The 55,858-nt window shown below is 69.4% G+C and carries 48 protein-coding genes, 2 tRNA genes, 3 rRNA genes and 1 pseudogene (1 of these 54 only partly in view); 28 read left to right on the top strand and 26 right to left on the bottom strand.

All coding sequences use genetic code 11. From position 1 onward, the window contains the following. Positions 1-93: 93 nt before the first annotated feature. Positions 94-975 carry a glycosyltransferase family 2 protein gene (locus ABKA19_RS02700; protein ID WP_353687537.1) on the top strand — a complete coding sequence of 294 codons (882 nt, stop codon included), beginning with the start codon at positions 94-96 and terminating at the stop codon, positions 973-975. 108 nt (positions 976-1,083) lie between these two features. Here the strand turns inward: ABKA19_RS02700 and ABKA19_RS02695 are convergent, their stop codons facing one another. Further along, positions 1,084-1,470 (bottom strand): EF-hand domain-containing protein, encoded by a 387-nt coding sequence (locus ABKA19_RS02695; protein ID WP_353687536.1) that lies wholly within the window; start codon positions 1,468-1,470, stop codon positions 1,084-1,086. Then, on the bottom strand, positions 1,470-2,669 hold the full coding sequence (locus ABKA19_RS02690; protein ID WP_353687535.1) for a DesA family fatty acid desaturase: 1,200 nt from the start codon (positions 2,667-2,669) through the stop codon (positions 1,470-1,472). The genes ABKA19_RS02695 and ABKA19_RS02690 overlap by 1 nt, the downstream gene beginning before the upstream one ends. 139 nt (positions 2,670-2,808) lie before the next feature. On the opposite strand from ABKA19_RS02690, the gene ABKA19_RS02685 reads away from it, so the two are divergent. The 5 genes from ABKA19_RS02685 (at position 2,809) to ABKA19_RS02665 (ending at position 9,764) form a co-directional block, all read left to right on the top strand. Then, on the top strand, positions 2,809-3,660 hold the full coding sequence (locus ABKA19_RS02685) for an ABC transporter ATP-binding protein (protein WP_353687534.1): 852 nt from the start codon (positions 2,809-2,811) through the stop codon (positions 3,658-3,660). A gap of 2 nt (positions 3,661-3,662) precedes the next feature. Continuing rightward, positions 3,663-4,478: a bifunctional DNA-formamidopyrimidine glycosylase/DNA-(apurinic or apyrimidinic site) lyase gene (mutM, locus tag ABKA19_RS02680; protein ID WP_353687533.1), complete on the top strand. Its 816-nt coding sequence runs from the start codon at positions 3,663-3,665 to the stop codon at positions 4,476-4,478. 199 nt (positions 4,479-4,677) lie between these two features. Continuing rightward, positions 4,678-5,256: an ECF-type sigma factor gene (locus tag ABKA19_RS02675; RefSeq protein WP_353687532.1), complete on the top strand. Its 579-nt coding sequence runs from the start codon at positions 4,678-4,680 to the stop codon at positions 5,254-5,256. A gap of 24 nt (positions 5,257-5,280) precedes the next feature. Beyond that, positions 5,281-8,100, top strand: a complete 2,820-nt coding sequence (locus ABKA19_RS02670) for a serine/threonine-protein kinase (protein WP_353687531.1) — start codon at positions 5,281-5,283, stop codon at positions 8,098-8,100. Between the two features lie 74 nt (positions 8,101-8,174). Then, on the top strand, positions 8,175-9,764 hold the full coding sequence (locus ABKA19_RS02665) for an OpgD/OpgG family glucan biosynthesis protein (protein ID WP_353687530.1): 1,590 nt from the start codon (positions 8,175-8,177) through the stop codon (positions 9,762-9,764). A 61-nt stretch (positions 9,765-9,825) separates the two neighbouring features. Here ABKA19_RS02665 and ABKA19_RS02660 read toward each other — a convergent pair whose 3' ends face one another. The 6 genes from ABKA19_RS02660 to ABKA19_RS02635 form a co-directional block, all read right to left on the bottom strand. Beyond that, positions 9,826-10,308, bottom strand: a complete 483-nt coding sequence (locus ABKA19_RS02660; RefSeq protein WP_353687529.1) for a hypothetical protein — start codon at positions 10,306-10,308, stop codon at positions 9,826-9,828. An 81-nt stretch (positions 10,309-10,389) separates the two neighbouring features. Further along, complete coding sequence (locus tag ABKA19_RS02655; protein WP_353687528.1) at positions 10,390-10,761, bottom strand: VOC family protein; 372 nt, start codon at positions 10,759-10,761, stop codon at positions 10,390-10,392. Next, entirely contained in the window at positions 10,758-11,873 is a 1,116-nt protein-coding gene (locus ABKA19_RS02650; RefSeq protein ID WP_353687527.1) for an NAD(P)H-dependent flavin oxidoreductase, read from the bottom strand. The genes ABKA19_RS02655 and ABKA19_RS02650 overlap by 4 nt, the downstream gene beginning before the upstream one ends. A gap of 24 nt (positions 11,874-11,897) precedes the next feature. Next, positions 11,898-12,518 carry a thymidine kinase gene (locus tag ABKA19_RS02645; protein WP_353687526.1) on the bottom strand — a complete coding sequence of 207 codons (621 nt, stop codon included), beginning with the start codon at positions 12,516-12,518 and terminating at the stop codon, positions 11,898-11,900. Positions 12,519-12,557: 39 nt separating this feature from the next. Then, complete coding sequence (locus ABKA19_RS02640) at positions 12,558-13,319, bottom strand: SEL1-like repeat protein (RefSeq protein WP_353687525.1); 762 nt, start codon at positions 13,317-13,319, stop codon at positions 12,558-12,560. 62 nt (positions 13,320-13,381) lie between these two features. Beyond that, positions 13,382-14,137: an SEL1-like repeat protein gene (locus ABKA19_RS02635; RefSeq protein ID WP_353687524.1), complete on the bottom strand. Its 756-nt coding sequence runs from the start codon at positions 14,135-14,137 to the stop codon at positions 13,382-13,384. Between the two features lie 212 nt (positions 14,138-14,349). On the opposite strand from ABKA19_RS02635, the gene ABKA19_RS02630 reads away from it, so the two are divergent. The 7 genes from ABKA19_RS02630 (at position 14,350) to plsB (ending at position 22,963) form a co-directional block, all read left to right on the top strand. Continuing rightward, positions 14,350-16,323 carry a UvrD-helicase domain-containing protein gene (locus ABKA19_RS02630; protein WP_353687523.1) on the top strand — a complete coding sequence of 658 codons (1,974 nt, stop codon included), beginning with the start codon at positions 14,350-14,352 and terminating at the stop codon, positions 16,321-16,323. Next, the gene (locus ABKA19_RS02625; protein WP_353687522.1) at positions 16,320-16,868 is read left to right on the top strand and encodes a GNAT family N-acetyltransferase; all 549 of its coding nucleotides are present in this window, start codon (positions 16,320-16,322) and stop codon (positions 16,866-16,868) included. Before ABKA19_RS02630 ends, ABKA19_RS02625 begins: the two co-directional genes overlap by 4 nt. Beyond that, the gene (locus tag ABKA19_RS02620; protein ID WP_353687521.1) at positions 16,847-17,383 is read left to right on the top strand and encodes a DinB family protein; all 537 of its coding nucleotides are present in this window, start codon (positions 16,847-16,849) and stop codon (positions 17,381-17,383) included. Before ABKA19_RS02625 ends, ABKA19_RS02620 begins: the two co-directional genes overlap by 22 nt. 84 nt (positions 17,384-17,467) lie before the next feature. Continuing rightward, positions 17,468-18,361 carry a 5'-nucleotidase, lipoprotein e(P4) family gene (locus tag ABKA19_RS02615; protein ID WP_353687520.1) on the top strand — a complete coding sequence of 298 codons (894 nt, stop codon included), beginning with the start codon at positions 17,468-17,470 and terminating at the stop codon, positions 18,359-18,361. After that, complete coding sequence (gene pyrF, locus ABKA19_RS02610; RefSeq protein WP_353687519.1) at positions 18,358-19,086, top strand: orotidine-5'-phosphate decarboxylase; 729 nt, start codon at positions 18,358-18,360, stop codon at positions 19,084-19,086. The genes ABKA19_RS02615 and pyrF overlap by 4 nt, the downstream gene beginning before the upstream one ends. Before the next feature lie 219 nt (positions 19,087-19,305). Then, entirely contained in the window at positions 19,306-20,274 is a 969-nt protein-coding gene (locus tag ABKA19_RS02605) for a hypothetical protein (protein WP_353687518.1), read from the top strand. Positions 20,275-20,281: 7 nt separating this feature from the next. Further along, a complete protein-coding gene (plsB, locus tag ABKA19_RS02600; protein ID WP_353687517.1) occupies positions 20,282-22,963 on the top strand; it encodes a glycerol-3-phosphate 1-O-acyltransferase PlsB in 2,682 nt (893 codons plus the stop codon). 93 nt (positions 22,964-23,056) lie between these two features. Here plsB and ABKA19_RS02595 read toward each other — a convergent pair whose 3' ends face one another. Genes ABKA19_RS02595 through ABKA19_RS02575 form a run of 5 tightly spaced genes read right to left on the bottom strand, consistent with a single transcriptional unit; the run spans position 23,057 to position 27,274 of the window. Then, a complete protein-coding gene (locus tag ABKA19_RS02595; protein WP_353687516.1) occupies positions 23,057-23,977 on the bottom strand; it encodes a hypothetical protein in 921 nt (306 codons plus the stop codon). A gap of 14 nt (positions 23,978-23,991) precedes the next feature. Next, positions 23,992-25,281, bottom strand: a complete 1,290-nt coding sequence (locus ABKA19_RS02590) for a hypothetical protein (RefSeq protein ID WP_353687515.1) — start codon at positions 25,279-25,281, stop codon at positions 23,992-23,994. Beyond that, the gene (locus ABKA19_RS02585) at positions 25,278-26,123 is read right to left on the bottom strand and encodes a hypothetical protein (protein WP_353687514.1); all 846 of its coding nucleotides are present in this window, start codon (positions 26,121-26,123) and stop codon (positions 25,278-25,280) included. The genes ABKA19_RS02590 and ABKA19_RS02585 overlap by 4 nt, the downstream gene beginning before the upstream one ends. 18 nt (positions 26,124-26,141) lie before the next feature. Further along, complete coding sequence (locus ABKA19_RS02580) at positions 26,142-26,621, bottom strand: putative periplasmic lipoprotein (protein ID WP_353687513.1); 480 nt, start codon at positions 26,619-26,621, stop codon at positions 26,142-26,144. Between the two features lie 50 nt (positions 26,622-26,671). Continuing rightward, positions 26,672-27,274, bottom strand: coding sequence for an LpoB-related protein (locus tag ABKA19_RS02575; protein WP_353688030.1), 603 nt, complete (start codon positions 27,272-27,274; stop codon positions 26,672-26,674). A 323-nt stretch (positions 27,275-27,597) separates the two neighbouring features. Between ABKA19_RS02575 and ABKA19_RS02570 the strand changes: the two genes are divergently transcribed. Beyond that, positions 27,598-30,015 carry a protein kinase domain-containing protein gene (locus tag ABKA19_RS02570; protein ID WP_353687512.1) on the top strand — a complete coding sequence of 806 codons (2,418 nt, stop codon included), beginning with the start codon at positions 27,598-27,600 and terminating at the stop codon, positions 30,013-30,015. 20 nt (positions 30,016-30,035) lie between these two features. Here the strand turns inward: ABKA19_RS02570 and ABKA19_RS02565 are convergent, their stop codons facing one another. Beyond that, complete coding sequence (locus ABKA19_RS02565; RefSeq protein WP_162376059.1) at positions 30,036-30,239, bottom strand: YdcH family protein; 204 nt, start codon at positions 30,237-30,239, stop codon at positions 30,036-30,038. Between the two features lie 88 nt (positions 30,240-30,327). Here ABKA19_RS02565 and ttcA point away from each other — a divergent pair, with 88 nt between their 5' ends. The 6 genes from ttcA (at position 30,328) to ABKA19_RS02535 (ending at position 35,162) form a co-directional block, all read left to right on the top strand. Next, on the top strand, positions 30,328-31,266 hold the full coding sequence (gene ttcA / locus ABKA19_RS02560) for a tRNA 2-thiocytidine(32) synthetase TtcA (RefSeq protein WP_353687511.1): 939 nt from the start codon (positions 30,328-30,330) through the stop codon (positions 31,264-31,266). 84 nt (positions 31,267-31,350) lie between these two features. Next, positions 31,351-32,256, top strand: coding sequence for a recombination-associated protein RdgC (locus ABKA19_RS02555; RefSeq protein ID WP_353687510.1), 906 nt, complete (start codon positions 31,351-31,353; stop codon positions 32,254-32,256). 87 nt (positions 32,257-32,343) lie between these two features. Further along, on the top strand, positions 32,344-32,670 hold the full coding sequence (locus ABKA19_RS02550; RefSeq protein WP_353687509.1) for a hypothetical protein: 327 nt from the start codon (positions 32,344-32,346) through the stop codon (positions 32,668-32,670). A gap of 166 nt (positions 32,671-32,836) precedes the next feature. Next, positions 32,837-33,190: a hypothetical protein gene (locus ABKA19_RS02545; protein ID WP_353687508.1), complete on the top strand. Its 354-nt coding sequence runs from the start codon at positions 32,837-32,839 to the stop codon at positions 33,188-33,190. Positions 33,191-33,267: 77 nt separating this feature from the next. Then, a complete protein-coding gene (locus tag ABKA19_RS02540; protein WP_353687507.1) occupies positions 33,268-34,056 on the top strand; it encodes a YgjP family zinc-dependent metalloprotease in 789 nt (262 codons plus the stop codon). Between the two features lie 65 nt (positions 34,057-34,121). After that, positions 34,122-35,162 carry an SMP-30/gluconolactonase/LRE family protein gene (locus tag ABKA19_RS02535; protein WP_353687506.1) on the top strand — a complete coding sequence of 347 codons (1,041 nt, stop codon included), beginning with the start codon at positions 34,122-34,124 and terminating at the stop codon, positions 35,160-35,162. Positions 35,163-35,258: 96 nt separating this feature from the next. Here the strand turns inward: ABKA19_RS02535 and ABKA19_RS02530 are convergent, their stop codons facing one another. Beyond that, positions 35,259-36,644, bottom strand: a complete 1,386-nt coding sequence (locus tag ABKA19_RS02530) for an OmpP1/FadL family transporter (RefSeq protein WP_353687505.1) — start codon at positions 36,642-36,644, stop codon at positions 35,259-35,261. A 235-nt stretch (positions 36,645-36,879) separates the two neighbouring features. On the opposite strand from ABKA19_RS02530, the gene ABKA19_RS02525 reads away from it, so the two are divergent. Together ABKA19_RS02525 and ABKA19_RS02520 are read left to right on the top strand one after the other, a co-directional pair. Next, on the top strand, positions 36,880-37,572 hold the full coding sequence (locus ABKA19_RS02525; protein ID WP_353687504.1) for a rhomboid family intramembrane serine protease: 693 nt from the start codon (positions 36,880-36,882) through the stop codon (positions 37,570-37,572). Between the two features lie 72 nt (positions 37,573-37,644). Then, entirely contained in the window at positions 37,645-37,968 is a 324-nt protein-coding gene (locus ABKA19_RS02520; protein WP_162376050.1) for a DUF1820 family protein, read from the top strand. Between the two features lie 54 nt (positions 37,969-38,022). Here the strand turns inward: ABKA19_RS02520 and ABKA19_RS02515 are convergent, their stop codons facing one another. After that, entirely contained in the window at positions 38,023-39,438 is a 1,416-nt protein-coding gene (locus ABKA19_RS02515; RefSeq protein WP_353687503.1) for a S41 family peptidase, read from the bottom strand. A 97-nt stretch (positions 39,439-39,535) separates the two neighbouring features. After that, positions 39,536-40,726 carry a murein hydrolase activator EnvC family protein gene (locus ABKA19_RS02510; RefSeq protein WP_353688029.1) on the bottom strand — a complete coding sequence of 397 codons (1,191 nt, stop codon included), beginning with the start codon at positions 40,724-40,726 and terminating at the stop codon, positions 39,536-39,538. A gap of 207 nt (positions 40,727-40,933) precedes the next feature. Here ABKA19_RS02510 and ABKA19_RS02505 point away from each other — a divergent pair, with 207 nt between their 5' ends. Both ABKA19_RS02505 and ABKA19_RS02500 read left to right on the top strand, forming a co-directional pair. After that, positions 40,934-41,614, top strand: a complete 681-nt coding sequence (locus ABKA19_RS02505; protein ID WP_202935587.1) for a DUF4097 family beta strand repeat-containing protein — start codon at positions 40,934-40,936, stop codon at positions 41,612-41,614. Positions 41,615-41,666: 52 nt separating this feature from the next. Then, complete coding sequence (locus ABKA19_RS02500; protein WP_353687502.1) at positions 41,667-43,382, top strand: M28 family metallopeptidase; 1,716 nt, start codon at positions 41,667-41,669, stop codon at positions 43,380-43,382. Positions 43,383-44,090: 708 nt separating this feature from the next. Here the strand turns inward: ABKA19_RS02500 and rrf are convergent. The 8 genes from rrf to hemH all read right to left on the bottom strand — a co-directional run bounded on the left by rrf (position 44,091) and on the right by hemH (position 52,720). Further along, positions 44,091-44,204, bottom strand: a 5S ribosomal RNA gene (rrf, locus tag ABKA19_RS02495). 145 nt (positions 44,205-44,349) lie between these two features. Continuing rightward, a 23S ribosomal RNA gene (locus ABKA19_RS02490) occupies positions 44,350-47,227 on the bottom strand. 228 nt (positions 47,228-47,455) lie between these two features. Further along, positions 47,456-47,532: transfer RNA gene (locus tag ABKA19_RS02485), tRNA-Ile, on the bottom strand. Between the two features lie 17 nt (positions 47,533-47,549). Further along, positions 47,550-47,625, bottom strand: a tRNA-Ala gene (locus ABKA19_RS02480). 92 nt (positions 47,626-47,717) lie between these two features. Next, positions 47,718-49,262 (bottom strand): 16S ribosomal RNA (locus tag ABKA19_RS02475). The 16S, 23S and 5S rRNA genes sit together here with 2 tRNA genes alongside, the layout of an rRNA operon. Before the next feature lie 591 nt (positions 49,263-49,853). Continuing rightward, complete coding sequence (locus ABKA19_RS02470; protein WP_353687501.1) at positions 49,854-50,822, bottom strand: NAD(P)-dependent oxidoreductase; 969 nt, start codon at positions 50,820-50,822, stop codon at positions 49,854-49,856. An 87-nt stretch (positions 50,823-50,909) separates the two neighbouring features. Beyond that, positions 50,910-51,761, bottom strand: coding sequence for an alpha/beta fold hydrolase (locus ABKA19_RS02465; RefSeq protein WP_353687500.1), 852 nt, complete (start codon positions 51,759-51,761; stop codon positions 50,910-50,912). Next, complete coding sequence (gene hemH / locus ABKA19_RS02460; protein ID WP_353687499.1) at positions 51,758-52,720, bottom strand: ferrochelatase; 963 nt, start codon at positions 52,718-52,720, stop codon at positions 51,758-51,760. The genes ABKA19_RS02465 and hemH overlap by 4 nt, the downstream gene beginning before the upstream one ends. A gap of 161 nt (positions 52,721-52,881) precedes the next feature. Between hemH and ABKA19_RS02455 the strand changes: the two genes are divergently transcribed. The 4 genes and pseudogenes from ABKA19_RS02455 to tatC all read left to right on the top strand — a co-directional run bounded on the left by ABKA19_RS02455 (position 52,882) and on the right by tatC (position 55,218). After that, positions 52,882-53,772 carry a lipid-binding SYLF domain-containing protein gene (locus tag ABKA19_RS02455; protein WP_353687498.1) on the top strand — a complete coding sequence of 297 codons (891 nt, stop codon included), beginning with the start codon at positions 52,882-52,884 and terminating at the stop codon, positions 53,770-53,772. 71 nt (positions 53,773-53,843) lie between these two features. Continuing rightward, positions 53,844-54,065, top strand: coding sequence for a Sec-independent protein translocase subunit TatA (tatA, locus tag ABKA19_RS02450; RefSeq protein WP_162376042.1), 222 nt, complete (start codon positions 53,844-53,846; stop codon positions 54,063-54,065). A 21-nt stretch (positions 54,066-54,086) separates the two neighbouring features. Beyond that, positions 54,087-54,461, top strand: a pseudogene (gene tatB / locus ABKA19_RS02445) (Sec-independent protein translocase protein TatB); the annotation flags it as partial. Next, positions 54,460-55,218 carry a twin-arginine translocase subunit TatC gene (gene tatC, locus ABKA19_RS02440; RefSeq protein ID WP_162376040.1) on the top strand — a complete coding sequence of 253 codons (759 nt, stop codon included), beginning with the start codon at positions 54,460-54,462 and terminating at the stop codon, positions 55,216-55,218. The pseudogene tatB and the gene tatC, both read left to right, overlap by 2 nt. 23 nt (positions 55,219-55,241) lie before the next feature. Here tatC and ABKA19_RS02435 read toward each other — a convergent pair whose 3' ends face one another. After that, a protein-coding gene (locus tag ABKA19_RS02435; RefSeq protein WP_353687497.1) for a BPSS1780 family membrane protein crosses the window boundary here: on the bottom strand, positions 55,242-55,858 show its 3' portion. 277 nt of this gene lie beyond the right edge of the window; the window shows 617 of its 894 coding nt (coding positions 278-894); its start codon lies off the right edge, out of view — the gene reads right to left on this strand; its stop codon occupies positions 55,242-55,244.

The following is a 55,858-nucleotide window of genomic DNA, read 5'->3' as shown; positions in this document are numbered from 1 at the left end:
TGCGCTGGGACGGCGGGGATTATCGCACCGGCGCGCGCCGGCCCGGCCAGCCCCTGCTAGGCTTTGCGCACCTTCCGTGCCGTGCTCCGCCGCATGACCGCCGACCGCCACGCCGTTGCCACGCCTGCCGCCGCATCGACCACGGTCGCCGCGGCCGTCACGGTGGCGGGCCGGGTCCCGCTGTCGGCTTGCGTCATCGCCTTCAACGAGGCCGACCGGATCGGCGACTGCCTGGCCTCGCTGTCGTTCTGCGACGAGATCGTGGTGGTCGACTCCGGCTCCACCGACGGCACCCGCGAGGTCGCGCAACGCGCCGGGGCGCGGGTCCTGGTCCGTCCCTTCGACGGCTTCCGCAGCCAGAAGCAGTTCGCGGTCGACCAGTGCGCGCACGACTGGGTGCTGAGCCTGGACGCGGACGAGCGCGTCGATGCGCGGCTGCGCGCGTCGATCGAGGCCGAGCGCGAAGGCGGTTTCGCCCGTGCCGCCGGCTATCGCTTCGCGCGGATGTCGGAGTACTACGGACGCTTTCTTCGCCACGGCACCGCCTATCCGGACCGGGTGCTGCGCCTGTTCGACCGGCGCCGTGCCGGCTGGCGCGGGGATCGCGAAATCCACGAGGCGGTATCGGTCGACGGCCCGGTCGCACTGCTGGCCGGCGACCTGCTGCACCATCCCTACCGTTCCTTCCTCCAGCTTCTGGACAAGAAGCAGCGCTATGCGCGGATGATGGCCGAGCACGATTTTGCCCGCGGCAAGCGCGCGACCCTGGGCAAGCTGGTGCTGGCGCCGGCCTGGCGATTCTTCCGCGGCTTCGTGCTCAAGGCCGGCTTCCTCGATGGTTGGCCGGGGCTGGTCGAGTCGTTCGTCAGCGCCAACTACGTGCGGCAGAAGACGATCATGTTGTGGCTGCTGCAGAACGGCCAGCCGCTGGTCGACCCGCCGCGAACGGGACAGGGCGACGGCTCTTCCCTGTAGGAGCCGATTTATCGGCGACACGCCACGTCGGCGCAGGCTACGTGTCGATCGTGCCGACGCCCGTGTCGCCGATAAATCGGCTCCTACAAGGAACGGACCCGCAACGGGTCAGAGCGGCGGCGCCGCCAGTTCGCGCGCGTCCAGGTAGCCGTCCTTGTTGGCGTCCTGGCGCACGAAGCGTTCGGCCAGGCGTCGCCGGTGCTCTTCCAGCGTGATCGGCTTGCCCTTGCCGCCGGGCAGCTCGGCGATGGCGAGCACGCCGTCGCCGTCGGCATCCATACGCTCGAATGCGTAGCCCATCCAGGCCACGTATTCGGCCTGCGAGATGCGACCGTCGCCGTCGCCGTCCATCCTTGCCAGGTAGTCGCCGGTGTGCTCGACCTGGGCGGCGGCGGTGGCGCTGGCAGCCAGCAGCCAACCCGCGCAAAGCAGCAGGCCCGGACGCGGGCGTCCGGGCCTGGTCGGCGGCGGTGCGTGGCGAGCGCTGCCCGGCATCAGTGCGCCAGCGCGTAGCCCTTCAGGCGTGCCGAGTAGTCCTGCAGCGCGCGGATGCCGCTGGCTTCGGCTTCCTGGCACCAGGCCTGCAGTTGGCGCAGGCGCTCGGCCGCGTCGTGGCTGCGCGCCTCCAGCAGCGCCGACAGGCGCGCGCGGTGCTCGACCAGCGCCTGGATCCGCGGCCGCTGCGAGACCCACGCGTGCAGCTGTTCGCGCGCATCGGGCTTGAGCCAGCGGCCATCGTCGACCAGCCCCTTGCGCATCCGCCGCGGCAGCAGTTCGCGCAGCCGGGCGCCGGCGGCGGCGGCCTCTTCGCGCAACGCCGGCTTGAGCACGTTGCGCTGGTAGTCGGTCATGGCCTGGAACCGGTGCGACAGCAGCGCGCGCAGGGTCTCGGTATCCGGTGCGGTGATGTTCGGGCGGATGTCCAGGCTCGGCGCCACGCGCAGCACCTTGGCCAGCCCGACCTTCTCCAGGCCCTTGATCGCGGCCCAGCCGATGTCGAACTCCCAGCGCCGCATCGAGAAGCGTGCCGAGCTGGGGAACGCGTGGTGGTTGTTGTGCAGCTCCTCGCCGCCGATCCACACGCCCCACGGGGTGAGGTTGGTCGAGGTGTCGGCCGACTCGAAGTTGCGGTATCCCCACCAGTGGCCGAGGCCGTTGACCACGCCGGCGGCCCAGAACGGGATCCACGCCATCTGGATGGCCCACAGGGCGACGCCCGGCAGGCCGAACAGGGCGAAATTGATGAACAGCAGCGCGGTCGGGCCGAGGTTAGCGTGCGGGGTGTACAGGTGGCGCTCGATCCAGTCGTCCGGCGCGCCCTTGCCGTACTGCTCGATCGACGGACGGTCGGCACGCGCTTCGCGGTACAGCTCCACGCCTTGCCAGAAGACCTTGCCGATGCCGCGCGTCTGCGGGCTGTGCGGATCCTCCTCGGTCTCCACCTTGGCGTGGTGCTTGCGGTGGATGGCGACCCACTCGCGGGTGATCATCGAGGTGGTCAACCAGGTCCAGAAGCGGAAGAAGTGGTTCAGCGCAGGGTGGAAATCCACGCCGCGATGGGCCTGGCTGCGGTGCAGGTACAAGGTCACCGAGAAGATCGTCAGCTGGGTGAAGACCAGCAGCACGACCAGCATGCCCCACCAGCCCAGGCCGGCGACGCCGGAGACGAGGAAATCGAACAGCACATCGAGCATCGCGGCAAACCCCGGAGCGTGAAGAAGCGCGGGAAACCGTCCCGCGTGGCGACATGATGGGGCCTGATCCGGCAAACTTCACCTGTCCGCCGCGTATGGTGTTCATCTGCGGCGTCCGCGCCAGGAACCGCCCCCGTCGATGACCGCTCCCGCCGTTCTTCACGCCCCCGCCGCCGAGCGGCCGCCCCTGATCGAACTGGACCGCGCCAGCGTCGTCCGCGGCCAGGTCCGGGTGCTCCACGAGCTGTCGCTGCGGATCGACCAGGGCCAGCACACCGCCATCCTCGGCGCCAACGGCTGCGGCAAGTCGACCCTGATCAAGCTGGTGACCCGCGAGCTGTACCCGCTGGCGCGCACCGGCGGCAGCGCGCCGGTGCAGGTGCTGGGCCAGGCCCGCTGGCAGGTGGACCGCTTGCGCTCCCAGCTGGGCATCGTGACCGGCGACTTCGGCGCCACGCTGGCCGACATGCCCCGGCTCACCGCCGAGGAGGCGGTGCTCAGCGGCCTGTTCGCCTCGTTCGTGGTGCCGCCGTTCCGCGAAATCACCGACGAGATGCGGCAGCGCGCGGCCGAGGCCCTCGAGCGCGCCCACGCCCTGCCGCTGCGCCGGCGCCTGTACGCCGAGCTGTCCACCGGCGAAGCCCGCCGCGTCCTCATCGCCCGCGCCCTGGTCAACCGCCCGCAGGCGCTGCTGCTCGACGAGCCGGGCACCGGCCTGGACCTGGTCGCCCGCGGCCACCTCCTGGCGATGCTGCGCACGCTGGCCGCGCAGGGCGTGACCCTGGTGCTGGTGACCCACCACATCGAGGAGATCATCCCGGAGATCGACCGGGTGGTCGTGCTGCACCAGGGCCGGGTACTGGCCGACGGCACGCGCCGGGCCACGCTGGACGGCGAGCTGCTCTCGCGCGCCTTCGGCGGCCCGGTCCGGGTCTGGCCGGAGGGCGACGCGCAAGGCGGCGTCCACTACCTGGCCGCCGCCGGGAGCTGACCGTGCCCGAACTTCCCGAGGTCGAAACCACCCGCCGCGGCCTGGCCCCGCACGTGGAGGGGCGGCGGGTCACCGGCGTGGTCCTGCGCCGGCCCGACCTGCGCTGGCCGATTCCCGCCGAGGTCGGCGAACAGCTGCCCGGCCGCCGCATCGCCGCGGTCCGCCGCCGGGCCAAGTACCTGCTGATGGACACCGATGCCGGCGACAGCGCGCTGCTGCACCTGGGCATGTCCGGCATGCTGCGGGTGCTGCCCGGCGATACGCCCGTCGGCGCGCACGACCATGTCGACCTGGCGCTGGATTCCGGCCGCGTGCTGCGCTTCACCGACCCGCGCCGCTTCGGCAGCCTGCTCTGGCAGCCGGCCGGCACCGAGCACGAACTGTTGCGTGGCCTCGGCCCGGAGCCCCTGTCGGACGCCTTCGACGGCGACTGGCTGTTCGTGCGCAGCCGCGGGCGCAGCGCGCCGGTGAAATCGTTCCTGATGGACCAGCGCATCGTGGTCGGCGTGGGCAACATCTACGCGGCCGAGAGCCTGTTCCGGGCCGGCATCTCGCCGACCCGCGCGGCCGGCAAGGTGTCGCGCGAACGCTACGCCGCCCTGGCCGGCGCGGTGCGCGAGATCCTCGCCTACGCCATCACCCGCGGCGGCACGACCTTGCGCGACTTCCTGAATCCCGACGGCGCGCCCGGCTACTTCGAACAGGAACTGGCGGTGTACGGCCGCGGCGGCCTGCCCTGCCCCAACTGCGGAGCGCCGCTGCGCGAGGCCAGCATCGGCCAGCGCGCCAGCGTGTGGTGCGCGCGCTGCCAGCGCTGATGCCGCGACCGCGCGACGCCTATCGGCCCGGATCCCGGCCACCGGGCCGGGATACCCGACGGTGACGATCCACCGGAGAGTCGCACCGCGCCCCCGTGGCCGCCGGCATGCATCGTGCCAACCGCAGCCGGTGCCGGTGGACGCCCGCAACGCCAAAAGCCGCTATATTCGGCCCCTCGCCGCGGTCATGGAGATGACGATGGCCGATGTCCCCGACAGTTCCCCCGAGATCACCGTGTGGCTGGATGCCGCGCGCGGCGGAGACCGCCAGGCGCTGGACCGTGTCCTGGGCACGCTGTACCAGGAGCTGCACACCCTGGCCCGCCGCCAGCTGTCCGGCCAGCAGAACAACACCCTCGACCCCACCTCGCTGGTCCACGAGTCCTACCTGAAGCTGGTCGGTGCCAGCAATGGCGCCCGCTTCGAGGACCGCGCCCACTTCTTCGCCTACGCCGCCTCGGCCATGCGCAGCGTGGTGGTCGACTACGCCCGCAACCGCATGGCACGCAAGCGCGGCGGCGACCTCAAGCGCGTGGCCGAGATCCCCGAGGAAGCCGAGAGCAGCCTGCGCCTGGACGAGAACCTGCTAGCCCTCGACACCGCCCTGGAGCGGCTGGCGGCCGTCGACGACAAGCTGGCCAAGGTGGTCGAACTGCGCTACTTCGCCGGCCTGTCCGAACAGGAGATCGCCGAACTGCTCGGCCGCTCCGAGCGCAGCATCCGCCGCGACTGGCAGAAGGCCCGGCTGTTCCTGCTCGCCGCCATGCGCGAAGACTGACCAGGCGCGGGGACGCGGGCGACCATGGACGCCGAGCGCTGGCTTCGCCTGTCCCCGCTGCTCGACGCGCTCCTGGACCTGCCGCCCACCGGGCGCGCCGAAGAACTCGAGCGCCTGCGCGCCTCCGAGCCGGCGCTGGCCGCCGAACTGGAAGAGCTGCTCGCGGTCGAGGACACCGACCCGACCTTCCTCCACGACCCGTTGCCCGGCACCCGGCCGGCCTCGCGCGAAGGCACCCGCCTGGGGCCTTACCGGCTCGAGCGCCTGCTCGGCGAAGGCGGCATGGGCCAGGTCTGGCTGGCCGAACGCGCCGACGGGCTGTACCAGCGCCAGCTGGCGCTGAAGCTGCTGCGCCCCGGCTACGCCGACCCCAACCTGCGCCTGCGCTTCTCCCGCGAACGCGAAATCCTCGCCCGCCTGCAGCACCCCAACATCGCCCGCCTGCTCGATGCCGGCATCGGCGAGGGCGACCAGCCCTACCTGGTGCTTGAATACGTCGAAGGCGTGCCGCTGACCGATTACTGCCGCGAGCACGCGCTCCCCGTGGAGGCGCGACTGCACCTGTTCCTGCAGGTATGCGCAGCGGTGCGCCACGCGCACGCCAACCTGATCGTGCACCGCGACCTGAAGCCCTCGAACATGCTGGTGGCGGCCGACCAGGAAGTGCGGCTGCTGGACTTCGGCATCGCCAAGCTGCTCGACCGCGACGGCACCGACGCCTCGCACGCGCGCACCGAGGTTCGCGCGTTCACCCTGCACTACGCCGCGCCCGAGCAGGTGCGCGGCGAACCGGTAAGCACGCTCACCGACGTCTACTCGCTGGGCGTGGTGCTCTACGAGCTGCTGGCCGGCGACAAGCCCTATCGCCTGCGCCGGCAGAGCGACGCCGAATGGGAACGCGCGATCCTGGAAGTCTCGCCGCCGCGCCCGTCGGTGGCGGTGCAGCGCCTGGCCGAGGCCGGGCAGGTCGAACCGGGCCAGGCGCGCAAGCTGTCGCGCCGGCTGCGCGGCGACCTGGACAACATCGCGCTCAAGGCACTGCACAAGGTTCCGGCCAGGCGCTACGGATCGGTCGAGGCGCTGGCGCGCGACATCGAGCGGCACCTGGAGGGCCGCCCGGTCGAGGCCCGGCCGCCGCGCATCGGCTACCAGCTGCAGAAGTACCTGCAGCGCCACCGCTGGGGCGTGGGCCTGGGCTCGCTGGCGGTGCTGGTGCTGGTGGCCGCGCTCGGCCTGGCGCTGTGGCATGCGGTCGAGGCCCGGCACGAAGCCGCCCGCGCGCAGGCGCTGCAGCGCTTCGTGCTGGGCCTGTTCGACCATGCCGGCGGCACCCAGCGCCACCAGGGCATGGCCCTGCGCGAACTGCTCTCGGCCGGCGCCCGCCGGGGAGAAAGCGAGCTGGAGGACCAGCCGCGCGCGCGCGCCGAGTTGCTGGGCGTGATCTCGCGCATGTACCTGGGCATTGGCGACTACCGCGAAGCGCTGGCCCTGTCCGAACGCCAGCAGCAGTTGCTGGAAACCGATGCCGGCGCACCGGTCGGGTTGCGCCTGGACGCGGCCAGCCAGCACGGCCGCGTCCTGCGCCTGCTCAGCCGCTCGCAGGACTGCATCGAGCGCATGCGGCCGCTGGCCGGCGAAGCGATGCAGGTGCAGGCGCAATGGCCGCAGCAGGCGGCCGACTTCAGCCTCCAGTTCGGCCGCTGCAAGCGCATGCTCGGCGAACCGGTCGCCGCGCGGCAATGGTATGAACACGCGATCGAGATCCGCCGCGACGTGCTACGCGATGATGCCGGCGTGGCCGAAGGCATGATCGACCTGGCCTCGATGGAAGCCGACGCCGCGCGCACGGATGCGGCGATCGAGCAGTTCCTCGCCGCGCAACGCCAACTGCGCGCGCGGCTGGGCGACCGGCATCCGCTGATGGTCGACATCCGGCGCAGCCTGGGCGTGCTGTACCTGGACCGCGGCCAGGCGCAGGAAGCGGAGGCGGCGCTGCGCTCGGCCCTGGCGCTGGCGTTGGAACTGCATGGGCCGGACCATCCGTCGACGCTGGCGGTCCGCCGCCAGCTGGGCCTGGCATTCCTGCAGCTGGGCCGCCTGGCCGACGCCGGCAGGGAACTCAACGCCCAGCATGGCCCGACCGAAGCCACGCTCGGTCCGCGCCACCGCGAAACCGCGCTGAGCCTGTGCGCGCTGGGCCGCCTCGCGCTGGAGCGCGGCGATAACGCCGCCGCGCTCTCGGCCTTCAGCCGCGCCGTCGACACCTGGCGCCAGCCCGACGGCCGCTACCTGCTCGATTACGGCCTGGCCGACCTGTCCGCCGCGCAGCAGGCGGCCGGCGAAGCCGATGCCGCCCTGGCCACGCTGGCGGAAGCGCGCAAGGTCCGCGCCGCGCGGCTGGGGGCCAGCCATGCGGCCGTGGGCGACCTGGACCGGCGGATGGGCCAGATGCTGCTCGACGCCGGCCAGGTCGAGGCGGCCAGGCCCTGGCTCGAACGTGGCGCGCAGCTGACCCGGCTCGGCTACGGCGCGGACGATCCGCGCACGCTGCATTCGCAACTGGCGATGGCGCGGCTGGCGGCGCGCGAAGGCGACGGTGCCCCGCTGGCACGCTTCGCCGACGGGCTGCCGGAAGCGCCGTCGCTGGCGCCGATACGCTGGGAGGCGCAGGCGTTCGCGGCCCAGGCCAGCTGCCTGGACGGGGACCTCGCCACCGGTGCGCGGCAGTTGCGCCTGCTCGAAGAGCAGCTGCGGCAGTCGCGTCCGGAAGGCGGCAGCCTGGTCCGCGAGGTCGCCCGCCTGGCCAGCGCCTGCGGGATGACGGTGGCCCGCGGCGGCGGCTGAACGGTGTTCGCGGCCGGCTCCTCGCAGCGCCGCGGTGTGCGTAAGATGGCGCGCCCCCGCCACCACGACGCGCCATGCAACGACGCCAGTTCCTGACCCGGGCCTCGGCCGCCCTGGCCGCCTTCGGCCTGCCGCTTCCGCTGCTGGACGCGATGGCCAGCCCGCTGCCGCTGGGCGAGCGCCACCCGTTCGACTACGCCTGGCTCAAGGGCCATGCGCGGGCACTGGCCGGCAAGGCCTTCTCGCCGCGCAGCGACGTACTGCCGCCGCCGGTCGCGGCATTGAACTGGGACCAGTACCAGTCCATCGCCTTCCGCCAGGACCACGCGTTGTGGGGCGACGTGCCGGGTTCGAAGTTCCAGGCCAAGTTCTTCCACCTGGGCATCTACTTCAAGCGCCCGGTGCGCATGTTCGAGGTCGCCGGCGGCCAGGCGCAGGAACTGGCCTACGACCCGGCGATGTTCGACTTCGGCAAGAGCGGGCTGAAGGGCCAGAAGCTGCCCCAGGACCTGGGCTTCGCCGGCTTCCGCCTCAACTCGCCCGACGACATCCGCCGCGACTGGGCCGCCTTCCTCGGCGCCAGCTATTTCCGCGCGGTCGGTTCGAGCATGCAGTACGGCCTGTCCGCGCGCGGCCTGGCGATCGACACCGGCATGCCGCGGCCGGAGGAATTCCCCGACTTCACCGCCTTCTGGCTCGAGCGCCCGGCGCCGGGCTCGGAAACGGTGGTGGTCTACGCGCTGCTGGATTCGCCCAGCGTGGCCGGCGCCTACCGCTTCGCCATCACCAAGGGCGAACCGCTGGTGATGGACGTGGACGCGGCGCTGTATCCGCGCAAGGAAATCGAGCGCATCGGTATTGCTCCCGCCACCAGCATGTACCAGGTCGGCGAGAACGACCGGCGCATGGACTGGGACTGGCGCGCGGAGATCCACGACAGCGACGGCCTGGCGATGCACAGCGGCAACGGCGAGTGGATCTGGCGGCCGCTGGGCAACCCCGCGCACCTGCGCTACAACGCCTTCGCCGACGAGAACCCGCGCGGCTTCGGCCTGCTGCAGCGCGACCGCGACTTCGACCACTACCAGGACGACGGCGTGTTCTACGAGAAGCGCCCGAGCCTGTGGGTCGAGCCCAAGCATGGCTGGGGCAAGGGCTCGGTGCAGCTGGTCGAGATCCCGACCATCGACGAGACCTTCGACAACATCGTCGCGTTCTGGACTCCGCAGGCCAGGCCGCAGCCGGGCCAGGAGCTGCTGTACGGCTATCGCCTGTACTGGGGCGAGCAGCCGCCGGTGCAGCCGCCGCTGGCGCAGGCGGTGGCCACGCGCACCGGGCTGGGCGGGGTGATCGGCTTCAAGCGCGAGCAGTTCTCCCAGCGCTTCGCGGTCGACTTCGCCGGGGGCGAACTGGCGGCGCTGGCCAAGCGCAATGCGACGGTCGAAGCGGTGGTGGAAACCAGCCGCGGCCGCCTCGACACCGTGTCCGCGCGGCCGCTGCACGCGATCGAGGGTTATCGCGCGATGTTCGACGTCTATCCGGGCGACGACTCCACCGGCCAGCTCGACCTGCGCCTGTACCTGCGCCACGAAGGCCGCGCGCTCAGCGAGACCTGGCTGTACCAGTGGAATCCGCCGCCGGCGTCGGAGCGTCGGCTTTACTGAGGCGCCTTGTTCCACCCCGCCCTTCCGGGGTGGGCTGCGCGCCGGCGGGCGCAGCCGCCACCTAGGCCGTGTCGCGGGTCACGGTGAACTGCCGTGCGTTCGCGGCGCTGCGCTGCCAGCGGCGTGCGATCCACCAGGCCGCCCAGGTGGCCAAACCCAGGCTGGCTTCCAGCGCGTAGTAGAACCACGGCCGCTGCGACACCGTGTCCAGCGGATGGCCGAACCACAGCGGCGCCAACCCGTTGATCGCCAGCAGCACGCCGGCCGCGAACGCGAGCGCCGACCCGGCGGTCGCCGCCACCACGAAGCGCAACGCCAGCAGCGCCACGATGAAGGCGGGCAGGCCGACCCCCAGGCCGTAGGTGACCAACAGGTCCCAGGAGAACACCCCGGCCTCGATCGAACCGGCCTGCTTGAACCAGGCGAAGAAGCCTTCCGGCGCAGCGATCGCCGCGGTGTGGGCCAGCACGAATACCGAGGCGATGCCCACCGCGACGCCCAGCACCAGGCAGACCACCGCCTGCACAACCCTCGAACCTGACATGCAACCTCCCCGTGTGTGATCGAACGGCGGCGCGGACCCTTGTTCGCGGCCGCGTGCCGGCCAGGACGAAGCTGCGTCCGGCTACATCCCCTCGGCCGGCTCCCACAGCTCGACCTTGTTGCCCTCCGGATCGATGACCCAGCCGAACTTGCCCTGCGCGGAAGTCTCGGTGCCGGCGACCACGTTGCAGCCCTCGCTGCGCAGCACCGCCAGCAACGCCTCCAGGTCGGCGACGCGGTAATTGATCATGAACGACGCTGTGCCCGGCTGCATGTACGTGGTGTCGTGCGCGAACGGGCTCCACACCGTGACCCCGGCCTCGCTGTCCGGCCCGCCCCAGCGCAGCAGCGCGCCGCCCCACTCGCACACGTCCAGGCCCAGGTGGTCCCGGTACCAGGCGCCCAGCGCCTTCGGGTCCTCGGACTTGAAGAAGATGCCGCCGATACCGGTCACGCTCCCGTCCGATCCATCCCCGCCAGTCGCCGGGTCACGCCTGGCGCATCCAGCCCCGGGAAAGCACCCGGACTCGTGCCCGACCACAGCGGGCTGAAGTCGTCCAGGCCACGCGCTTCGGCCACGGAACGCAGTGGCGCCAGCGACTGCGATGCCCACGGGAATGCCGGGGCAAGGCTGGACAGCGGACCCAGCTCGCGCATGAGCCGGTTGACGAGACCTCGTGCCGGACGACCGCTGAACAGGTTGGTGATGGTGGTATCGCGCCCGGCTTGGCGGAGCGCGGCGCGGTGCACGGCGCTCGTCGTGGCTTCCGGGCACAGCAGATAGGCGGTGCCGGCCTGGATCGCGCTGGCGCCGGCGTCGAGCATGGCCCGCACGTCCTCGCGGCTGGCGATCCCGCCGGCAGCGACGACCGGGACCGACAACGACCCTGCCAGCGCGGCGACGAGCTCGCGCGTACCGGGCTGCCCGGCCAGATCCCCGGCGAGGAACTGCCCGCGGTGTCCCCCGGCCTCGATGCCCTGGGCGATGACAATGTCCGCGCCGCGCCTTTCCAGCCAGCGCCCTTCTTCCAGGGTGGTAGCCGTGGCGAGGACCACCGCGCCCCATCCCTTGATCCGCGCCAGCAGGGAGGGTTCGGGGAGGCCGAAGTGGAAGCTCAGGACCTTCGGGCGGAACGCCTCGAGCAGGCCGACGGTGGCCGCATCGATCGGCCGGCGCACGCCGGTCACGCCCGGTGCCGGTGGCTCGATGCCGAACTCCCGGTAGTACGGTTGCAGCGCGCGTTGCCAGCGTTGCATGGCAACCGGATCCGGCGCCGGCATCGCGTGGCAGAAGAAATTGAGGTTGACCGGCCGGGGCAACGCGGCGAAGCGGACCAGCGCCCGCTCCAATCCTGCCGGATCCAGCATCGCGCAAGGCATGGAACCGAGCCCGCCCGCCTGGGCCACCGCGATGGCCAGCGCCTCGTCCTGCGTGCCGGCCATCGGCGCCTGGATGACTGGAAGCTCCATGCCCAGCAGCGCGCCAAGCGGATTCATGGATGGCTCGCTACCCGCACCGATGCCGATTGCGACGGCCCGCCGAACCCACGTGGCGGCGGCCGGCATCGCATGTCGCCCGTCCGCGTCCGCTCACAGCAGCGGCACCTGCAGCGGTTCGATCGCGCCTTCGCCGCGCATGACCTTCTTGAACTCCGGGCGGCTGACCGACACGTAGCGTTCGTTGCCGCCGATCTCCACCTGCGGACCGTCCTGCACCGCCCGGCCCTGCGCATCCACGCGCACGTTCATGGTCGCCTTCTTGCCGGTGTGGCAGATGGTCTTGATCTCCTGCAGCTCGTCGGCCCAGGCCAGCAGGTACTGGCTGCCTTCGAACAGTTCGCCGCGGAAGTCAGTGCGCAGGCCATAGCAGAGCACCGGGATGCGCATGCGGTCGACCACTTCGCTCAGCTGCCACACCTGGGCGCGGCTGAGGAACTGCGCCTCGTCCACCAGCACGCAGCCCAGGGGGCCGTGGGCCAGCAGGTCGGCGCCGACCAGGCGCTCCAGGTCGGTGTCGCGGTCGAAGGCGGTGCCCTCTGCGCGCAAGCCGATGCGCGAGGCGACGACGCCGCCGCGACCACTGCGGTCGTCCAGGCGCGGGGTCAGGATCAGCGTGCGCATGCCGCGCTCGCGGTAGTTGTGCGCCGACTGCAGCAGGGTGGTGGTCTTCCCGGCGTTCATCGCCGAGTAGTAGAAGTAGAGCTTGGCCATGGGCGGATTCTACGGCCGCCGCGCCCGGCCGCGATGCGCTCAGTCGGCGGCCGCCGGCCCCGCGCGCGCGGGATCCCCCACCTCCACCCTTCCGGTGGTCAGCAACGTCTTCCAGATCGTGTCCTGCCAGGCGAAGTACGCGTCGGGTTCCCAGAAGGTGTCGTCGAAGTACTCGCTGCCGCGCAGGGTGATCGAATCGCGCCCGGCCCCGGACGGCGGAATGATCGGCAGGTTGCCGAAGAAGCCGCCGATGGCCAGCTGGTCGGGGCGCTCGCGGGCCAGGACCCGGGCCAGCCGCCGCTTGGCCTTGTCGTCGCCGTACTTGCGCAGCAGCGGCTGGCCGCGGCGCAGCGCCTGTTCGCGCTCCTGCGCGCCCAGCTGCGACCAGTAGCGCTCGCGCAGGAGGTAGAAGTCCTCGTAATAGCGCTCGGCGGCCAGGTCCATCCAGGCGTAGCCCAGCGCGCGGTCGCGTGGTCCGCCCAGTCCTTCCCAGTGCATCTCGCCGAGCATGGCCTGCGAGGGCTTGTCGGCGAAGCGCGCGGCGCGCTCGAAGCATTCGCGGGCGCGTTCGTAGTCGCCGCGGGCATAGGCCTCGCGCCCGCGGATGCGCCAGGCCAGGTCCGGATGGCCTTCCATGAAGCGCAGGATCAGGTACTGGGCCAGGGGCTCGTCGCCCTGCAGCTCGACCGCCACGCCGGCGGCGCGCTGGGCGGCCGGGCTGGCGTTGACGCCGACCGGCCCGAGCGGGGCCTGGGTCGTCACCTGGGCGGCGGCGGGCAGCCACAGCAGTCCCGCCGCCATCATCGCGACGACGACCCGGCCCCGCGTCCTGCGTGCCCGCCCTGCCTGGTGCATCGGCTTCCTCAATCGGCCTGCTTCACCTGCTCCACGTCGCCCACGTCGACGTTTTCCTTCTGCGGGGCCTTCCACACCTCGTCCTGCCAGGCCCAGTAGCGCTCAGGCTCCCAGTAGTCCTTGCGATAGTAGTCCTCGGCGCGCAGGGTGGTGTTCTTGCCGGCCATCGGCCCGGTCATCGGGATGATCCGCACGAAGCCGACCGCGCCGGTGCGGCTGCCGGTCACCTTGCGGCCCTCGGTGCGGAGGATGCGCTCCAGGCGAGGCTTGGCCGCGTCGTCGCCGAACTCGGCCAGCAGCGCCTGGCCGCGCTCGATCGCCGCGTCCTGCTCGGCCTGGGTCAGCTCGCCCCAGTAGCGCTCGCGCAGGATGGTGAAGTTCGGATACATGCGCTCGGCGGCCAGGTCCATCCAGGCATAGCCGATCGGCTTGTCCTGGGCCACGCCCAGGCCCTTCCAGTACATTTCGGCGAGCATCGCCATCGAGGCCTTGTCGGCGTAGCTGGCGGCCCGCCGGAACATCGTGTGCGCCTCGTCGTAGCGCTTGTGGTGGAAGGCGTGCAGGCCCTCGCGGCGCCAGCGGATGTCCGGGTGCGCGGCCAGGAAGCCCTCGGTCAGCAGTTCCGGGGCGATGTCCGGTTCGCCGACGTAGTTGCCGAAGCTGGGGCGCTCGACCTCGCCCTCCCATTGCAGCAGCCGCACCGGGCCGGCCGGTTCGGTGCTGGCCGCGGCGGAAGCGGCCAGCGGCAGGCCCAGCGCCAACATCCACGGGATCAAGGAGCGGCCGCGGCGGCGGGACGGGTCGGGCGACGGCGGGTTCCGGTACATGGCGCTCCACTCCCTTGGGGTGCGATGGAAGGTACGGCCATCGCCGGGCAACCGTCGCACCCCCTTCGTCACTGGGACACAAGTCACGCCCGGGGCCGGCCGGCGGCTCCGGGTAGAATGCCCGGCCCGTTCCACCCGTTGCGCCCATCGTGCTCAATCCCCCCCAACGCGCCGCGGTCCTGCATGACGAGGGCCCGCTGCTGGTGCTGGCCGGCGCCGGCAGCGGCAAGACCCGGGTCATCGTCGAGAAGATCGCCCACCTGGTCGGCACCGGCCGCTACCCGGCGCGGCGCATCGCCGCGATCACCTTCACCAACAAGTCGGCGAAGGAGATGCGCGAGCGCGTGGCCAGGCGGATCAAGGGCGAGGCGGCCGAGGGACTGACCATCTGCACCTTCCATGCGCTGGGGCTGAAGTTCCTTCAGATCGAGCATGCCGCCGCCGGGCTGCGGCGCGGGTTTTCGATCTTCGACGCCGACGACAGCGCCGCCCAGGTGAAGGACCTGATGCCCGGCGCCAAGCCCGACGCGGTCGACGACGCGAAGAACCTGATCTCCCGCGCCAAGAACGCCGGCCTGTCGCCCGAGCAGGCGCTGGCCGCGGCCCGCTCCACCCGCGAGATGGAGGCGGCGAAGCTGTACGCGCGCTACCAGGCGCGCCTGTCCTCGTTCAACGCGGTCGACTTCGACGACCTGATCCGGCTGCCGGTACAGATCCTGGAGGAGAACGCGGAGGTGGTCGCCGCCTGGCGCGAGCGCATCGGCTACCTGCTGGTCGACGAGTGCCAGGACACCAACGACGCCCAGTACCGCCTGCTCAAGGCGATCGCCGGGCCGAAGGGCAACTTCACCTGCGTGGGCGACGACGACCAGAGCATCTACGCCTGGCGCGGCGCCAACCCGGAGAACCTGCAGCAGATGGAGCGCGACTACCCCGCGCTGCAGGTGATCAAGCTGGAGCAGAACTACCGCTGCTCCAACCGCGTGCTGCGCGCGGCCAATGCGCTGATCGCGCGCAACCCGCACCAGCACCTGAAGACGCTGTGGAGCGACCAGGCCGACGGCGAGCGCATCCGCGTGTGGGAGTGCCGCGACAACGAGCACGAGGCGGAGAAGGTCGCGGCCGAGATCGCGTTCCTGCACGAATCCAAGCAGGTGCCCTGGAACGAATGCTGCATCCTGTTCCGCGGCAACCACCAGTCGCGTGTGCTGGAGAAGGCACTGCAGCTGCTGCGCGTGCCCTACCACCTCACTGGCGGAACCGCGTTCCTGGAACGCCAGGAAGTGAAGGACGCGCTGTCCTGGCTGCGGGTGATCGCCAACCCGGAGGACGACGCCGCGTTCCTGCGCGCGGTGCAGTCGCCCAAGCGCGAGGTCGGCGCGACCTCGCTGGCGCGGCTGGCCGAACTGGCCGCCAGCAAGCACCTGCCGATGTCGCGCGCGGCGCAATCGCTGGGCGCGCTGCAGCAGCTCCCGCCACGCGCGGCCAACGGCCTGGGTGCGTTCAACGACGCCATCGCCGACCTGCGCGACCACGCCAGCAAGCTCAGCGCGTCCGAGCTGGTCCGGCGCCTGGCGGAGAAATCGGGCCTGCTCGCCGACCTGCGCGCGCAGTGCAAGGACGAGGCTTCGTTCCAGCGGCGCAAGGCCAACCTGGACGAGCTGGCCGAGTGGTTCGAGGGTGGCCCGCGCGGCGCGACCGCCGGCGACCTGGCCGCGCAGCTCGCCCTGCTGTCGCGCAACGACAAGGATGATGGCGGCAACCAGGTGCGGCTGATGAGCCTGCATGCGGCCAAGGGGCTGGAGTTTGGCTACGTGTTCATCGTCGGCTGCGAGGATGGCACCCTGCCGCACGAGGCCGCCCTGGAGGAGGGCTCGCTGGAGGAGGAGCGCCGGCTGATGTACGTGGGCATCACCCGCGCCAAGGCCCGGCTGTGGCTCAGCTACAGCCGCGAGACGCGGCGCTTCCGCGAGAAGGTGCGGCTCAAGCCCAGCCGCTTCCTCGACGAGCTGCCGGCGGCCGAGCTGCAACGCGACGGCGCCGACCCGGTCGCCGACGCGGCGGCGAAGAAGGAGCGGGCCAACGCCAGCCTCGCCGCGATCCAGGCGCTGCTCGGCGAATGAGCGCGCCCGCGGCCATCGCCACCACCGCGCGGCTGCGGCTGCGCGTGCTGCACGAGGATGATGCGGCATTCATGCTCGAGCTGCTCAACCAGCCCGACTTCCTGCGCTTCATCGGCGACCGCGGCGTGCGCGACCTGGAGCAGGCACGCGCCTACCTGCGCGAGGGCCCGCTCGCCGGCTACGGCCGCGATGGCATGGGCATGTACGTGGTCGAGCCGCGCCACGGCGGCGCGGCGATCGGCCTGTGCGGGCTGGTGGTGCGCGAGGGCCTGCCCGGCCCGGACATCGGCTTCGCCTTCCTGCCCCAGTTCTATGGCCAGGGCTACGCGTTCGAGGCGGCCAGCGCGACACTGGCGCTGGCCCGCGACGCATTCGCCCTGCGCAAGGTCCTGGCGATCGTCTCGCCGGACAACGCACGCTCGATCGCGCTGCTGCGCCGGCTGGGCCTGCGCGACGCCGGCAGCGTGCGGCTGCCGGGCAAGGACGAGGACATCCTGCTGTTCGAGACCGCGGAGGACTGGCGATGCGCGACCACTTCCAGCTGATGGCCGACTACAACCGCTGGATGAACGGCAACCTCCACCGCGCCGCGGCGGCGCTGCCCGCCGACGCGCTGGATGCGCCGCGCGGCGCGTTCTTCGGCTCGATCCTGGGCACGCTCAACCACCTGGTCGTGGCCGACACCGTGTGGCTCAAGCGCTTCGGCGGCGGGGGCCGGGATGCGCACTGGACCGCGCTGCAGGCCGTGGCCGGCATGCCCATGCCGCCGGCCCTCGACGCGCGCCCGTGCGCCGACCTGGCGCAATGGTGGGACACGCGCCGGCAGCTGGATGCGGTCATCGTCGAATGGATCGGGCAGCTCGCGGACGCCGACCTGGACCAGGTCCTGCAGTACCGGAACATGCGAGGCGACGTGCAGCGGCGACGGCTCTCGCACCTGTTGCTGCACCTGTTCAACCACCAGGCCCACCACCGCGGCCAGGCCACCACGCTGTTCAGCCAGTGCGGCGTGGACGTCGGCGTGACCGACCTGCTCGTGCGCCTGCCTGCCACCGACTGATCGATCCTGCAGCGGACGTCGAAACACAGCCGCCGCCGGCCAGCCGCTAAACTGGCGCCCCCGCCGCCGCCGAGATCGCGCTCGATGCGTCTTTCCCTGATTTGCGCCGCCCTGGCCACCGGCCTGCTGGCCACCGCGTGCCAGCCGGTGCGCGAACAGGCGCCCGCCGCCGTGCCGGTCGCCACCGCGCCCGCTCCGTCGGTGCCGGCCGACGACAACCTCAACGCCGTGCTCTGGGTGCAACGCTCGGCCGAATACCGCGCCGCCGCCGCGCAGACCTATCGCGCCGCCACCGACCACCTGGACGCGGCGCTGAAGCAGGCCGACTGGGACGCGCTGGTCCCCGAGGAACGTGGCAACCCGGCCCGCGGCCTGAAGCCGGCGGTGATCCTGGACATCGACGAGACCGTGCTGGACAACTCGCCCTACCAGGCGCGGCTGGTCCGCGACGGCGCCGAGTACAGCGATCCGACCTGGGACGCCTGGGTCGAGGAACGCAAGGCCAAGGCCCTGCCGGGCGTCGTCGAGTTCGCCCGCGCCGCCCATGCCCGGGGCATCACCCTGGTCTACATCTCCAACCGCGCCGTGCACCTGAAGCAGGCCACCCTGGACAACCTGCGCAGCGAAGGACTGCCGGTCGCCGATGACGGCGTGTTCCTCGGCCTGGGCACCGTGGTGGCCGATTGCGAGCAGGACGGTTCGGAGAAGGACTGCCGCCGCCAGCTGGCCGGGCGCCAGTACCGCGTGCTGATGCAGTTCGGCGACCAGCTGGGCGACTTCGCCCGGGTCTACGACAACACCCCCGCCGGACGCCAGGCGCTGCTGGACCGTTACGAGGACTGGTTCGGCGAGCGCTGGTGGATGCTGCCCAACCCGACCTACGGCAGCTGGGAGCCGGCGCTGTTCGACAACGACTGGCGCCAGCCGCGCGACGCGCGCCGGGCGGCCAAGCGCGCCGCGCTGGAGGTGGCGCGGTGAACGCCCGTCCGCCGCTGGCACTGGCCACCGACGAGCGCCTGATCTTCGCCCTGGACGTGCCCGGCCGGGCGCAGGCGCTGGAATGGATCGACCGGCTCGGCGACAGCGTCCGCTTCTACAAGATCGGCATGGAACTGCTGGCCTCGGGCGAGTACTTCCAGGTGCTGGACGACCTGGCCGCGCGCAACAAGCGGGTGTTCGTCGACCTGAAGTTCTTCGACATCCCGGCCACCGTGGCCGGGGTGGTCCGCGGCCTGGGCCGCTGGCCGGTGAGCTACTGCACGATCCACGGCTGGCACCCGGCGATGATGCAGGCCGCCGCCGAGGCCAATGCCGGTTCGGACATGCGCCTGCTGGCGGTCACCGTGCTGACCTCGATGGACGCCGGCGACCTGCGCTCGATGGGCATCGCCGGCGAACCGGAAGCGGTGGTGCTCGAGCGCGCCCGCGCCGCGCAGGCGGCCCGCATCGACGGGGTCATCTGCTCGGGCCTGGAAGCCGGTCCGATCCGGCGCGCGCTCGGCGGCGGGTTCTCGATCGTCTGCCCCGGCATCCGCCCGGGCGGCCCGGCCGGCGACGACCAGAAGCGCAGCGTCGGCGTGGCCCAGGCGTTCGCCGACGGCGCCGACGCCATCGTGGTCGGCCGTCCGATCCGGCGGGCCGACGATCCGCGGGCTGCGGCACAGGCGATCCAGCATGAGATCGCCGTTGCACTTGGTCAATAAAATCAATCTCTTGTGTACATCAACCTAAGGTATTGCCTAAGGTTAACGGCGGCGTTACGATGCCCGCGTCCGGCTCCTGGCCGGAACCGTGCCACAACACGATGTCCTCCGGCCCAGCCGGATTGAGGGAGGCGCAAGCCTCCCTTTTTTATTCCCGGACGCCTTGCCCGCGCGCCGCGGGTGCCGCCACACTCGGCGCGGACCCTGCGGATGCCGCCCATGCCCCGACTGCGCTCCTGGACCCGGCCGGCCCCCGCCCTGCGGCTGTGCATGCTTGTCGCGCTGCTGGCGCTGGCCGCCTGCCGTCGGGAACCGCCACCGGCGGAGCTGCCCGGCGCGGCCAGCGAGCCGGCCGGTGCGGTGCGCCAGCTCGCCACCCACCTGCAGGACAACGACCTGCAGGCCTTCGCCCGTGATGCCCTGCCGCCGCAGGAGCATGCCGCCCTGGCCCGGGCCTGGGCCGAGGGCCGCAGCCGCTGGCCGGTGACCGAGTTGCCCCTGGACGAACAGCTGGGCCCGTTGCTGGGCGCACTGTCGGCGCCTGGATCGGAGCAGGCGCTGCGGCGTTCGTTCGAGCGGCAGATGGCCGGACAGGACGCGGCGCTGCGCAACGCCGCCCGTTCGCTGGCCCTGTTCGGCGTGCAGTACGTGCGCACCCAGGACGACTACAGCGCCGAGGAACGCGGCCACTACAGCCAGGTCATCGGCGCCCTGGGCACCTGGTCGGCGACCGCGCCGCTGGGCGACCGCGCGCGCGCCGAGGCGGCGATCGACCGCCTGGCTGCCGCGGCCCGGGCCACCGGCCTCGACGGCGACGAGGCCCTGGCCGCGGCCGGCATGGAGGAGAGCCTGCACCGCCTGGGCCCGTTTGCCGCCACCGTCAAGGCGGTCCTGGCCGACTACGGCCTGGACCTGGACCGCAGCCTGGCCGACCTGCGCACCGGCCTGGTCGAGGAGGACGGCGACCGCGCCACCGTCCGCATCCACTATCCACTCGCCGGCAGCGAGATCGACACCACCGTCAGCCTCACCCGGCGCGACGGCCATTGGTACCTCACCGATTACCTCGACCACGCCGCGCGCCTGCTGGTGGAACCCCCGGTCGCGTCGCCCGCCCCGCCGACCCTGCCCGACCTGCCGGCCCCGCCGGTGCCGGCTGAACCGGCCGGGCCCGCGGCTGCGCGATAATCCCGACATGCCTGAACAGAATTCCTTTCCGTTTCCGGAGCCGCCGCCCGGCAGCAAGCCGGCGCCCGCCCCCCGTCCGGCTGCCGGCGGCAGCGATGCCGCGGACCCGGCCGCGGCGCCCCCGCCGGCTGGCACCCCAGCCGAGGCCGTGGTCCCGGCCCCGCTCGCGAACCGGCCGGCGGCCACCCCGCGCCGGCCGCTGTGGGCCCGCTTCATGGGCTGGCTTGCCGACCCGTGGCTGGAGCTCAAGCTGGAGCCGGCCGACCTGGACATGCACGCCGACCCGCGCCCGGTCTGCTACGTGCTCGAGGACTATGGCCTGTCCAACGCGCTGATCCTGGACAAGGCCTGCCGCCAGGCCGGCCTGCCCTCGCCACTGGTGCCGCTGCCGCGCGACCCCACCGGGCGCAAGCGCGCCTACGTGGCGCTGTCGCGCCGCAACGCCGCGCCGCTGATCCCGGACCAGCGCCCGGCCAAGCGCACCCATTCCGACTCGCTGGCGCGGCTGCTGCAGGCGCACCGCGCCGACCCGGCGCTGGACGTGCGCCTGGTACCGGTGTCGATCTTCGTGGGCCGCGCCCCGGACCGGCAGAGCGGCTGGTTCTCGGTGCTGTTCTCGGAGAACTGGGCGCTGGTCGGCCGCTTCCGCCGGCTGCTGGCGATCCTGCTCAACGGCCGCGACACCCTGGTCCGCTTCGCCGAGCCGGTGTCGCTGCGCGAGACGGTCGAAGAGGGCCTGCCGGCCGAGCGCACCGTGCGCAAGCTGCAGCGCGTGCTGCGCGCGCACTTCCGCCGGATCCGCGCGGCCATCATCGGCCCGGACCTGTCGACCCGGCGCCTGCTGGTCGACCAGGTGCTCGCCGCCGAGACCGTGCGCGAGGCCATCGCCGACCAGGCCCGGCGCGACAACTCCAAGCCGGTCGAAGCCTGGAAGAAGGCCCATGCCTACGCCTGGGAGATCGCCGCCGACTATTCGCACCCGGTGGTGCGTTCGGCCAGCTTCCTGCTCACCCCGGTCTGGAACAAGATCTACCGCGGCGTGCTCGTCCACCACCTGGACAAGCTCAAGGAAGTCGCGCCCGGCCACGAAGTGGTCTACGTGCCCTGCCACCGCAGCCACATGGACTACCTGCTGCTGTCGTACCTGCTGTACGAGCGCGGCATCGTGCCTCCGCATATCGCCGCCGGCATCAACCTCAACCTGCCGGTGGTCGGCACGATCCTGCGCAAGGGCGGCGCGTTCTTCATGCGCCGCAGCTTCCGCGGCAACCCGCTGTACTCGGCCGTGTTCACCGAGTACGTGGCGCAGCTCGTCTCCGGCGGCTACTCGCTGGAGTATTTCGTCGAGGGCGGCCGCTCGCGCACCGGCCGGCTGCTGCAGCCCAAGGGCGGCATGATCGCGATGACCGTGCGCGCGTTCCTGCGCCAGCCCACCCGGCCCGTTCTCTTCCAACCCGTATACATCGGCTACGAGAAGCTGATGGAGGGCAACAGCTACCTGGACGAGCTCTCCGGCAAGCCCAAGGAGAAGGAGTCGATCTGGTCGCTGCTGTGGGGCATCCCCAAGGTGCTGCGCAGCAACTACGGCCAGGTGGTGGTGAACTTCGGCGAGCCGATCCGGCTGGGCGAGGTCCTGTCCGAGCGCGCGCCGGCCTGGGACGGCCGGCCGCTGGGCGAGGACGAGAAGCCGGCCTGGCTGGCCGACACGGTCGACGCGCTGGCGCAGAAGATCCAGGTCAACGTCAACGGCGCCGCCGACGTCAATCCGATCAACCTGCTCGCGCTGGCGATCCTGTCCACGCCCAAGCACGCGATGGGCGAGGCCGACCTGCTGGCGCAGATCGCCCTGTCCAAGACCCTGCTGGCCGAGCTGCCCTACTCCGAGCGCTTCACGGTCACCCCGCACACGCCGCAGGAAATCGTGGCCCACGGCGAGGAGATCGGCGTGCTCAACCGCATCCCGCATCCGCTGGGCGACGTGCTCAACGTCGACGACGACACCGCGGTGCTGCTCTCCTATTTCCGCAACAACGTGGTGCACCTGTTCACCGCCTCGTCGTGGATCGCCTGCTGCTTCCAGCACAACCGGCGCATGAGCCGCCGCACCCTGGTCCGGCTAGGGCGCACGGTCTATCCGTTCCTGCAGGCCGAGCTGTTCCTGCCGTGGAACCAGGACGAGTTCGCCGAGCGCGTGGATCGGATCGTCGACGTGTTCGTGCGCGAGGGCCTGCTGCAGCAGATCAACGACGACGAGGGCGGGATCCTGCAGCGCAACCAGGGCCAGAGCGACGAGGTGTTCCGCCTGCGCGCGATCGGCCACACCCTCCAGCAGGCGTTCGAGCGCTACTACATCGCCATTTCGGTGCTGGTGAAGAACGGCCCCGGCACGCTCGGCGCGGCGGAACTGGAGAGCCTGTGCCAACTGGCGGCGCAGCGGCTGAGCCTGCTCTATGCCGAGTCGGCGCCCGAGTTCTTCGACAAGAGCCTGTTCCGCAGCTTCATCCAGAAGCTGCGCGAACTGAAGCTGGTGTGGCCGGACCAGAACAGCAAGCTGCTGTTCGACGACCGCCTCGACGCCTGGGCCAAGGACGCCAAGCTGATCCTGGGCCGCGAACTGCGGCACACGATCGAGCGGGTCAGCCCGGAAGCGGCGCGGCCGGAGGCGGTGGAGCCGGCGCCGGCCGACTGAGTCCGGCCGCGGACCGACGGCGGTCCGCGGTACGCACCCGGGGCCGCCGACCGGACCGCTGCCGGCGGGCACCGGTGGCCGCTCCCAGCCGGCCTATGGCGCGGCCGACTCCAGCAGCGCCTCGCTGAAGCGCACGCCGCCACTGAGCTTGAAGTAGACGTGCACGGACTGGCCCCTGGCCAGCGGAGTGACATGCACGGCCTGGTCGGACTGGCCCGCGCGACAGGTGCCGCGCCCGGCCGGATCGGTCGCTACACCCACGCGCACCTCGCCGGCCGGAACCTTGAACGTGGCGGTTTCCGCTTCGTCCACGCGCGCGGCCAGGCGGTCGTTGATGTACACGGCCATGTAGCAGGCCGATGCTTCCCAGGCCTTGCCCCGGGTGATGCGAAGAACCCCGGCCGGTCCGCGGACGGGCTCCTGGTAGGCCAGCACCCGGTCCTCCGGCACCGGTCCGGCGGCCTCGTCCGGGACTCCCGCGGAACGGAGCTCCGCGGTCGCCTGCGCATTCTTCTGTGCCTGCTCGGCGGCCAGCTGGTCCACATGCGCCTGGTACTGTCCGGAGGCCATGTCCACATAGTCGCGCCGGCTCTCAACCGCGCCACCCTTGAGGGTCTGTTCCTCGTAGGTGGCCGTATCGGTCGCGCGGCGCAGGGTCTGGTAGCCGAAGAACGTGTTCGAAGCGAGGGTCTGCGCATCGACGATGCGCCAGCTCCCCTTCGGCCCAGGCTTGAGGTCGGTGGCCAACTCGCCGGGCTTCTTGCCCGGAGTGACCAGCTGGGTGAACCACACCCGGCCATCCTGGTAGTAGCCGGTCTCCTGGATGACCTTCCCCGGCTCCTTCCATTCGTAGGCGACGCGGTAGGCCCCGTACGGGCTTTCCTGCTGCTGGCGCACGTACGTCTTGCCCACCCACTGGACGTAGGGGCCCCAGACGGCAGGATCGGCGACGCCTTCGTCCGCTGCCCGGACCGATCCGGGCAGCAACAGCGACGCCCCGATGAGTGCCGCCACATGTATCCCCGCCTTCATGGCACTTCCCCCATCGCGACATCGGCTGACAGGAACAGCGCCGCCATTTCGTCGCGGAATGCGCGGTCGCGTTCTTCGTTGCGCTTGTACAGCTTCCTGCGCTCGGCTTCCGAAAGATTGGTCACCGCATGCGCCCGCAGGGTGGCCGGTTCGCGCGTGCGGTGCAGCACCAGCCGGCAGCGTCCCGCCCGCCGGTCGATGACCGCCGCGGGAACCGGATAGGTCTCGCCACCGCCATCCGTTTCGGAGACGGCGGCGGCCGCCGCATCGCCCGGCCCGGCGAACCGGCCGTAGATCCGGTCCGGCAGGTTGTCCCAGTAGCGGATGTCGGCCTTGGCCTTCACGGCCGCGCTGATCAGCACCGCGGCCACGCCGACGACCGCGAGCGCACCGGCGGCGCCGCCGTCGCCCGAGGAGATGGCCGCCTGCGCGCCAAGCATGCCGACCTCTCCGACGCCTTGGGCGCCGCCACGGAAACTTGCCTTCCCGTCCAGGATCGCGTCGACCTGGCGACCACCCAGGGTGCTGGCCTGCCAGCCCAGATCCGCCAGCACCGGAACCGCCTGGGTGCCGGCCGACACCGCAACGAACGGATTGTCGCCAGCCTTGAACTGCAGGGCCTCGCCATAGGAACCGGTCGCCGACTTCACCGGCGAGGTGCCGGATTCGACCAGCAGCAAGGTGTCGCTGCCCGGCGCCGGCGCCACCAGTCCCTGCGGCTGCTGCCCGGCGGCACGCTGGTAGAACTCCTCGGCCATGCCCTCGTCACCGGCGCAATGCGACGCCCAGCCGGCGAGCAGCGACATCAGCCCGAAGTCGCCGGCGTAGTTCTCGTCGTTGCTGATCGTGTCCTGGTACTCGGCGGAGCGGAAAGCGGCGCGCGCGTTGCCATAATCGCCCTCCGCCAGGAACAGCAGGCCGCGGTAGTAGTACGCCATGACCCGTTCGTAGGGTTCGCCCTTGAAGTCCTTCACGCCTTCGGCCGACCACATCGAGCGGGCCTTCCTGGCCGAAGGGGAATCGGCGTAGATCAGCTCGATCCGGGCGATGGCGGCATCGAAAGCGCGCGCCGCCACGTCCGGACGGCCCTGGTCGATCGCCTCCAGCCCCACGCGTTGCAGGTTGAGCACGGCGCCCCACTCGCCCTCGGCCAGCAGCGCGTCGTAGTACTTGCGCAGGCCATCGGGCAAGGACGCCGTGGCCGGCTCCTGCGCCAGGACGGGCACGGCGAAGGCCAGCAGCGCCGTGGCGGCGAGGCGCGACAGGGTCATCCAACGGGCTTTCATCGATGCAGTGCTCCATCCATCCGTCGTGCGGTCTCCAGCGCCAGTGCGCGCGCGGTGTCGGCCACGCCGTCGCGCTGCGGCGTTTCGCGCTCGAAGCCGTTGGCGGTGGCGACATAGCGACCGGGCGCCGCCGGTTCCGTTTCCGCGGGTGTCTCGAACTGCAGGAGGGTTTCGCCGCTGGCCACCGACAGCAGCGTCACGTGGAAGCTGCGGCCGGACGCGGTACCGGGATCGGCTTCAGAGGTGACCTGCATCAGGTAGTCGGCGTGGCCGGCCAGCGCCCGCGTCTCGATCGCATGCACGTTGGGGCGTTCGCCCTCCACCGACTGGCCTGCCAGCCGCGTAGCCAGGGTGCGGTCGATGAAGCGCACGCCGCCCTGGCGCAAGTGGTCCATGAACTGCGACTGGATCGACCGCGATTCGCCTCGCGCGCGCGGACCGGAGGGCGCATCCGCCTCCAGGAACCGCTCGGTGCGCTGGTGGGTGCCGGCGCTCGCGCCGGCCACCGTCATCCCGACCGGGCCAGCATGCGTATAGGCGACGCCGTCGGCTTGGGCCGCACTGGCGCGGCTGCTGCGGTCAACGGTCTCCACCTCGCGATAGCGGGTGCTGACCGCATCGTCCAGCTCCGAATCCCAGAACAGCATCACCCGGTTGCGCGTGCCCAGCTGGCGGCGCAACGAATCCCACGGGGCGTGAGCGGCAACGGCCGGCGCCCGCTGCTGTGCTATCACCTGCGGCTGCCCCGGCCGCATGGACGCTTGCGCCGCCGCTGGACGTTGCTGCGCGTGGACGCCCATTGGCGGCACCATCGCCAGCCCGAGCAGGATGGATACTGTCATGCGCATGGGGATCCCGGCTCAGTTCGGCGCCAGTTCGATGTAGTAGTGCGCTGCCCGTTGCGAGAGCGACGACTCCTGGTACACGGCCATGCCGCCGGCCGGCAGGAACACCGGGCGCCACGCCGATACACCCTCCACCGGCGCCATGTTCCCGTCCAGGAACGCCACCCGTGCGCGCACGTCCATCGGTGCACCGGTGCAGTTGGCCAGGCGCGCGGTGACCTGCACCGTCCCGCCGGCAGTGGCCGTGGTGCTGAGATGCTGGACAATCACGCTGTGGTAAAGCGCTCTGTCGCTCATCAGCACCGCGTCGGCCGGGATGTCCCGCACCGAGCCATAGGCCACGGAGGTCAGGGCCGGGCCGCCCGCCGGCGCATTCTTCTTCAGCGCCTGGTAGTCGCACTTGAGCAGGGCCTGCGGCCGCGCGGAGGGCGTCGAGGCGCAACCGGCGAGCGACAGGGCGAGCGCGCCTACGGCGCCCAGGAATGCGTTCTTCATGGGATTGCTCCGGGTTCTCGCCGGCGCCGCCGGCGGTGGGGTCTTGCGGCTCAGCGGTAGACGACGTCGTCGGCCGCCGCCCGCTGGAATTCGTACATGCCGGTCCAGGCGAGCTCGCCCGTCTCCGCGTCCACCAGCTCGAAGGCGATCTGGTTCAGCCGCTGGACCACGCCGGTTCTCGGATCCCGGCTGTCCAGGGTCATGATTGCCCCGCCCAGGAAGAAGTCGACGCCGGCCTGGCCTTGGGTCATCCCGGCGGTCCCCACGTCGGTCACGCCTTCTCGCTTGAGGTCTCGCTGCTTGGCGACCATGCCCGCATAGCGCTGGCCGACGAAGCTGATGCGTCCCTGCGCCGCGCGGTTGAGCTCGACCAGCAGGCGCTGCGTGATCATTCGCCGATTGATGATCTGCGACCCCTCGTTGCGGAACTCCTGTTCGTCGATCAGGACCCGCGGCGGCGTGGCAAAGCGGCCAAGGAATCCACTGGCGAAGATGTCCCGCGCCATCTGGTTGGTCATCGCCTGGATATCCTGGCTCTCGATGCCCACGCCCGTGACCAGGCCCCTTTGGCCCGGATCCAGATCGCGCGCCTGCACGCCATTGCGGTTCTGCAGCGGTGGCCGGCGGTCGCGGGCGTCGGCGCCGCAGGTCACGGCCAGCAAGCCCGCCAGCGCCAGGCAGGCAGTCCACCGGATATGCAAATCACACTTCATCTTCCTTCCCCTGTTTCCCGGTGGCCGGGCGTGATGCACTGGCCGGAGCTGCGGCGCCGACGGAGGCATTTGTAGTCCGCGCCGTTGTCGGATTCTTTCCCTCGGCCTGAAAGGTTCTGAAAGGTTCTGAATCCCCGGACCGGCGTGTCCCCCGCCTCCGCCCGTGAAAATCCGCGCCTGCTCGGCTAAAGTCCGCTCTGCGCCGGCCGCTGAATCGACCCGGGGTCCTGACGGGCCGGCGTTCCCATGGGGGGATCCATCCAATGAACCAGTCCGCGAGCGAGGCGGCCGGCGTCGCCCGCCTTGGACTCGGCGAATGGCGCTTCGGCGACGCGGTGCTGCACGAGCCCGGTGGCCGGCTCGTCGTCGCCGGGAACGAGCGGATGCTCGACCGCAGCAGCCACCAGATCCTGCGCTACCTGCTTGAACATTCCGGCGAGGTCGTGACCAAGGAGGAGTTGCTGGAGGCCGGCTGGCCGGCCCGCGTCGTCGGCGAGAATTCGCTGGCCAAGGCGATCAGCCGCCTCAGGCTGGCCCTGGGCCCATCAGCCGACATGCTCCGCGCAGTGCATGGCTATGGCTATCGACTCAACGGCCCAGCCGCGTTCACCGCGACGCCCACGCCGGCCGCCGCGCTCCGGGGCATGGGCGCCGAGCTCCCGCCCCTCGGCGGCGCCGTACCGTGCCGGACCGGCTGGACCCTGACCCGGCAGCTGGGCGAAGGCGCCGCCGGCATCACCTTCCTGATGGAATCGCGCAAGGGCGAGCAGCGCGTGGTGAAGTTCGCCCGCGACCTTGGGGGGCTGCGCGGCCTCAAGCGCGAGATCGCGCTGTCGCGCTACATCGAGGCTGCCATGGCCGAACGCAGTCCGGTCGCGCGCGTGCTGGGCTGGAACCTCGAACAGCCGCCCTGCTATCTGGAGCTGCCGTACTTCGCCGACGGCAACCTGGACGTCTGGGCGGGTGCCTGCGGCGGGCTGGGCGCACTGTCGCACGGGCAGCGGCTGGACCTGTTCGCCGCCCTCTGCGACGCCGTCGCCGGGCTCCATGAAATCGGCGTCATCCACAAGGACCTCAAGCCCGAGAACCTGTATCCCAGGCCGGATGGGGAGGGTGGCTGGAAAGTGGTGCTGTCGGACCTGGGCGCGAGCGAGGCGGCCCCCTCGCCGCAGCTGGCCGGGTTGGGGCTGACCCTGGGCGTGGCCGGCGGCGGCTCGCCGCAGGCGGGCAGCCTGCTGTACCTGGCGCCGGAGCTGATCGCCGGCGAAGCGGCGACCCAGCGCAGCGACGTGTTCTCGCTCGGCGTGCTGCTGTACCAGCTCGCGGTGGGCGACCTGCGTCGTGCGCTGGCGCCCGGCTGGGAACACGACATCGACGACCCGCTGCTGCAGGAGGACATCGCCCTGGCCGCGGCGGCACGGCCGGAGCGCCGGCTGGTCGACGCTCGCACCCTGGCCGAGCGGGTGCGCAGCCTGCCGGTGCGGCGCGCGGCGCGCGATGAGGAGCGTCAGCGCGCCGAAGCCGCCCGGCTGCAAGGCCTGCAGCTGCAGAAGCTGCAGCAGCGGCGGCGCTGGCTGCAGGCGGGCATGGCGGTGCTCGGCGCGGTGCTGCTGGTCTCGCTGTGGCAGCAACAGCGCGTGGAAACGGCGCGCGCCGCGATGGAGGTGGCCAGCCGCCACGCGCGCGAGAACGCCGCGATCGCCGACGCGGTCAACCGCTTCTTCAACGAGGACGTGCTCGCCGCCGCCTCGCCCTATGCGTCGGGCGGCAGGCGCGAACCGACCCTCCGCGAAGCCATCGACCAGGCGGTGGAGCACATCGACCGGCGCCTGGCGGACCAGCCGGTGGTCGAGGCGACCGTGCGCATGACCATCGGCCAGGTGTACGGCGAGTCCATGCAGATCGCACGGGCGATCGAGCAGGAACGGCGCGCGGTGGCCCTGTTCGAGCAGCACCTGGGCCGGGACGATCCACGCACCCAGCAGGCCCGTTACCGCCTGGCGACCGACCTCACCGACGACTCGCGCTTCGACGAGGCCCGCAGCCTGATCGAAGCCACCGATGCAGTGCGCACCCGGCTGCGGCAGGACGACGCCGAAACCACCCTGCTCTCGCACCGCGCCAACTGCTACTGGTACATCTGGCGCCAGCAGTACGACCGCGGCCAGCCGGCGTGCGAAGGCGCCATCGCCGCGCAGCTGCGCGTCGACCCGCAGGACCACATCGCCCGGATCAAGGCCCGCACCAACCTCGCCGTGCTGCACAGCCGCGCCGGGCGTTTCGAGCAGGCCGAGCGGCAGTTCGACCGGATCGCAGAGGAGTTCGCCACCCTCGAGGACCGCGGCAGCCCGACCTGGCTCCGCGCGAGCTACCTTCACGGCATGAACCTGCTGGCGCTCGGTCGCCACGAAGAAGCCGGCCGGTTGCTGGACGAGGTATTCACCGGTTCGATCAGGGCGCTGGGCGCCGACAACCCGCATACCCTGGAAGTGCAGGTGGGACTGGCCCGCTCGCACCTGGCGCAGGCGCGGCCCAGCGACGCCGTGCCACTGCTGGAGCACGCCTACGGCGCCTACCGGCGCCAGCTCGGCGAGGACAACCACTACACCCGGGCGGCGGGCGAGGACCTGCGCACGGCCCGCTGCGCCGCCGGCCAGGACAGCGGCCCGTCCTGCGGCTGAAGCCCCCGGGCGGAGCCAACTCAGGCCGGCTCGTCGGGGATCAGCAGGCTCTCCAGCCGGGCGATGCAGTCCTTCAGCTGCAGCTTGCGCTTCTTCAGGCGCTTCGACTCGAGGTCGTCTTCCGGATTGGCCGCCAGCTGCTGGATGCGCTCGTCCAGCGCGCGGTGCTCGCGCCGCAGTTCGGCGATGCGCTCGGCGACGGTGCTGGGATCGGAGGCTTCCACGGATTGCAAGCTTACACCCGTGCCCCGCCACGCCGGCGGCGCGCGGCGCGCGGCGGCCACCGGCGCCGACCGGTAGAATGGACGGCGTATGAGCGCCGTCCTGCCCCTTCCCGAACCGGTTTCGCGCCGGAGCCAGCCCCGCCACGCCGATCCGCGCGTGGTCCACCGCGAGCAGGCCAAGCTGGCCAAGCGCCTGCGCCGCCAGGTCGGCCAGGCGATCGCCGACTTCGGCATGATCGAGGCCGGCGACAAGGTCATGGTCTGCCTGTCCGGCGGCAAGGACAGCTACACCATGCTGGACGTGTTGCTGCAGCTGCAGCGCAAGGCGCCGGTGCCGTTCGAACTGGTGGCGGTGAACCTGGACCAGAAGCAGCCCGGCTTTCCGGAGCACGTGCTGCCGGAGTACCTGCGTGCGCTGGGCGTGCCGTTCCACATCATCGAGCAGGACACCTACTCGGTGGTCAGCCGGGTGGTCCCGGAAGGCAAGACCATGTGCTCGCTGTGTTCGCGGATGCGGCGCGGCGCGCTGTACGCGTACGCCGAGGCCCACGGCTTCACCAAGATCGCGCTGGGCCACCATCGCGACGACCTGGTGGCGACGTTCTTCCTCAACCTGTTCCACCACGCCAAGCTCTCGGGCATGCCGCCCAAGTTGCTGTCCGACGACGGCAGGCACGTGGTGATCCGCCCGTTGGCCTACGTGCGCGAAAGCGACATCGTCGAGTACGCGGCCGCGCGCCAGTTCCCGATCATCCCCTGCAACCTGTGCGGCAGCCAGGAGAACCTGCAGCGCAAGCAGGTGGGGCTGATGATGAAGCAGTGGGAGCGCGAGTCGCCCGGGCGCATCGAGACCATCTCCCGCGCACTGGGCGACATCCGCCCCTCGCAGCTGTCGGACCCGAAGCTGTTCGACTTCCTCGCCCTGGGCCACCGCGAAGGCGCCGCGCGCGCCGATGCCCATGCCTGGCTGGCCGGCACGCCGGACGATGGCGCGCCCGACGACGACGGGCCGTCCACACCGGCCTGACCGCGCATCGCGCGCCCTGCGACGCGCGACTGGTTTCCTGCACGGCGCGCGGCGCGCCTGCCTCCCCATGACCCGAGATTCCGAATGTTCTTCCGCAACCTGACGTTCTTCCGCTTCCCCACCACCCACGATTTCACCCAGCTCGACACCCTGCTGCCGGAGGCCGCGCTCAAGCCGGTCGGCCCGCTGGAGCTGTCGTCGAGCGGCTTCATCTCGCCGTTCGGGCGTGGCGAAGACGTGCTCTCGCACCGCATCGGCGACGCCATCTGGCTGTCGGTCGGCAGCGAGAACAAGATCCTGCCTGGCTCGGTAGTCAACGACCTGCTCGCGCAGAAGGTCGCCGAGATCGAGGACAAGGAGGGGCGCAAGCTCGGCGGCAAGGCCCGCAAGCGGTTGAAGGACGACCTGCTGCACGAGCTGCTGCCGCGCGCGTTCGTGAAGAGCTCGCGTACCGACGCGCTGCTCGACCTGGAGCACGGCTTCCTGGCCGTGGACACGTCTTCGCGCAAGAGCGGTGAAGCAGTTGCTTCGGAGATCCGCCGCGCGATGGGCAGCTTCCCGGCGATTCCTCCCAACGCCGAGGTGGCGCCGCGCAGTGTCCTCACCGCCTGGATCGCCGGCGAACCCCTGCCCGAGGGGCTATCGCTGGGCGAGGAGTGCGAGCTGAAGGACGCGATGGACGGCGGCGCCGTGGTCAAGGCGCAGAACCAGGAGTTGATCAGCGACGAGATCGCCAAGCACCTGGAGGCCGGCAAGCAGGTGACGAAGCTGGCGCTGGTGCTGGACGACCATGTGTCCTTCGTCCTCGGCGAAGACCTGGTGGTGCGCAAGCTGAAGTTCCTGGAGGGCGCTGTCGACCAGCTCGAGAGCACCGAGCGCGACGACCTGCGCGCCGAACTGGATGCGCGCTTCGCGCTGCTGTCGGGCGAAGTGCGGCGCCTGTTCCTGGTGCTGGAGGCGGCTCTGAAGCTGAGCAGGGCCGAAGCCTGAGGCCGTCGCGGGGCGCGGCATGCGGCCCGTTGAAGCACGCCACGTACAGGTATAAGGTCGGGTCCGCGCCTGTGGCGGAGTGCTGTGATGAAGTCGATCCCCCTGCTTGTCGCGTTGTCCTTCTCTGCTCCGACCGCGCCGGCAACCGGGACGACGGTCCCGCCGGCCGAGGAGCTGCCGGAGACGCCGACCCGGTCGGGCCACGAGTTCCTGGCCCACTGCAGTGAGGATGACTTCGCCCGCGCGAGGTTCCCGCAGAAGCTCGCCCGCAAGTGCACTGCGCTGCTGGAGCTCTGGCGGGCCGAGGCCAGCGGCCGCGGCAACCGCCAAGGCGCACCCGGCAGTGGCGTCGACGGTTTCGGCGCGCCACGCGGGATTCCAATGATTCCACCATCCGCCGGCCCCGGCGGCTGAACACTGTCACCGGGTAGCGACGCACGGCGTTGGAGTTGCAGCTGGCACCGGATGCGCCGGGAGCCGGGGCTGAATACCGGCGCGGCAGCCAGCGGCGTTCCCGCTTGTTCGTCCGGCTTTCGAGGACTAAGGTTGACCTCAACCGCTCGCCAGGGAGGTCGCATCGATGAAGCCGCTGTCGCTGTCCGTCGTGCTCGCAGCCGCCTTTGCTTCGTCGACCGTGCAGGCTGCTCCCCAACCGGAGCCTGCCACCTCCGAATCCAGGCCTGCCGTCATTCCGTCGCTGTACACGCCTTCGACCCTGACTCCCTCCGGGCGTAGATTCATCGCACGCTGCAGCGATGAAGCATTCGCAAAGACCCGCTATCCGGACGGCCTGGCAGACCAGTGCGAGCGCCTGCTGGGTCTCTGGCATCGGGAAGCCAATGCGCAGCAGGATCCACGCCGGGAAGCGTACATCCCCAACTACGGCAATGCGCTCCGGATTTCGAGCTTCAACCAGCCGCTGAACGTTCGTTGAGCCGTCAGGCACGACCGCGCGACCGGCACTCTGCGCGCGCAAGGGCGAACCTGGCGGTTTGCGCCTAGAATCCGCGCATGCCTTCACTGCTCCACCGACTTATCGCCCGCGCGCCCCGGCGCGTCGAGCGCGATACGGTCGAACTTGAACTCGAAGATGGTCGCCGCATCGACGTGCAGCGCGTGCGCGATCCCCGCGCGCGCCGGCTCAAGCTCAGCGTGGACGAGCGTGGCGCGCGCCTGACCCTGCCGATGCGCGCCAGCCTGGTCGCCGGCGAACGCTTCCTGCACGAGCACCGGACCTGGCTGTCGGCCCAGCTCGAACGGCACCTGCCGGCCGACGCCGCCGTCGCCGCGCTGGTGCCGGGCGAGACCACGAGCCTGCCGCTGCGCGGCCAGTCACTGCCGCTGCATTGGCAGCCGGGCCGCTACATCCGCATCGCCCGCGACGAAGCAGGCATACACGTCCAGCTGCCGGCAAGGGCCTCCGAAGCGGCCCTGCGCCGCGCGCTGCGCGGGTTCTACGAGGCCGAGGCGCGCGCCGATGTCGGCCGCTGGCTGCCCGCCTACCTGCCCGGCCTGCCGCGCGCACCACGCCAGCTGCGGTTGAAGGTGATGTCCTCGCAGTGGGGCTCGCTCGCGCCCGATGGCAGCCTGGCGCTGGACCTCGCCCTGGTCCTGGCCCGACCCTCGGCGTTCGAGTACGTGCTGGTGCACGAACTCTGCCACCTGCTGCAGGCCAACCATTCGCCCGCGTTCTGGCGCGAGGTGGAGTTGCGTTTCCCGGCCTGGCGCGAGGAGCGGGCGTACTTCCACCGCGACGGCCGCAGCCTGAAGGCCACCCTGCGCGGATTGCTGTCGGACTGAGGCGGCCGCCCGCCGGGGACGGGCACGCTAGGATGCGGGCTCCACCCGAGGGAGCCTTGAATCCGATGAAGTCGCCGACCCGCACCGCCTCGTCCGCCGCCCTGCTTGCCCTGGTGCTGGGCGCCTGCCAGCGCGAGCAGGAGCAACCACCGGCAGCGACGGACGCCACACCCGCGCCGGCGGCAGCGGCCGGCGAACCAGCGGCGCAGCCTTCCACCAGCCCCGCCCATCCCCTCTGCCCGGCTACCCCCGGTACCGCGCCCAGCGGCGACCTGACCGCCACGCGGATTGCGGCGGCCGACGGCGACGGCTCCAGGGGGCTGTACGAAGGTCCGGTGTGGAACGGCGAGGCGCTGTACTTCTCGGACTTCACCTTCGCCGACGGCTTTCCCTCGCGGATCCGCCGGCTCACGGCGGACGGGCGCCTGGAGACGGCGGTCGAGGCCAGCGGCAGCAACGGCCTGGCGCTCGGCACGGACGGCGCCCTGGTCGCGGCCACCCACGACCGCAAGGAGCTCTCGCGCTTCGACCTGGTCGATGGCTCGCGGATGCGCATCGTCGGCGAGTTCCAGGGCCAGCCGTTCAATTCGCCCAACGACCTGGCCATCGCCCGCGATGGCACGATCTGGTTCACCGACCCGGACTTCCAGCGCGCGGCCGGGCCCGGCGGCCAGGACAAGACCCGCGTCTACCGCGTCGGCACCGATGGCAACGTGTCGGTCGTGGACGAGAGCATCGCCAATCCCAATGGCATCGCCCTGTCGCCCGACGAGCGCACGCTTTACGTCGCCGGCGGCGGCGAACAGGGCGTGCTGCGCGCCTATGACCTGGTCGACGGCCAGCCGCGCGGCCAGCGCGACCTGGCCACCGGTGTGCAGGTGCCCGACGGCCTGGCGGTCGATTGCCTGGGCAACATCTACCTCACCGAACACAACCGCCGCCGCGTGCGCGTGCTGTCGCCGCAGGGCGAGGCGCTGGCGACCATCAGCGTGGACGCCAACATCACCAACGCCGCCTTCGGGGGCGCGCAACGCAAGACCCTGTACCTCACCGGCGCCGGCGCGGTGTGGTCGATCGAGCTGGACGTGGCCGGCCTGCCCTACTGATCGCGGCGGCGCACCCGGCCTACACGCCCGGGCAAAGAAAAAAAGGCCCCGCCGGAGCGGGGCCTTTCTTTTTTCAGCCGTGTTGCCGGGCCTGGCTCAGAAGCGGTACTGGGCCGAGACGCCGAACAGGTGGGCGCCGCCATCGTAGGAGCCGGTCAGGCGCGAACGGCTCGAGGACAGGATGTCGATCTCCGGCGTGTCCACCAGGTCGATGTAGGCGTAGCTGGCATCGACCGAGAACTTCTCGCTGACCGCCCAGGTCAGGCCGGCGGCGTACCACATGCGATCCTGGTCGGGCATGCGCGGGGTGCGGTACGGGTAGCTGACCGGCGAGTCGTCGCGGGCGACGCCCGCGCGCAGGGTGAACGCATCGTTGAGCATGTACTCGCCGCCGACGCTGTAGAACCAGCTGTCCTTCCAGTTGTAGTCCTCGGCCGAATCGGCCTGGCGCGGGTTGTCGAACTCGATGCGGATCTCGCGCAGCGAGCTCCAGCCGGTGCGCGAGGTCTCGGCCATCAGCGCGAAACGCTCGGTGGCCTGCCAGGTGGCGCTCAGGGTGTGCACGTTCGGCGTGGTCAGCTTGGCCAGCGCGCCGGTGTCCGCGTACTGGCCGGTAGCGGCCAGGATGGTGGCGACGTTGGTCGGCACGGTGAAGTCGGCATCGCCGGTCAGCTCGTGGTCCACTTCCGAACGGTACGAGTAGCCGATCGAGACGGCATCGGTCGGACGCCAGCTCAGGCCTGCGATGAAGCCCAGGCTGGTGTCGGTGCCGTGCACTTCGACTTCGCCGTCGTTCTTCTGCGGGCCGAACGGACCGGTGATCGGGTTGGGCATGAAGCACAGCGCCTGCGTGGCGGGATTGCCGCACAGCGCGGTACCGAAGTCGATCGCGTTGGACAGGGTCACGTCCGAACGCTCGATCACCGCACCCAGGCCGGCGGAGAAGTGGTCGCCCAGTTCCACCGAGGCGGCCAGGGTCAGGTCGATGATCTTCACGTCCGAGTTCAGCGCGTGGTAGCGGCCCTGCCAGCCGTCGTCGTACTCGGTCTTCAGGCCGAACGGCGCACTGACCATGGCGCCCAGGGTCAGGTACTCGAAGCTGCCTTCCAGCGGCAGGATGAACGACATCGCCGGAACCGGGCTGACACCGCCGGCATCGCCGCCGTCGCCGCCGGTGAGCGGCTGCTGCAGCGGGGTGCCGGAGGCGGCGTAGCCGCTGCCTTCGAACTCGAACGACAGGTCGATCGCGGTGACGTCGCCCTGGAGGGTGGCGCGGTCGAAGGTCGACATCATCGCCGGGTTGTTGGAGACGACCGAGGCGTCGCCCTTGGCCGAAGCGGCGCCGGCCATGGCGCGGCCCTGGGCCTTGACGCTGTTTTCCTTGAGCTGGAACGCCGCGGCATGGACCTGGCCGCAGGCCAGTGCGCCGGCGACGCCGAGGGCAAGCGCGGAAATACGGGTGAGGGAATGGGCGAGTTGCATGTTTCTTGTCTCTCCGGATGACGGGGGTTGGGAATGGCACCAGCGCCCGCAAGCCACCCCCTCCCGGGGTTGCCTGCATCCGTCGGAGTCCCCTCCCGACATACGACGCCGTATTGGAGTATACCCGTTGCGTTTAACCAGACAATAACGCCGAAAGTCACGCCTTGGCGCCTTCCCCGGGCAGCAGCGCCTTTCCGGCTGGAGGCGCCCGCCCGCATCAGCGATAGTGGCGTCCATGTTCGTGTCGTTGCCCACGCGCCAGAAGGCCGCCCTGCGTTGGGCCACGCCGCTGCTGTTCGCCGCCCTGTGGCTGGCCTTCCTCTGGTCCCTGGGCCGCCCCGACGAGGCCCGTCGGAGCCTGTGGCTGGCATGGGGCGCACTCGGGCACGGCCTGGGCGGGGGCGATGCCTGGCTGGCGGCGTTGCGCGACGGCAGCGTGCTGCGGCTGTTCACCGCCCTGTTCCTGCATGCCGACTGGGCACACCTGTTGGGCAACCTGGTGTTCCTGCTGATCTTCGGCCTGCCGGCGGAGCGGGCGATGGGACCCTGGCGGTTCCTGCTGCTGTTCCTGCTGGGCGGCGCGGTGGCCAACCTGGCCGCGGTGCTGGTGATCGACAGCCCGGACCGGGTGGTGATCGGCGCGAGCGGCGCGGTGTCGGCGGTGATCGGCGCCTACCTGGCGCTGTTTCCCGGGGCCCGCCTGGGCGTGGTGCTGCCGCTGGGCCTGTTCCTGGAGTTCGTGCGTGCGCCGGCATTCCTGCTGATCGGCATCTGGGCGGCGTTGCAGGTGGTGTTCGCCTACATCGGGCCGGCCTTCGGCGAGGTGGCGTGGGCCGCGCACGTGGCCGGCTTCCTGTTCGGCGCGGGATTCGCGCTGGTGGTGCGCGCAGGGATCGCCCGGCGCATGCGCCGGCAGCGCGGCTACTGAGCCGGCGCGCGACCTTGGATCCTGGCGGCGCGCCCCCATCCTTCCGCCATTCCCAACCTTTCCTCCACTCCGATGGCCAAGCCCCTGTACAAGGTGACGTTCCTCAACCACGGCAAGGTGTACGAGCTCTACGCGCGCCACATCGCCGGCAGCTCCCTGTGGGGATTCACCGAAGTGGGCGAACTGGTCTTCGACGTGCACGAAGGCCTGGTTGTCGACCCCACCGAGGAGCGCCTGCGCGACGAGTTCGGCAACACGCGGAAATTGCACCTGCCGATGCAGAGCATCGTCCGGGTCGAGGAGGTCGAACGGAAGGGGCAGTCGGCGATCCGCGACGCGGCCACCGGCGAGAAGGTCGTGACTCCGTTCCCGCTGCCGGCCAACCCGAAGCGCTGATCCCCGGAACCGGGACCGCCCCCGTCGGCACGGCCTGGTTCGCAGGCGCGCGGCTCAGCGCGCCTGTACCGCCGCCGGCGCCCTGGCCACCTGCTTCTTGAGTTCGGCCAGGGCCGCGCTGATCGGCTTGTCGCCGGGCAACGGCTGGCCTGCCCGGTAGCCTTCGGCCCCCTCGTCGTCGCCACGCAGGTGGCCGGGCAAGGTCGCCTCGCTGATCTCGGCCAGGCTGGCCGGGACCTCGTCGCCGCCGATGAGCGCCGGATCCGGCGTGAGCTCGGTATCCGGGACGATGCCGCTGGCCTGGATCGAGCGCCCGCTGGGCGTGTAGTAGCGGGCGGTGGTGAGCTTGACCGAGTCGCCGTTGTCCAGCGGCAGCACGGTCTGCACCGAGCCCTTGCCGAACGTGCGGCTGCCGACGACGCGTGCGCGGTTGTTGTCGCGCAGGGCACCGGCCAGCACCTCGGCCGCGCTGGCCGAGCCGGCGTCGACCAGGACCACCACCGGCGCGCCCTTCATGCGGTCCCCGGGCGTGGCGTCGAACCGGCTGTCGCTGATCGGGATGCGCCCGCGCGTGCTGACGATGCCACCCTTGTCGAGCAGGTCGTCGGCGACCTGCACCGCCGCGGTCAGCAGGCCGCCGGGATTGCTGCGCAGGTCCAGCACCAGGCCGCGCAGGTGGCCGCCGGCCTGCGCCTGCAGCCGGTCGAGCTGGACCTGGAAATCGGCGCCGGTGTCGGCCTGGAAGGTACTGATCCGGACGTAGCCGTAGCCGGGCTCCAGCATCCGGCTGCGCACGCTCGTCACCTTGATGGTTTCGCGCACCAGCGTGACATCGAACGGCTTGTCGCGCCCTTCGCGGACCACCGTCACGGTGACCTTGCTGCCGGGCTCGCCGCGCAACGGCTCCATCGCCTCGACCTGCGCGATCGGCTTGCCATCGATGGCGATGATGGTGTCGCCGGCGAGGATGCCGGCACGCGCGGCCGGCGTGTCGTCGATCGGCGCGATCACCTTCAGGGTGTTGTCGTTCTGCTGCAGCAGTTCCACGCCGATGCCATCGTAGGCGCCGGTGGTCTGCTCGTCGAAGGACTCGCTCTCGGCCTTGTCCAGGTAGGCGCTGTGTGGATCCAGGTCGAGCAGCAGGCCGGCGATGGCCGACTGCATCAGCGCGCGGTCATCGACGGAATCGACATAGGCCTCCTTGACCGCGTTGTAGACGGCGACGTAGCGGCGGATCTCGGCCAGCGGGACGCGCGAGGCGGCCGCGGCCCCTTCATCGGCGCCATCCGGATCGTCGCTGGCGGGCACCGAGGCTTCCGGGGGCGCCGCTTCGGGCGGCGGAGCGTCCCCTGCCGGCTGTTCCGGCGGCTGTGCGCCGCGCGGCGGCTCCGCGGGTGGCTGCGCCTGCTGGGCGGCCACGGGCGCGACCGGCAGCAGGGCCAGCAGCAGCGACAGGAAATGACGGCGCATTCGGAACTCCAGGACGCGTCAGGCGCGTAGTCGCCCGATTATGCGGCAAGCCCGGCACAATGCCGCTTGAACTCCCCAACCCGACCGGCCGCGGAGTTCAGCGGCGCTGCAGCCAGGTGGTGGGATCCACCGGCTGGCCGTTACGGCGCAGTTCGAAGTACAGCGCAGGGCGCCCATGCCCGCCGGAACTGCCGACCTTCGCCACCGGATCGCCGCGGCGCACGCGGTCGCCGGCATCGCGCAGCAAGGCGTCGTTGTGGGCATAGAGGCTCATGTAGCCGTTGCCGTGGTCGATGATCAGGATCAGGCCGTAGCCCGTCATCCATTCGGAGAACACCACCGTTCCGTCGGCGACGGCATTGACCGGGCTGCCCGCCGCCGCGCCGATCAGCACGCCGCTGCTGGTTCGGCCATCGGGCAAGCGACCGCCGTAGCGCGCCAGGAGGTCGCCGCTGGCGGGCCAGCCCAGTCCTCCGACCTTGGGGGCCGGCGTAGCCGATGCGACCCGCGGGGGCACCTTGCCGGGCGTCGACGGGCGTGGCGTGGCGGCCGGTTCCTGCGCCGCCCGTGCGGCGGCCGCGGCCCGCCGTTCGGCGGCGGCACGGGCGGCGGCGGCACGCAGGTTGGCCAGCAGGCGCTCCAGCGACTTCACGTCCTGGCCCAGCGCCTTCTCGCGCGACTGGCGGTCCTGGTAGCGCGCGTCGAGATCGGCCACCACCTTGGCCCGGTCGCCGCGATCGCGCTTGAGGGTCGCCAACTGCTCCTGCTGCTCGGCCTGCAGGGCCTCCAGCTGACGGGTCCGCGCGTCGATCTCCGCTTCGGTCGCCGCCAACTGTTCCAGCGCGCTCGTCAGCCCGGCGACCTGGCGCACCTGTTCGCGTTGCGCATAACGGTAATAGCCCAATGCACGCTGGGCGTCGGCGATGCGATCCTGGGCCAGCAGCAACTTCAGGGGTGCCTGCGAGCCCGCCATGTAGGCGCTGCGCAGGAGGGTCGCCAGGCGCTGGCGGCGCTCGCCCAGTTCACGCTGCATCCGCTCGCGTTGTTGCGCGAGTTCGGCCAGCGCCTGGCGTTCGTGCAGCAGCGCCTGCTCGGTCTGGGCCAGCGCCCGCATCGAGCGCCCCAGTTGCTCGTCGGCCCGGCGCAGGCGCTGGGCGGCCTCGCCCCGCTGGCCTTCCAGCCGTCGGCGTTCGCGGCCGATCTGCTGCAGCTCGGCGCGGGTCTTGCGCAGTTCCTGTTCGGCCGCCTTCGGCGACTGGGCGTGCACCACCGTCGGCACGCCACCCATCGCGAGCAACAGCGCCAGCCCGGCGCCCGCTCCCCGCTGGACCAGACCGCGCAGCCGGGCGCCGACCCTTGGCCAGGACGGACCTTGCTCGCGGCGGGGGCTCGCGCCCGGAACTTCCATGACTTCGGTCCAGTGACTTCAGACAGTGGCGGATTGTAGCCAAGGGTGGTCGTATGCTGTCTCCGGACCATGAAAAGGCGAACCGCCATGACCCGCACCCCAGTGAACCGTACCGCCGCACGCCTGGCGTTCGCGCTGGCCCTGGCCTGTTCGTTCCCGGCCATCGCCGAGGACGACATCAGCAAGGTCAACGGAAGCATCGAGACCTCGGCCGGCCAGCGTTACGGCGACCTCGAGACCGTCAACGGCGCGGTGCGCGTGGCCGAGAACGTCCAGGCCCGTGACGCCAGCACGGTCAATGGGAGCATCCACGTCGAGAGCGGTGCCCGCGTCGACAGCCTGGAGACCGTCAACGGCGCGATCCGGCTCGCGCGCGACGTGCAGGTGGCCGGCGACATCGAAACCGTGAACGGAAGCGTCTTCGTCGACAGTGGCGGTACCGTGGGCGGCAACATCGAGACGGTCAACGGCGCCATCGGCCTGGTCCGGACCCAGGTGGCCGGCAACCTGGAGACGGTCAACGGCGACATCACCGTGGGCATCGGTTCGCACGTACGTGGCGGCATCACCGTCGAACGTCCCCAGAGCTGGTTCCAGAGCGCACCCAAGCGCAGGCCGCGGGTGGTGATCGGCCCGGACGCCGAGGTCAGCGGCCCGATGGAGTTCCGTCGCGAAGTCAGCCTGTACGTGCACCGGACCGCGCGGATCGGCCAGGTGACGGGGGCCGAGCCGGTCCGCTTCGAAACCGAGACCGCGCCGCAGGACTGAGCGGGCGCAGCTTGGCTAGAATCGGAACTCCGCCGCCCCATCCGGAGTTCCGATGTCCCGCAAAATCCTGATCGGCCTGGCCGCTGGCGCTTTCGCGCTCGCCGGCTGCAAGAAGGCCGACACTCCCGCCCCGGCGACCGCGCCGGACGCGGCCACTGCCGCCGTTCCGGCCAGCACGCACTCGTTCGCGCCGGCGATCGATGCCGGCGACTTCAAGGACCTGGTGCAGACGCTGGCTTCCGACGAGTTCGAGGGCCGCGCGCCCGGCTCGGCCGGGGAAGAACGCACGATCGAGTACATCCGTGCGCAGATGCAGCGCATCGGCCTGCAGCCGGGCAATGGCGACAGCTATTTCCAGGACGTGCCGATGGTCGAGACCACCGCCGATCCCGCCACGACGCTGAACCTGACCATCGATGGCGCGCCGGTGGCGCTGGCCTTCGGCACCGACATGGTGGTGGGTACCCGCACCGGCCAGGCGCAGGTCAGCGTCAAGGACAGCCCGGTCGTTTTCGTCGGCTATGGCGTCGATGCGCCGGAGCGGCAGTGGAACGACTACGGCGACCAGGACTGGACCGGCAAGACGGTGGTGATCCTGGTCAACGACCCGGGCTTCCATGCCGACGACGACAAGCTCTTCGACGGCAAGAAGATGACCTACTACGGCCGCTGGACGTACAAGTTCGAGGAGGCCGCGCGCAAGGGCGCCGCCGCCGCGCTGATCGTCCATGACGACGCAGGCGCCAGCTACGGCTGGGACGTGGTCAAGAACTCCTGGTCCGGCGCGCAGTACGACCTGCCCGCCAGCGACGATCCCGAGCCGCGCCTGCCGGTGCAGGGCTGGCTGACGGCAGAAGCCGCGCGCAAGCTCTTCGCCGGCGCCGGCATCGAGCTGGAAGACGCCTACAAGATGGCGAACAAGCCCGGCTTCAAGGCGGTGCCGCTCGACGCCACCCTGTCGGTCGACCTGGCCAGCACCACCGCCAGCAAGACCTCGCGCAACGTCATCGGCGTGCTGCCGGGCAAGGCCCGCGCCGACGAAGCGGTGCTGTACATGGCCCATTGGGACCACCTGGGCAAGCACGAAGGCGAAGAGGGCGACGCGATCTACAACGGCGCGGTCGACAATGCCACCGGCGTGGCCGGCATCCTGGAGATCGCCGAAGCGTTCGCCCACCAGGAACAGCCACCGGAACGCTCGGTGGTCTTCGTCGCCGTGACGCTGGAAGAGTCGGGCCTGCTCGGCTCCAAGTACTACGTCGCCCACCCGACCTTCCCGCTGGACAAGATCGCCGGCGTGGTCAACCTCGACGCGATGTCCGTGGGCGGACGCTCGCGCGACATGGTGGTGACCGGCTTCGGCAACTCCGAGCTGGAGGACATGCTCAAGGTCCACGCCGACCAGCAGGACCGGGTGCTGACCGAAGAGGGCAACACCGCCGCCGGCTATTACTTCCGCAGCGACCACTTCAACTTCGCCAAGGCCGGCGTGCCGGCGTTGTATGCGAAGGGCGGCAATGACCTGCGCGAGGGCGGCCTGGACGCCGGCAAGGCGGCCAATGCCGAGTACGCCAAGCGCTACCACCAGCCCAGCGACGAGATCCACGATGGCTGGCGGTATGACGGCATCGTCGAGGACCTGCAGGCGCTGTACGGCGTCGGCCAGGACCTGGCCGGCGGCGACCGCTGGCCGAACTGGTACGAAGGCAATGCGTTCAAGGCCGCGCGCGACGAGGCGATGGCTGGCAAGCAGGCCGCCGCGCCATAACAGTCGCAGCACCTCTGAGCAACACAACCAGGAGGGCCCGCATCGAGAGCTGCGGGCCCTCCTGCTTTTCAGCTGCACGCTGCAGATTCCGGGGCGCTGCCAGAAGGCCTCGACCTGGAATCCGAACGTCGCCAGACATCCGCCGCCTTGCGCCGCCTCCAGTGCGGGGCTCAAGACTGAAGCTCGGCGACGGCTCGCCGTGATGGCCCGATCGGTCAACGTCGAAGCAACGTCGTTGTCAGGCAGGCCCGGGATCGGCTCGACCGCCACATGCGGCACGCGGGGAACCCCGACTCCAGGCCTCCCCCGCTCCACGTCCGGCGGCATGGCGCTCGGCGCAATGTGATGGCCTGCGCCCCGGTGATGCCTGGCATTCCGCGGGGGAGGGGGTCCGGCTTGACCCGTGGCGATGACAGCCAACTTGCGGACACCGCGCACGCACTAGCGCACCGCTAGACCACTTTCATGGCGTCAGTGTCCGCCGCGTCGACCGCGCAGATGGGGCCTGGGCACGGGCCTTCGACGCTCTGCGAGGCCTCCCGACGCAGGATCGCTCGACAGCGCGACGGTCTCGGTCATCGCGGGCTGCGAGCTGCGAGCCACCATCTGAATCGGTCGGGGATTACCAGGGCGATAACGTTCCCTCCGGCAGCAGGAGCCGGAAAAGAAGAAACCCCCAGCCTGTCGGCTGGGGGTTTCGGATAAAAACCCTGACGATGACCTACTCTCGCATGGGAGACCCACACTACCATCGGCGCTGTTGCGTTTCACTTCCGAGTTCGGGATGGGATCGGGTGGTTCCACAACGCTAATTTCATCAGGGAGACGGTTGGAGCGTGCTGGTGAACATGGCTGCCCGCAAGGGACAGACCGTGCATACCGCACCGTCTCGCATAAGTACTTGTGATGTAGTGAGCGGCGGATGGCTATCGACGTCATCGTCGAGTCCAAGGCCACTTGAGGTTATATGGTCAAGCCACACGGATCATTAGTATCAGTTAGCTCAACGCATTGCTGCGCTTACACACCTGACCTATCAACCACCTAGTCTTGATGGTTCCTTTAGGGGACTTGTGTCCCGGGAGATCTCATCTTGAGGCGCGCTTCCCGCTTAGATGCTTTCAGCGGTTATCGCTTCCGAACATAGCTACCCGGCAATGCCACTGGCGTGACAACCGGAACACCAGAGGTTCGTCCACTCCGGTCCTCTCGTACTAGGAGCAGCCCCTCTCAAATCTCCAACGCCCATGGCAGATAGGGACCGAACTGTCTCACGACGTTCTGAACCCAGCTCGCGTACCACTTTAAATGGCGAACAGCCATACCCTTGGGACCGACTACAGCCCCAGGATGTGATGAGCCGACATCGAGGTGCCAAACACCGCCGTCGATATGAACTCTTGGGCGGTATCAGCCTGTTATCCCCGGAGTACCTTTTATCCGTTGAGCGATGGCCCTTCCATACAGAACCACCGGATCACTAAGTCCTAGTTTCCTACCTGCTTGATCCGTCGATCTTGCAGTCAAGCACGCTTATGCCTTTGCACACAGTGCGCGATGTCCGACCGCGCTGAGCGTACCTTCGAGCTCCTCCGTTACTCTTTAGGAGGAGACCGCCCCAGTCAAACTACCCACCATACACGGTCCCCGACCCGGATTACGGGCCTAGGTTAGAACGTCAAGCACATCAGGGTGGTATTTCAAGGATGGCTCCATGCCAGCTAGCGCCGACACTTCAAAGCCTCCCACCTATCCTACACAGACGAACTCAACGTTCAGTGTAAAGCTATAGTAAAGGTTCACGGGGTCTTTCCGTCTTGCCACGGGAACGCTGCATCTTCACAGCGATTTCAATTTCACTGAGTCTCGGGTGGAGACAGCGCCGCTGTCGTTACGCCATTCGTGCAGGTCGGAACTTACCCGACAAGGAATTTCGCTACCTTAGGACCGTTATAGTTACGGCCGCCGTTTACTGGGGCTTCGATCAAGAGCTTCGCCTTGCGGCTGACCCCATCAATTAACCTTCCAGCACCGGGCAGGCGTCACACCCTATACGTCCACTTTCGTGTTTGCAGAGTGCTGTGTTTTTGATAAACAGTCGCAGCGGCCTGGTTTCTGCGACCCTCCTCAGCTATAGCCCGCATGGGCCACCAAAGAGGGTGCACCTTCTCCCGAAGTTACGGTGCCATGTTGCCTAGTTCCTTCACCCGAGTTCTCTCAAGCGCCTGAGAATTCTCATCCTACCCACCTGTGTCGGTTTACGGTACGGTCTTCGTGAGCTGAAGCTTAGGAGCTTTTCCTGGAAGCGTGGTATCAGTGACTTCGCCCTAAAGGGCTCGTCTCGGTGCTCGGTCTTAAAGGATCCCGGATTTGCCAAAGATCCAAACCTACCGCCTTTCCCCGGGACAACCAACGCCCGGTACACCTAACCTTCTCCGTCCCTCCATCGCACTCACGCGAGGTGCAGGAATATTAACCTGCTTCCCATCGACTACGGCTTTCGCCCTCGCCTTAGGGACCGACTAACCCTGCGTCGATTAACGTTGCGCAAGGAAACCTTGGGCTTTCGGCGTGCGGGCTTTTCACCCGCATTATCGTTACTCATGTCAGCATTCGCACTTCCGATACCTCCAGCAGACTTCTCAATCCACCTTCGCAGGCTTACGGAACGCTCCTCTACCGCGCATAACAAAGTTATGCACCCCAAGCTTCGGTTTATCGCTTAGCCCCGTTAAATCTTCCGCGCAGACCGACTCGACCAGTGAGCTATTACGCTTTCTTTAAAGGGTGGCTGCTTCTAAGCCAACCTCCTGGCTGTCTGTGCCTTTCCACATCGTTTCCCACTTAGCGATAATTTGGGACCTTAGCTGTGGGTCTGGGTTGTTTCCCTTTTCACGACGGACGTTAGCACCCGCCGTGTGTCTCCCATACAGTCCGTCTCGGTATTCGGAGTTTGCAATGGTTTGGTAAGTCGCGATGACCCCCTAGCCATAACAGTGCTCTACCCCCGAGAGGATACATATGAGGCGCTACCTAAATAGCTTTCGAGGAGAACCAGCTATCTCCGGGTTCGATTAGCTTTTCACTCCTAATCACACCTCATCCCCTACCTTTGCAACGGGAGTGGGTTCGGGCCTCCAGTACCTGTTACGGCACCTTCACCCTGGGCATGACTAGATCACCCGGTTTCGGGTCTACAGCCCGCGACTATGCGCCCTATTCAGACTCGGTTTCCCTTCGCCTCCCCTATACGGTTAAGCTTGCCACGAACTGTAAGTCGCTGACCCATTATACAAAAGGTACGCAGTCACCCTTGCGGGCTCCTACTGCTTGTACGCACACGGTTTCAGGGTCTATTTCACTCCCCTCTCCGGGGTTCTTTTCGCCTTTCCCTCACGGTACTGGTTCACTATCGGTCGGTCAGGAGTATTTAGCCTTGGAGGATGGTCCCCCCATGTTCAGACAGGGTTTCACGTGCCCCGCCTTACTCGTCTTCACTGGAGTGGCCCTTTCAAATACAGGGCTATCACCTTCTATGGCCAACCTTTCCAGGTTGTTTTTCTAGAACCATTCCAGCTTAAGGGCTAGTCCCCGTTCGCTCGTCACTACTTAGGGAATCTCGGTTGATTTCTTTTCCTCCGGTTACTTAGATATTTCAGTTCACCGGGTTCGCTTCCAGCAGCTATGTATTCACTGCAGGATACTGCCGAAGCAGTGGGTTTCCCCATTCGGACATCGCGGGATCAAAGCTTATTGCCAGCTCCCCCGCGCTTTTCGCAGGCTGTCACGTCCTTCATCGCCTCTGACCGCCAAGGCATCCACCGTGTGCGCTTATTCGCTTGACCATATAACCCCAAGTCGCCTCGGAGTTAATGACGTGCCGGTGGGGTACAAAGCCACCAGCGCGAACATACGACTCAATTTTTAGGGGCTCGAAGCCCCCGCCTTAGCCTCAACGACACGTCGAGATAGACATCTCAAACGCTCGCTACATCACAAGTTTTAAAAGAGCACGTACCGGGCTTCAACGCCTGGTGCGTAAATTCGAAAGTGTGTGCGCTTGTCATTCAGAGTGGTGGGTCTGGGAGGACTCGAACCACCGACCTCACCCTTATCAGGGGTGCGCTCTAACCACCTGAGCTACAGACCCAAAAGTCGATACTCATATGGTGGAGCCTGTCGGGATCGAACCGACGACCCCCTGCTTGCAAAGCAGGTGCTCTCCCAGCTGAGCTAAGGCCCCTAAAAGGGACTTCCCCGGTCCGCTGTCGGACCAGGAACTCTGAATGCAGGTGACTTGTGAGGACGCCCGACAGGACGATGCTGTCGTGCTCAAAAGGAGGTGATCCAGCCGCACCTTCCGATACGGCTACCTTGTTACGACTTCACCCCAGTCATCGGCCACACCGTGGCAAGCGCCCTCCCGAAGGTTAAGCTACCTGCTTCTGGTGCAACAAACTCCCATGGTGTGACGGGCGGTGTGTACAAGGCCCGGGAACGTATTCACCGCAGCAATGCTGATCTGCGATTACTAGCGATTCCGACTTCACGGAGTCGAGTTGCAGACTCCGATCCGGACTGAGAGAAGGTTTCTGGGATTGGCTCCCCCTCGCGGGATTGCAGCCCTCTGTCCTTCCCATTGTAGTACGTGTGTAGCCCTGGTCGTAAGGGCCATGATGACTTGACGTCATCCCCACCTTCCTCCGGTTTGTCACCGGCGGTCTCCTTAGAGTTCCCACCATTACGTGCTGGCAACTAAGGACAAGGGTTGCGCTCGTTGCGGGACTTAACCCAACATCTCACGACACGAGCTGACGACAGCCATGCAGCACCTGTCTCACGGTTCCCGAAGGCACCAATCCATCTCTGGAAAGTTCCGTGGATGTCAAGACCAGGTAAGGTTCTTCGCGTTGCATCGAATTAAACCACATACTCCACCGCTTGTGCGGGCCCCCGTCAATTCCTTTGAGTTTCAGTCTTGCGACCGTACTCCCCAGGCGGCGAACTTAACGCGTTAGCTTCGATACTGGGTTCCAAGTTGAACCCAACATCCAGTTCGCATCGTTTAGGGCGTGGACTACCAGGGTATCTAATCCTGTTTGCTCCCCACGCTTTCGTGCCTCAGTGTCAGTGTTGGCCCAGGTGGCCGCCTTCGCCACGGATGTTCCTCCCGATCTCTACGCATTTCACTGCTACACCGGGAATTCCGCCACCCTCTACCACACTCTAGTTGCCCAGTATCCATCGCAATTCCCAGGTTGAGCCCAGGGCTTTCACGACAGACTTAAACAACCACCTACGCACGCTTTACGCCCAGTAATTCCGAGTAACGCTTGCACCCTTCGTATTACCGCGGCTGCTGGCACGAAGTTAGCCGGTGCTTATTCTTTGGGTACCGTCATCCCTGCCAGGTATTAACCGACAGGATTTCTTTCCCAACAAAAGAGCTTTACAACCCGAGGGCCTTCTTCACTCACGCGGTATGGCTGGATCAGGCTTGCGCCCATTGTCCAATATTCCCCACTGCTGCCTCCCGTAGGAGTCTGGACCGTGTCTCAGTTCCAGTGTGGCTGATCATCCTCTCAGACCAGCTACGGATCGTCGCCTTGGTGGGCCTTTACCCCGCCAACTAGCTAATCCGACATCGGCTCATTCAATCGCGTGAGGCCTTGCGGTCCCCCACTTTCACCCGTAGGTCGTATGCGGTATTAGCGTAAGTTTCCCTACGTTATCCCCCACGACAGAGTAGATTCCGATGTATTCCTCACCCGTCCGCCACTCGCCACCCAGAGAGCAAGCTCTCCTGTGCTGCCGTTCGACTTGCATGTGTTAGGCCTACCGCCAGCGTTCACTCTGAGCCAGGATCAAACTCTTCACTTAAAATTACAGACCCGAAGGTCAATACTTTCAGCTGCAGAAGTTCTACCCAGCTACGTATCGCTTGCTATAAAGCATTTGACTTGTTGCTGTTAAAACGTCTGCAAGATGGACAGTCATCCTTCCTGCAGGCGTCCGCACAAGTTACCTGCGCACACTTTCAAAGAGCGTCGGAATCGGCCTCAGCGCCTTCATCCGTGTCCCGACGTTTCCGTCGAGGTGAGCCGCACATTCTGGCAGCTCATTTTGGAAGTGTCAACACCGCGTTGCGGGGTTTTCATCTTCCCCTCATCTTCAGCGGCGAACCGCTTCCGTCGAGGTGAGCCGCACATTCTGGCAGCTCGTTTCGGATCCGTCAACACCCCGTGAAGGGATCTTTTCGTTTCCGCCCTGGTGGCTGCGAATCGCGTGATTCGTTTCCGCCGAGGGAGCCGCACATTATAGGCGGCTTCCGGAGAACTGCAACACCTTTGTTGGAGGGTTTTCGCTTCCGGCCCCGCCGCTGCTGGCTCCCGAAGGAGGCCGGTCGTTGGCGGGGCGCGCATTGTGCATGGACGCTCCCGCGTTGGGAAGCCCCCCGGCGAAATTTCCTGCTCAGGCGACGGCCGGAATCATGCGAACCGCTATTCCCGACCCGCTGCAGGCGGCTTCGAGGGCGGCGAGGCTGCCGCCGGAGCCCTGCTGCTGGTGGACCCACACGATCCGCGCGCCCGGCGCGGCAAGCGAGCGCAACAACGCAGCCGGGTCCGGGCCTGCCGGGATTCGCCGGGCGTCGCGGCGCGCCGGCTCCAGCATCGCCGCGTCGACGCCCTCGCCCACGACGATGATGTCCGCTTCGTTGAAGGCGCGCAGCGCACGCAGCGTGTAAAGGTCGGGCATGGGGCTGGCCGCGACCAGCGCGACCACCGCCGGTTGCGGCGGCAATTCGGCGGCGCGCTCCACCTCTTCCAGGAACGCGGCCTCCATGGCCGCGTCGCCGCCACGTTCGAATGCGGACTCCATGCGGCCATCGAGCATGCGCTCGAACCAGCGGCGGCGTGCCGACAGGTCGGGGAGCCGGAGGCGGATCCGCTCGCGGTGTTCGGCGAACAGACCCGCCAGCCTGCCCAGGGAGGGGCCGAGCTCGGTCTCCAGGCGTTCACGGATGCGGCGGGCCAGCATGGGCGCCGCGCCCCCCGACGAGATCGCCACCACCAGGGGCGCGCGATCGACCACGGCCGGCACCTGGAAACTCGACAGCACCGCATCATCGACCACGTTCACCAGCCGACGCCGGCGCCCGGCTTCGGCCGCAAGGCCTGCGTTGAACGCGGAATCGTCGGTCGCCGCCACCACCAGCCAGACGGCGTCCAGCCATGCCGGGTCGAACTCGCCGGCCAGACGGACGATGCGGCCGTCGGCCAATGCGGTGGCGACCTCCGGATGCAGCACCTCGCGCGCGTGCAGGCGGACGAGTGCGCCCGCCCGGAGCAGCGCGGCGACCTTCCTGGCGGCGACTTCGCCGCCACCGACCACCAGCACCTCGCGACCACGCAGGTCGGCGAACAGCGGATACAGCCCCATGCCAGGATCCCTCTCTCCGTCGCCAGCATCGTCCCTGCTGGCGCCGGGATTGTCGATGGTGGAGCGGCTGACGGCGGAGATGCCGGGTCAGCCGGCGAGGAAGTCCAGGAAGAAGGACGCGACCGTCGTGGGCTGGTCCATGTGCAGGTGGTGGCTGCCGGCGATCACCGCCACCGCGGCGTCCGGCACGACGGCCAGCCGGGCATCGCGAACGGCCTCGGGAAAGTAGGACTGGGCAGGTTCGGCACCGAGGAAGCGGACCGGGCAGGGGATCGCGGCCAGCAGTGCCTGTACCTGCGGCTCGGCCAGCCGTGTCGCGGCCGGGCGGGTCAACCGCGGATCGCTGGACCAGACGTACCCGCCCGCCACCGCACGCGTGCCGCGCTCCACGAGCAGGCGGGCGTTGGCCTGGTCGAGTTGGCTGGCCTGCATGCGCGCACGCACGGCCAGACCCAGGTCCGGGAAGACACGAAGCGACGCGCCTGTCGCGCGGCCTCGCGAGGCCGCCACGGCCTGCTGCAGGCGCGAAGCGGTGTTCCCGGGCGCTTCCGAAAGCGGGCCAAGGGTCTCGATGAGCGCCAGCCGCTCCACCCGCGACGGATCGGCCACGGCCACGAGCGACGCGATGGCGGCGCCCATCGAGTGGCCGAGCAGGGCGAAACGCTCCCAGCCCAGCGCATCGGCGGCATCCAGCACCGCATGAACGTGCGTGGTCAATCCGTACTCGGTTCCGACCGGCAGGTGCGCGCTGCGACCGTGGCCGGGGAGGTCGAGCAGCAGCAGGTCCAGCCCCGGCAGATGCGGCAGCATCGGCAGGAAGCTGGCGGCATTGTCGAGCCAGCCGTGCAGCGCGATCACCCGTGGCTGGCCCGGGGATTCCCGCCGCAGCCCGGCCAGTTCACCCCAGGCAACGGGCAGGCGGACTTCGCGCGGGCTCACCCGTCGCTGCCGACGGCGCAGCGCGCCAGGCCTGCCAGCGCATCGGCGTGCGCAGGCGCATCGTTGAGGCAGGGAATGTAGGCCATCCGCCCGCCCTTCGACTCGAAGTGCTCGGCCAGGCCCAGCGCGACTTCTTCCAGGGTTTCCAGGCAATCGACCGCGAAACCGGGACAGGCGACGTCCACCTCGCGCACGCCCGATGCGGCGAGCCGATCCAGCGCGTCGAGCGTGGAGGGCTCCAGCCAGCGCTCGCGGCCGAAGCGGGACTGGTAGGCGAGGGACCACTGTTCCGGGGCCAGGCCCAGCGCCGCGGCCACCGCCGTGGCGCTGTCCAGGCAGCGCTGGGGATACGGATCGCCAGCGTCGGCCACCCGCTGCGGCAGGCCATGGAAGGAGAACAGCAGGTGTTTCCCGGCACCATGCTGGCCGCGGTAGCGGGCGATCGAACCAGCCACCGCGGCGACCCAGCCCGGGTCGCTCGAGTAATCCTCGATCAGGGTCACGTCCATGCCCTGCGTTTCCTCGGCGACGACGTCGGCCACCGAGGCGGTGGTGGTGGTCGAGTACTGGGGATAGAGCGGCAGCACGACCAGCCGGCGCACGCCGGAGGCGCGCAGTTCGCGCAGGATGGACCGCAGCGCGGGGTTGCCGTAGCGCATCGCCGGCAGCACGCGCCAGTCCGGCAGCCGCTCCTGCAGCGCGGCGGCCAGGCGGCGGGTGTGGACCAGCAGCGGCGAGCCCTCGTCCATCCACACCTTGGCGTAGTTGGCCGCCGAGCGCGGCCCGCGCAGCGGCAGGATCAACCCGTACAGCAGCGGCTTCCACAGCAGCGGCGGGATCGCGACAACCCGCGGATCGCCGAGGAACTCGGCCAGGTAGCGACGCACGGCCGGCGCGGTCGGCGCGTCGGGCGTACCCAGGTTGACCGCGAGCAGCGCGGTGTCGGAGTCGTTGGCCATGGCCCATTCTGACAGAGCCGCCGCCTGGGTCGCGCGGGTTCTGCATGCTTCGGAAGCGGCGCTGGAGGAGGCTGGCCGGCCTCAGGCAGGATTCATTGCCGCTTCATTAAGTTCACGACGATCCGCGGCCCCGGCCGCACGTGCCCCATCCGGAGTCATGCATGTCGCGCCTTCCGAGCATCCTGCTGTCGCTGGCCATCCTGTTGCCCGTCGCCGGACAGGCCGTGGCCGCCCCCACCGAAGAAGAGCGCGCGCGCAATGCGGTGCGGGTGCTCTCGGAGATCCAGCAGATCCCCGAGCAGGCGATCCCGGACAAGCTGCTCGACGAAGCCCGCGGCATCGTGGTCATCCCCGACACGATCAAGGCCGGCCTTGTGCTGGGCGGCCGCCGCGGCCACGGACTGATGTCGGTCAAGGGCGCGGACGGCACCTGGACCAACCCGGTGTTCGTGACCCTGACCGGCGGCAGCATCGGTTTCCAGGCTGGCGTGCAGTCGTCGGACGTGGTCCTGGTGTTTCGCAACGACCGCAGCCTGGACGATATCGTCAACGGCAAGTTCACCCTCGGCGCCGATGCCGGCGTCGCCGCCGGCCCGGTGGGCCGCAATGCCGCCGCGGCCACCGATGGCCAGCTCAAGGCCGAGATCTGGTCATGGTCGCGCGCGCGCGGCCTGTTTGCCGGTGTTTCGCTCGACGGCGCGGTGCTCCAGATCGATCGCGACGCGCAGGCCAGCATCTACGGCGCCACGACCACGCCGCGGATGGTGTTCGAAGGGCGCTCGCAGGTGACGCCGCCCTCGGCGGTGGTGGCCTTCCGCGACCAGCTGGAAGAATCCACCCACAACGCCCGGGTGGCGCGCGGAACCGGGGCCGGCGCCGGAACGGAGCCCGCGGTGGCCGCAAGCGTCCCGGACCCGGCGGCGCCGGCCGCGCAGACCCAGGGCACGCAAGCGCCCGCAGCGACGCCGGCGCCGGCCGCGTCCGGCCCGGCCCCGACCCAGGGTTTCGAGCCGGTGGGCGAGGAGTCGACCCGGACCGAACCGCTGCCCTGAGGTAGCGCCGCCGCGCGTCGCGCCCTGCGCTATCCTGTGGCCCTTGTTCCTCTTATTACAGCGAGCGTGCCATGGGCGGTCTGAGCATCTGGCATTGGATCATCGTGCTGGTCGTGGTGCTGCTGGTGTTCGGCACCAAGCGCCTGCGCAACGCCGGGAAGGACCTGGGTGAAGCGGTCAAGGGCTTCAAGGAAGGCATGCGCGACCCGGACGACAAGCCGGCCGGCCAGCTCGGCAACGAGCGCAGCGCCGAGTCGAAGGAACAGTCCGAGCGCGATCGCGCCGAGCGCTGATCCCGCGTCGGCCGTACGCGGATGTTCGACATCGGTTTCAGCGAGCTGCTGCTGATCGCGGTGGTCGCCCTCGTGGTCCTCGGTCCGGAACGGCTGCCCAAGGCGGCCCGCTTCGCCGGGCTGTGGGTGCGCCGCGCGCGCGCGCAGTGGTACTCGGTCAAGTCCGAACTGGAGCGCGAACTGGAGGCCGAGGAGCTCAAGCGCAGCATGCAGGAGACCCAGGCCGCCCTGAAGCAGGCGCAGACGCGCCTGCAGGACGAGTTCGGGCAGGCGCAGGCGCACGTGCAGGAAGGACTCCACGCCACCGGCCGCGAGCTCGACGCCGTGCGCCGGGAGGTCGAAGGCGGCCCGTCCGTGGCCGGTCCGGAAACCCCACCACTGCAAGGACCGGACGATGAATCCCGCCGGCCCTGAGTCCGATACCGAAAGCAGCCTGATGGAGCACCTGCTCGAGCTGCGCACGCGCCTGCTGCGCGCGCTGGCCGGGCTGGTGGTGGTGCTGCTGGCGTTGCTGCCGTTCGCCAACAAGCTGTATGCGTGGCTGGCGCAGCCGCTGCTGGACAAGCTGCCGGCCGGCGGCCAGCTGATCGCCGTGCAGGTCGCCTCGCCATTCTTCACCCCGATCAAGCTGGCGTTCTTCGTGGCCCTGGTGGTGACCGCGCCCTGGCTGCTGTACCAGGCCTGGGCGTTCGTCGCGCCGGGGCTGTACCAGCGCGAGAAGAAGCTGGCGCTGCCGCTGCTGGCCTCGGCAGTGATCCTGTTCTATGCCGGCTGCGCGTTCGCGTACTTCGTGGTGCTGCCGTCGGTGTTCGGCTTCCTCGCCGCGATCAAGCCCGACGGGGTGGCGATGATGACCGACATCAACGCCTACCTGGACTTCGTGCTGGTGATCTTCCTGGCCTTCGGCGCCAGCTTCCAGCTGCCGGTGGCGCTGGTGATCCTGGTGTTGCTGGGCTGGGTCACGCCCGAGCAGCTCAAGGCCGGCCGCGGCTACGCGATCGTGGGCATCTTCGTCCTGGCTGCGCTGATCACCCCGCCGGACGTGATCTCGCAGCTGCTGCTGGCGATCCCGATGTGCCTGCTGTACGAGGCCGGAATCCTGGCCTCGAAGCTGGTCGCGCCACGACCGGCCGATACCGCGCCGTCGCCCTGACGGCGCGAACGCCCCGGGGCCGTTCAGGCCTCGAGATGGCCGGCTTGCAGCGGCGCCGACGCCCCCGCGACCGGTTCGCCGAACAGGCGTGTCCAGGCGGTGTAGGTCGCGCCAGCCAGCAGTGGCATCAGCACCGCCATCAGCAGCAGCTGCGCGATCCACATCGCCAGTACCGGCCCGGCCACCAGCTGCAACACCAGCGTGACCAGCAGCACGCCGAAATAGATGGCGAAGATCGCCACCATCGCCAGCAGCAGGAACACCGCCATCGCCGGCAGGTTGTGCAGGCAGGCGCGCAGGCTGTCGCGCATCGACGGCAGGCCGTCGCGGTGCTCGAACAGGATCCGCGGCACCGAAACGAAGACGGTCATGGCCACGGCGATGGCGGCCACCACGCCCAGCAGCAGCCACAGCAGGATGCGGCCGGCCGGCAGGGTCGCCACCAGCGCCTCCACCTGCTCCGGGCTCGGCTGCTGCCCGGACTGGGCCATCGCGTTGAGCTCGTTGCTGACCCGGGCGAGCGCCTGCAACTGCTCGCTGCCGACCAGCACCAGCAGCAGCACGCCCAGTACCAGGCCGGCCGCCAGCTGCGGCAGCAGCGTGGTCAGCAACTGCGCGACCCGGCCTTCGCGGACGCCCT

Source organism: Pseudoxanthomonas sp. Soil82, from assembly GCF_040446535.1.
Lineage (GTDB): Bacteria > Pseudomonadota > Gammaproteobacteria > Xanthomonadales > Xanthomonadaceae > Pseudoxanthomonas > Pseudoxanthomonas kaohsiungensis.
The sequence above is the reverse complement of the archived record's forward strand: the minus strand, read 5'-3'. Positions and strand labels throughout refer to the sequence as shown.

What these genes read in the sequence shown, in the direction of transcription:
- ABKA19_RS02505 (WP_202935587.1), top strand. Translation starts at nt 40,934, where the DNA reads ATGACCCGCACCCCAGTGAACCGTACCGCCGCACGCCTGGCGTTCGCG.
- ABKA19_RS02665 (WP_353687530.1), top strand. Translation starts at nt 8,175, where the DNA reads ATGCAACGACGCCAGTTCCTGACCCGGGCCTCGGCCGCCCTGGCCGCC.
- ABKA19_RS02555 (WP_353687510.1), top strand. Translation starts at nt 31,351, where the DNA reads ATGTTCTTCCGCAACCTGACGTTCTTCCGCTTCCCCACCACCCACGAT.
- hemH (WP_353687499.1), bottom strand. Translation starts at nt 52,720, where the DNA reads ATGGCCAACGACTCCGACACCGCGCTGCTCGCGGTCAACCTGGGTACG.
- ABKA19_RS02535 (WP_353687506.1), top strand. Translation starts at nt 34,122, where the DNA reads ATGAAGTCGCCGACCCGCACCGCCTCGTCCGCCGCCCTGCTTGCCCTG.
- ABKA19_RS02675 (WP_353687532.1), top strand. Translation starts at nt 4,678, where the DNA reads ATGGCCGATGTCCCCGACAGTTCCCCCGAGATCACCGTGTGGCTGGAT.
- ABKA19_RS02585 (WP_353687514.1), bottom strand. Translation starts at nt 26,123, where the DNA reads ATGACAGTATCCATCCTGCTCGGGCTGGCGATGGTGCCGCCAATGGGC.
- ABKA19_RS02645 (WP_353687526.1), bottom strand. Translation starts at nt 12,518, where the DNA reads ATGGCCAAGCTCTACTTCTACTACTCGGCGATGAACGCCGGGAAGACC.
- ABKA19_RS02545 (WP_353687508.1), top strand. Translation starts at nt 32,837, where the DNA reads ATGAAGCCGCTGTCGCTGTCCGTCGTGCTCGCAGCCGCCTTTGCTTCG.
- ABKA19_RS02515 (WP_353687503.1), bottom strand. Translation starts at nt 39,438, where the DNA reads ATGCGCCGTCATTTCCTGTCGCTGCTGCTGGCCCTGCTGCCGGTCGCG.
- ABKA19_RS02605 (WP_353687518.1), top strand. Translation starts at nt 19,306, where the DNA reads ATGCCCCGACTGCGCTCCTGGACCCGGCCGGCCCCCGCCCTGCGGCTG.
- ABKA19_RS02635 (WP_353687524.1), bottom strand. Translation starts at nt 14,137, where the DNA reads ATGTTGGCGCTGGGCCTGCCGCTGGCCGCTTCCGCCGCGGCCAGCACC.
- plsB (WP_353687517.1), top strand. Translation starts at nt 20,282, where the DNA reads ATGCCTGAACAGAATTCCTTTCCGTTTCCGGAGCCGCCGCCCGGCAGC.
- ABKA19_RS02590 (WP_353687515.1), bottom strand. Translation starts at nt 25,281, where the DNA reads ATGAAAGCCCGTTGGATGACCCTGTCGCGCCTCGCCGCCACGGCGCTG.
- ABKA19_RS02650 (WP_353687527.1), bottom strand. Translation starts at nt 11,873, where the DNA reads ATGCCGGCCGCCGCCACGTGGGTTCGGCGGGCCGTCGCAATCGGCATC.
- ABKA19_RS02520 (WP_162376050.1), top strand. Translation starts at nt 37,645, where the DNA reads ATGGCCAAGCCCCTGTACAAGGTGACGTTCCTCAACCACGGCAAGGTG.
- ABKA19_RS02685 (WP_353687534.1), top strand. Translation starts at nt 2,809, where the DNA reads ATGACCGCTCCCGCCGTTCTTCACGCCCCCGCCGCCGAGCGGCCGCCC.
- ABKA19_RS02510 (WP_353688029.1), bottom strand. Translation starts at nt 40,726, where the DNA reads ATGGGTGGCGTGCCGACGGTGGTGCACGCCCAGTCGCCGAAGGCGGCC.
- ABKA19_RS02455 (WP_353687498.1), top strand. Translation starts at nt 52,882, where the DNA reads ATGTCGCGCCTTCCGAGCATCCTGCTGTCGCTGGCCATCCTGTTGCCC.
- tatA (WP_162376042.1), top strand. Translation starts at nt 53,844, where the DNA reads ATGGGCGGTCTGAGCATCTGGCATTGGATCATCGTGCTGGTCGTGGTG.
- ABKA19_RS02530 (WP_353687505.1), bottom strand. Translation starts at nt 36,644, where the DNA reads ATGCAACTCGCCCATTCCCTCACCCGTATTTCCGCGCTTGCCCTCGGC.
- ABKA19_RS02620 (WP_353687521.1), top strand. Translation starts at nt 16,847, where the DNA reads ATGCGCGACCACTTCCAGCTGATGGCCGACTACAACCGCTGGATGAAC.
- ABKA19_RS02660 (WP_353687529.1), bottom strand. Translation starts at nt 10,308, where the DNA reads ATGTCAGGTTCGAGGGTTGTGCAGGCGGTGGTCTGCCTGGTGCTGGGC.
- ABKA19_RS02540 (WP_353687507.1), top strand. Translation starts at nt 33,268, where the DNA reads ATGCCTTCACTGCTCCACCGACTTATCGCCCGCGCGCCCCGGCGCGTC.
- ABKA19_RS02570 (WP_353687512.1), top strand. Translation starts at nt 27,598, where the DNA reads ATGAACCAGTCCGCGAGCGAGGCGGCCGGCGTCGCCCGCCTTGGACTC.
- ABKA19_RS02470 (WP_353687501.1), bottom strand. Translation starts at nt 50,822, where the DNA reads ATGGGGCTGTATCCGCTGTTCGCCGACCTGCGTGGTCGCGAGGTGCTG.
- ABKA19_RS02700 (WP_353687537.1), top strand. Translation starts at nt 94, where the DNA reads ATGACCGCCGACCGCCACGCCGTTGCCACGCCTGCCGCCGCATCGACC.
- tatC (WP_162376040.1), top strand. Translation starts at nt 54,460, where the DNA reads ATGAATCCCGCCGGCCCTGAGTCCGATACCGAAAGCAGCCTGATGGAG.
- ABKA19_RS02580 (WP_353687513.1), bottom strand. Translation starts at nt 26,621, where the DNA reads ATGAAGAACGCATTCCTGGGCGCCGTAGGCGCGCTCGCCCTGTCGCTC.
- ABKA19_RS02690 (WP_353687535.1), bottom strand. Translation starts at nt 2,669, where the DNA reads ATGCTCGATGTGCTGTTCGATTTCCTCGTCTCCGGCGTCGCCGGCCTG.
- ABKA19_RS02670 (WP_353687531.1), top strand. Translation starts at nt 5,281, where the DNA reads ATGGACGCCGAGCGCTGGCTTCGCCTGTCCCCGCTGCTCGACGCGCTC.
- ABKA19_RS02625 (WP_353687522.1), top strand. Translation starts at nt 16,320, where the DNA reads ATGAGCGCGCCCGCGGCCATCGCCACCACCGCGCGGCTGCGGCTGCGC.
- ABKA19_RS02500 (WP_353687502.1), top strand. Translation starts at nt 41,667, where the DNA reads ATGTCCCGCAAAATCCTGATCGGCCTGGCCGCTGGCGCTTTCGCGCTC.
- ABKA19_RS02615 (WP_353687520.1), top strand. Translation starts at nt 17,468, where the DNA reads ATGCGTCTTTCCCTGATTTGCGCCGCCCTGGCCACCGGCCTGCTGGCC.
- ABKA19_RS02695 (WP_353687536.1), bottom strand. Translation starts at nt 1,470, where the DNA reads ATGCCGGGCAGCGCTCGCCACGCACCGCCGCCGACCAGGCCCGGACGC.
- ABKA19_RS02640 (WP_353687525.1), bottom strand. Translation starts at nt 13,319, where the DNA reads ATGGCGGCGGGACTGCTGTGGCTGCCCGCCGCCGCCCAGGTGACGACC.
- ABKA19_RS02550 (WP_353687509.1), top strand. Translation starts at nt 32,344, where the DNA reads ATGAAGTCGATCCCCCTGCTTGTCGCGTTGTCCTTCTCTGCTCCGACC.
- ttcA (WP_353687511.1), top strand. Translation starts at nt 30,328, where the DNA reads ATGAGCGCCGTCCTGCCCCTTCCCGAACCGGTTTCGCGCCGGAGCCAG.
- ABKA19_RS02525 (WP_353687504.1), top strand. Translation starts at nt 36,880, where the DNA reads ATGTTCGTGTCGTTGCCCACGCGCCAGAAGGCCGCCCTGCGTTGGGCC.